Here is a 57,671-nt window from a genome sequence, read left to right on the forward strand (position 1 = left end):
AGCGGAGCAAAATGCTAAAATTGCTCAAAGTTTCGCGAAGAATAATCCAATAGACCACTGTTTTTATATACTAACAAGTGATAAAGAACTATTTGGTCCGTTCCCGAAAGAACAGAGAGTACAAAGTTTGAAGAATGACAACCCAGAACTCATGAAAATAGCGAAGGAAACGAAACTTAGTCCAGCCAACTTGTCAAAAATTATTCAATTTAGTCAATCACATCCATCATTGAAGTTTACAGCAGCGGATCTTTCTGAATACTTACAAGTGACTCGCCGATCAACAGAAAGGTTATTAAAGAAACTAGTTGATTATGGGTATGCTCATATTTGCGGCGAGGAAATGCCCTATCAACAAGGGCGCCCTCGCGCAATATATGAAATGAATTTACCGGTATCTCTAAGCTTCTAGTTGAGCCTTTTGTTTTTTTAGTAGTTCCGCTTTTTCAATGTCTGATAGTTTCGTAATTGTGAGACCAGTTATGCCGTAAATGATTGAAATAATAGGTACGATGAAATTCAATATAGCATAAGGAGCATATTCGAATGCGCCAACTCCAAGTGTTGCGAGTATAAATACACCACATGTATTCCAAGGTACGAAAACAGAAGTTAATGTTCCGCCATCTTCTAATGCTCTGGATAAATTTTTAGAATGTAGTCCTTTTTCTGTGTATGCATTTGCGTACATTCTTGAAGGAACAACAATCGAAATATATTGTTCAGAGCAAGTAAGGTTGGTTGCAAAGCAAGATGCGATAGTAGAAGCGATAAGTCCTTTTGCTGATGTCGCTAATTTTAAAATTTGATTTACAATTGCGCGAAGAATACCAGTATGTTCTAATACTCCTCCAAAGGTCATAGCGACAATTGTCATCGAAACTGTATTCATCATCGAATTTAAGCCACCGCGGTTAAAGAGTTCGTCTACTAGCTTGTTGCCAGTGTCTATGACAAATCCATTTTGGAGTGCACCGACAGACGCGGAGACAGAACCACCTTGAATAAAGACTTGTGATAAAAATCCTAAAATTATACCTACGAGAATAGCTGGTATAGCAGGAACTTTTTTAGCGACCAATACCATAACGACTACAGGTATGATTAGTAGGAAAGGGGAGATAACAAAGTTTTGTTGCAATACTTGTAACGTTTGATCGATACCTTTTGCATCAATATTGTTAGCGCCAAAATTTCTTCCTAAGAATGCATAAACGATAAGAGTAATAATTAAACCTGGAATTGTAGTAAATAACATATGACGAATATGTGTGAATAAATCTGTATTTGTTAATCCTGCGGCTAAGTTTGTTGTGTCTGAAAGCGGTGACATTTTATCGCCGAAGTAAGAACCGGAAATGATAGCACCGGCAACCATTGGAGCTGGGATTCCCATACTTAGGCCAATTCCCATTCCTGCAACACCAATTGTTCCCATTGTAGACCAAGAGCTACCGATAGCTAATGCAACAATAGAACAAATAATTGTAATTGAAACTAAAAATAGTGATGGAGTTAAAAGATTTAAACCGTAATAAATCATTGTTGCGACGATTCCGCCGCCAATCCAAGCACCAATCGTTAAACCTACTAGAATAATGATAACGATAGCGGGTAATGCGAGGCGAATTCCTTTATACATTGCTTCTTCAATATCGTGCCATTTGTAACCGTAACGCCAAGCGACGATAGAAGCAACGGTTGTACCGATAATAAGTGGGACGTGAGGGCTTTGTTTTAATACAACAATTGTAACCATCATAACTGCAACTGTAATGATAATAGGGATTATTGCTACGCCAAAAGGTATTTCTTTTTTCATAAATTGCCTCCTCATTATGTATGTTTGTATTTTTAGAATTGTCGCAAAATAGACGTTATTAAATTATAATAACTAAAAATTGATATGAGCGTCAATAAAAAACAGAAAATAAGGAATGTTCTATCGTTATAAAGTGAGTGGAAATAAGTTGTCGATCGTATTTAAAAATAAATAATTGACTTTTTTCTTAAAATTCAATATGTTCATAAAAACATCTGTTTTTCATAAGTATAATTAACCTGAATGGTTTTGGAATTTGGGAAGGAGAATGTAGCTTTGAAAACATTAGAACTACAAGAGCGGTTAACTGAAATTTTTCAGCATTTACATGAAAACCCTGAAGTGAGTTGGAAAGAGTATGAAACGACAGCGTATATTACTAACTTTTTAAAAGAAGAAGGAATTTCATATAAAATATTTGATGATTGCCCAGGCGTGATTGCTGAAATTGGAAGCGGAAATCCAGTTATTGCAATTCGTGCCGATATGGATGCACTTTGGCAAGAAGTGGACGGAGAGTTTAAAGCGAATCATTCATGTGGTCACGATGCTCATATGACAATTGTGATGGGGCTTATTTTACAATTGAAAAATATGAGATGGGATAGTGGAACGGTTAGATTTATTTTTCAGCCGGCAGAGGAAAAAGGAAATGGTTCTTTAAAGATGGTAGAGAAGGGTGCCGTGGATGATGCTGACTTCTTATTTGGTGTTCATCTAAGACCGATTGAAGAACTACCTTTGAAACAAGCTGCCCCATCTATTCGTCACGGAGCAGCAGGATTTTTAGAAGGAACGATTCATGGAGATGATGCACATGGGGCACGCCCACATCAAGGGATAAATGCAATTGATGTCATTTCTATGATCAATATCGGTTTGAAAAATATATGGCTACCACCGCAAAGCTCATATTCAGTGAAGATGACAAGGTGCCAGGCTGGCGGGGATAATTTGAATATTATTCCGGGTAACGGCCATTTTAGCTTAGATGTTAGGGCAGAGAGTAATACATTATTAGAAGAATTGAAGAAAAAAATAGAACATGTAATAGAATCGGCCGCATCTATGGGATCGAAAACTTCATACAAATGGATCGACCTTGCACCAGGAGCTGAAGTGTCAGAAGAAGCTGAGCGCTTTATGCGAAAAGGCATTCTTGAAGTGTACGGGGAAGAGGGATGCACTGGACCACTGTATACGACAGGAAGCGATGATTTCCATTACTACACAGTGAAGAGACCACATTTAAAAGCTGTCATGCTTGGACTAGGTGCCAACCTACAACCTGGATTACACCATCCGTATATGAAGTTCGATCATAGTTGTATTATGGATGGAGTAGAAATATTGAAACAAACTGTATTGAAAGTATTAGAGGACAGGGGCTAGATAGCTCCTGTTTTTTTGTAGGAATGTGTCGTTAAGTCGATATATTGAAAAAATCGTTGATATATTCTAAGTTACGATAGATATATTCAGAAAATCATTCATATAATTTCACGTATCAGTTAACTTGATGCAAAATGAGTCTTCAGTACATGGTGTATAATAATAAGTACCATTTTCTAATAGGAGAAGACGAATGAACGAACAATATTACGATGCAGTATTACATATAAAAACTGTCGGTGAGCAAAAGGGTTTTAACAAGTCTATGCATTATCACCGTTATGAACCGACGCCATATAGCGGATTAGATGAGTTATTGAATCAATATGAAATAAGAAGTAGCGACCGGGTTGTAGATTTTGGATGCGGAAAAGGACGATTAAATTTTTACATGCACCATAAGTGTGGTGCTTCAGCAGTTGGAATTGAAATGAATGAAGAGTTTTATAAAGAAGCAATGGATAATTTTGAGCGCTATGCACGAAAGGTAAGAAACAGTAAAGATAAAATTAGGTTTGAATGCTGTTTAGCGCAAGAATATGAGATTGATCCACGTGATAATCGGTTTTATTTTTTTAATCCATTTTCTGTACAAGTGTTTATGAACGTAGTAAATAACATTTTGCTTTCGGTAGAGGAAACAGAGAGAGAAGTAGATATTATTTTATACTATCCTTCTGAAGATTATATTTTCTTCTTAGAGAACCAGACTACGTTTGAGCTGAAGAGAGAAGTAAGGTTGCCAGGTGCTTATGAGAAGAATGGGAATGAGAGGTTTTTAGTTTATACATTAAGATTATAAAAAAAGCAGGTGCCAAGGCACCTGCTTTTTTTTACTCACGTCTATATAATTAGTTACGGATTAAGTAATCAAATGCACCTAAAGCTGCGTTTGCACCTGAACCCATAGAGATGATGATTTGTTTGTACGGATTATTTGTACAGTCACCTGCAGCAAACACTCCTGGTACGTTTGTAGCGCCGTGCTTGTCTGTTACGATTTCACCGCGAGCGCGTTCAACTGTTTCGCCTAACCAGTCTGTGTTTGGCACAAGACCGATTTGTACGAATACACCTTGTAATTCAACGTGATGAACTTCTTCAGTTTCACGATCGATGTAAGAAATACCGTTTACTTTATCAGTACCAGTGATTTCTTTCGTTTGAACGTTTTTCAGAACAGTTACGTTTGGTAAGCTGTTAAGACGCTCTTGTAATACAGCATCAGCTTTTAATTCTGGCATGAATTCAAGAACAGTTACGTGCTTAACGATACCTGCTAAGTCGATAGCTGCTTCAATACCAGAGTTACCTCCGCCGATAACTGCTACGTCTTTTCCGATGAATAATGGACCGTCACAGTGTGGGCAGTATGCTACACCTTTATTTTTGAACTCAGCTTCACCTGGTACGCCAACGTTACGCCAGCGAGCACCTGTTGAAACGATTACGCTTTTACTTTTCAGAATAGCGCCGTTTTCAAGTTCCACTTCAATAAGTTCTTTTTTCTCTAAACGTTTTGCACGTTGTAGATTCATTACATCGATGTCGTATTCTTTTACGTGCTCTTCAAGGCTTGCTACTAGCTTAGGACCTTCAGTGCGTTTTACGCTGATGAAGTTCTCAATGCCCATAGTATCCATTACTTGACCACCGAAGCGCTCAGCAACGATACCAGTGCGGATGCCTTTACGTGCTGCATAAATTGCTGCACTTGCACCAGCAGGGCCGCCACCAACAACAAGAACATCGTATGGATCTTTATCAGAAAGCTCTGATGCATCTGGACCGTTACCCATTTTAGCTAAAATTTCTTCAAGTGTCATACGACCGCTTCCGAAAGATTCGCCGTTTAGGAAAACTGTTGGTACTGCCATGATGTCTTTGCTTTCTACTTCCTCTTTGAATGCAGCGCCATCAATCATAGTATGTGTAATACCAGAGTTTAGAACGCTCATTACGTTAAGAGCTTGTACAACATCAGGACAGTTATGACAACTTAGGCTGATATAAGATTCAAAATGATATTCGCCTTGAATGTTTTTAATTTGATCGATTAATTTTTGTTCAACTTTTGGAGCGCGTCCACTTACTTGTAGTAAAGCTAACACTAATGAAGTAAATTCGTGTCCTAATGGAATACCAGCGAATACGACACCAGTGTCTTCACCAGGGCGATTTACGCTAAAGCTTGGTGTTCTCTCTAATTCAACTTTTTCTACTGTAATCTTAGATGACATAGTAGCTAATTCGTCTACTAGAGCTAACATATCTTTAGATACGTCGTCGTCTCCAGCGCTTACTTTAAGTAAAATATCGTTCTCCATTAACTGAAGGTATTGGGATAGTTGTGTTTTTATATCTGCATCTAGTATCATTTTGATCGAACTCCTTAGATTTTGCCTACAAGGTCAAGGCTTGGTTTAAGTGTTGCAGAACCCTCTTGCCATTTAGCTGGGCAAACTTCACCTGGGTTGTTACGTACGTATTGAGCTGCTTTAATTTTGTTAACAAGAATGCTTGCGTCACGGCCGATACCGTCAGCATTGATTTCCATAGATTGGATAACGCCGTCTGGATCGATGATGAATGTACCACGAGCAGCAAGACCTTCTTCTTCCATTAAAACGTTGAAGTTTGTAGTGATTGTGCGAGTTGGGTCACCAATCATAATGTATTCGATTTTGCCGATAGTTTCTGAGCTATCATGCCATGCTTTGTGAGTGAAGTGAGTGTCTGTAGATACAGAGTATACTTCAACGCCTAAGTCTTTAAGAGTTGCATATTGATTTTGTAAGTCTTCAAGTTCAGTTGGGCAAACGAATGTGAAGTCAGCTGGGTAGAAACAAACTACACTCCATTTTCCTTTTAAACTTTCGTCAGTAACTTGGATAAATTCTCCATTATGGTAAGCATTAGCTTTAAACGGTTTTACTTCTGTGCCGATTAATAACATATTAAAATTCCTCCTAAATGTTGGTTTTGAGCATCAAAAAATAGTGTGCTCATAAAATATATTTTTTAATTAACTATAATAATTCTAATTCGATATTAATTATCATATAGAAGTGGTTATTTTGTCAAGAGAATAAACCAACTTTATATCAATTTAATTAATATTTATTCTCAATTAAGGTTGTTAGAGAATTAAAAGGTAGTTTTCATGTAATCGATTTTCAACGAGTATGTAAAAGAGTAGTGCGTATGTTAGAGACATGGTGTAAGTATAAATTGTTAGGAAGGGAATATTTCTTAGAAGTTGTGGATTTGAAAAGGGATTGCTTATTTCTATTTTACAAAGAATTGTGCGATAAATAAAATAAAATGAATTAGAATCTTTTTGAACATTTTTTGTCATCTAAAATATATAATTAGGAAGCATATTGCAGTGATATAGAAACATTGACTCAAGATGTTAACAAGATATAATAAAATCTAGATATACCTTTCAAAAAGAAGAAGATATAATATAGGATAAAAATTTTTCAACCTATTATTTTTTATAGCTTTTAGAAAACGCTTACAATTAGTGTGGAGGGGAAACCATGTCTAAGTTCACAAAGTATTTTTTAATGGAAGCTAACGATGTGATTGTATATGTGAAAGAGAAATTATGTGAGTTTGAGGATGCAAAGGGGTTACAGTGTAAAGAAATAGGCGATGGTAATTTAAATTATGTATTCCGCGTTTGGGATGAGCAGAAGAATATTTCTGTCATTGTAAAGCAAGCTGGGGATACAGCAAGGATTTCAGATGAGTTTAAGTTGTCGACGAATCGTATTCGTATAGAATCAGATGTTTTGCAGTTAGAGGAGGAGTTAGCACCTGGGCTTGTTCCAAAGGTATATTTGTTTGATAGTGTGATGAATTGTTGCGTAATGGAAGATTTATCAGACCACACAATATTACGTACAGCACTTATAAATCATCAAATATTTCCGAGGCTTGCTGACGATGTAACGACTTTTTTGGTAAACACACTTTTATTAACATCGGATGTTGTAATGAATCATAAAGAGAAGAAGGAGCTTGTAAAAAACTATATAAATCCTGAATTATGTGAGATTACAGAAGACCTCGTATACGCTGAGCCATTTACAAATCATAATAAGCGTAACGAGTTATTTCCGCTAAATGAAGGATGGATTAGAGAGCATATTTATAGTGATAAAGAGCTTCGTATGGAAGTAGCAAAACGTAAGTTTTCTTTTATGACGAATGCACAGGCACTTATTCATGGTGATCTGCATACTGGTTCCGTTTTTGTGAAAAATGATTCCACGAAGATTATTGATCCTGAGTTTGCCTTTTATGGACCGATGGGATATGACGTTGGGAATGTAATGGCGAATTTAATGTTTGCTTGGGTGAATGCAGATGCGACTATGAAGCCTGGGGCTGAGAAAGATGCGTATATGGGTTGGCTACAATCGACAATGGTAGAGGTAATTGATTTATTTAAGAAGAAGTTTTTAAATGCTTGGAATATTCATGTGACCGAGATTATGGCGAAGGAAGAAGGCTTTAACGAAGTATATTTACAATCTGTATTAGAGGATACAGCTGCAGTGACGGGCCTTGAGTTAATTCGTCGTATTGTTGGGCTAGCGAAAGTAAAGGATATTACTTGTATCGAGAATGAGGAAGCACGTGCCAGAGCAGAACGTATTTGTCTTCAAGTAGCGAAGAAATTTATTTTACGGGCTAATCAATATAAAACAGGCACAAGTTTTGTAGAAACGTTAAAAGAACAGTCAATGCACTACGCGAAGTAAGGGGAGAAGATGATGGAAGAGCAATTAATACCCATTCAGTGGAAAGATGATTCTTTAATTTTATTAGATCAAACATTATTACCGAATGAGGTTGTCTATGAATCTTTCAAGACAGCTGAAAGCGTGTGGGATGCCATTCAAGTAATGAAAGTAAGAGGAGCACCAGCGATTGGTGTTTCGGCAGCGTATGGTGTGTGTTTAGGAATAAAGGAAGTTATTCAAAGTAAGATGGAAGACTTTATAGAGGAAGTCAAAAAGGTATGTGCATATTTGGCAACATCAAGGCCAACAGCAGTAAATTTATTTTGGGCACTTGAAAGAATGGAGACAGTCGCGACAGAGAACTCACATTTATCAATCGGCCAGTTGAAAGATAGATTACTAGAAGAGGCAAAAGAGATTCATAGAGAAGATGAAGAAATTAACCGTCAAATCGGAGAACATGCATTAACGTTATTCCATGATGGAATGGGAGTGTTAACACATTGTAATGCTGGTGCGTTAGCGACGACTAAGTATGGGACTGCGACAGCTCCAATGTACTTAGCGAAAGAAAAAGGATGGGACTTAAAAATCTTTTCGGATGAAACACGTCCTAGATTACAAGGTTCAACGTTAACAGCATTAGAACTACAGCGAGCGGGGATTGATGTTACTGTCATTACGGATAATATGGCAGCTATGGTCATGTCACAAGGGAAGATTGAGGCGGTAATCGTTGGGTGCGACCGTGTGGCAGCAAACGGTGATGTAGCAAATAAAATTGGGACATTAGGCGTATCTATTTTAGCAAAATACTACAACATTCCGTTTTATGTAGCAGCACCAACACCGACAATCGACTTAAAAACAAAGGCAGGAAAAGAAATTCCAATCGAGGAAAGAGATGCTTCTGAAGTGATTAATCGCTTCGGACAATATTCTGCTCCGAAAGAAAGTAAAGTATATAATCCGGCATTTGATGTCACACCACATGAAAATGTAACAGCGATTATTACGGAAAAAGGGATTGTAAAAGCACCGTTTACGGAGAACTTAAAAAAGCTATTTCAATAAGTAGATAGATTTAAAAAGTCAGTCATCATAAGCTTCATACTTAGGGGGATGTATATGTTATTACAAAAAGAAAGAGAAGAAATTGTAGCGTATGGAAAGAAAATGATTTCTAGCGGTTTAACAAAGGGGACAGGCGGCAATATTAGTATTTTCAATCGTGAACAAGGTCTTGTTGCGATTAGCCCAAGTGGTTTAGAGTATTATGAAACAAAACCTGAAGATGTAGTTATATTAAACTTAGATGGTGAAGTGGTAGAGGGAGAGAGAAAACCGTCAAGCGAGCTCGATATGCACCTTATATATTATAGAAATCGTGAAGATATAAATGCGCTTGTGCATACACATTCACCTTATGCGAAGACAATTGCATCATTAGGGTGGGAGCTTCCTGCTGTATCATATTTAATTGCTTTCGCAGGCCCGAATGTACGCTGTGCACCGTATGAAACATTTGGTACGAAGCAATTAGCAGATGCTGCTTTTGAAGGCATGATTGATCGCCGTGCCGTTTTACTTGAGAACCACGGTTTAATTGCAGGTGCAAATAACATAAAAATGGCGTTTACTGTTGCAGAAGAAATTGAGTTTTGTGCGCAAATTTATTATCAAACGAAAAGCGTCGGAGAGCCGAAGCTATTGCCAGAAGATGAGATGGCGAATTTGGCGAAGAAGTTTGAAGGGTATGGGCAGCAGTAAATGAAGAAACACCCTCAAGATTTCACTCTTGAGGGTGTTTCTATGCCTTCTTAAGCAACAAATACATAAAGTAAGGAGCACCAATTAAAGCAACGACAATACCTGCTGGGATGCCATTAGGATCAACGATGTTTCGTCCGATTGTGTCTGCTAATAGCAATAGCCATCCGCCGATTAAAACGGCGATAGGCATGAAAATTTGATGTCTTGGACCTACTAAAGATTTCGCGATATGAGGAGCCATTAGTCCGATAAAGCTAATTCCTCCTGTTACGGAAACAGCTGCAGCTGCAAGCGCAACGGCTGCAACTAATAAGTATCTGCGTTCTTTTTCAATTTCAATTCCAACACCGATTGCGACTGGCTCGTTTAATGCTAGAATGTTTAATCGATTTGCTTTATAGAAAACGAATGGAATTAATACGATTAACCATGGGAGCATTGCTAAAACGAAGATCCAGTCATCTCCCCAAATATTTCCGGCAATCCATTTTGAAATAAAGTCCACTTTCATACGATCAGCGGATGAAATAAGGACAATCATCATTCCAGATAGTGCAAATGCAAAACCGATACCAGTTAATGTTAATCGTATTGGCTGAAGTCCAGTTGATTTACTATATGAAAATACGTAAATTAGAACAGCTGTCAGAAAAGCCCCGATAAATCCAACGACAGGTAGTAAATAAAGGAATGAACCTACATCTATTGGAAAGTATAAAAAGAAAATAGCAACAGCAACACCGGCCCCAGAGTTGATTCCGAGAATGCCAGGTTCAGCTAAATCATTTCGAGTAATTCCTTGCAGAATAGCCCCTGATAAAGCGAGAGCCATACCAGCTAATAATGTAATAACAATTCTAGGTAGTCTTAAAGAGTATAAAACAAACTCCTCTTTAAAAGTCCCCTGTCCCATTAATGTTGGGAGTAGTCGATCATAAGATAAAGATGCTGAACCAAGTCCCATTCCAACTACAATGGTGGTGATGGTCAGTATTAGTAAAGCGAGTATAATAAGACGTTGTTTTCTTAGAATAGATTGCATCATGAGAATGTTTTTCCTCCTTTACGTACAACGAATAGGAAGAATGGCAGCCCTACAATTGCGACAATAGCGGCAACTGGTGTTTCGTATGGAGCGTTAATAGTACGTCCGATTGTATCTGCAAGTAGCATAAAGGAAGCTCCAGCAATTGCTGACATCGGTATAACAAATCGGTAATCTGGACCGACAATTGGGCGTACCATGTGAGGTACCATTAAACCGATAAATGCCATATTTCCGACAAGCGCTACAGAAGCACCAGCAAGTAAGATAATAATGATAAATAGAATGGTTTTAATAACAATAATTTTTTGACCTAATCCAATAGCCACTTCTTCACTGAAACTAAGAACTGTCAATTTTTTTGCTAGTAAGATAGCGATAAAGATACTAATTGAAATGACTGGAATAATAATTTTTAATTGACTCCAAGTAGTTCCAATTACGCCCCCAGCAGTCCAAAGTGATACATCTTGTGAAATTTTGAAGTAAATGCCGACTCCTTCTGAAATTGCGAGTAGAAATGCTGAAACGGCAGCACCGGCTAATACAATTCGAAGAGGGGATAGCCCGCCTTTTTTCACCATACCAATTCCAAATACCATAATTGCGCCAATTGCAGCACCAATAAAGCAAGCAAATGTTAAGTAAAGATAGCTGATGGAAGGATTGAAAGCAAGTGTCAGTGCAAGCGCAGCATTTGCTCCACCAGATAGCCCTAATAATCCAGGATCTGCAAGTGGATTTCGTGTTAATCCTTGCATAATTGCTCCAGAAACAGCAAGTCCAGCTCCTACAAAAATAGCAGCAACTTCACGTGGCAAACGTATTTCGCGAATAATAGATATTTTGTCCCCTTTAGCGGAGGAAGTAAGTGCTAACCATACGTCTTTTATTGAAGTATCTGCAGCACCTAATACCATTGCTACCATAAAAATAAGAAAGAATGCAATTATGCTCAAAATTAGTTTGTATGTAAAAGCTATAGAACGTGGATTGTCGTGATCTTTTGTCATTCGTTTCACATCTTTTCTGTTCATAGAATAAAGGAAGAGGAATTCTTAAATTAAGAATTCCTCATGTTTGTATTATTTACCAAGAAAGCTTTTCTTGAAGAAGTCTAGTTGGAAATCTAATGTAAGTGGATCATTGAAATAGAATTCCATCATGTTTGCTTCGTATACGCGATTATTTTTTACTGCTGGGATGTTTTTATATGATTCTGTCTCTTGGAATGAGTTATCAGTATCTTTGTTTTTACTTACGATTAAGTAATCACCAGCAAACTCAGGTAATACTTCAGTAGATAATGCGTAGTAACCTTCTTTTAATGCTTTTTCTTTTACTTTTTCAGGCATTTTTAATTTCATTTCTTGGTATAGAATTTCTGTTCCACGGCCCCAGTTTTCGCCGTATACATAAAGCTGTTTGTTGAAGTTTTCTACAACAGAAACTGTTGCATCTTCACCGATTTTTGCTTTAATTTCTTTACCAGCGTCCTGTGCACGTTTCTTGAAGTCATCAACCCAAGTTTTTGCTTCTTTTTCTTTGTTTAATAATTTACCGATTTCTAAATGCTGTGTTAAGTAATCAACTTTTCCGTAAGTGTACGTTACAGTAGGAGCGATCTTCTTTAACTTATCAACATTTTTAATATTTGATAAACCAATGATTAAATCTGGATTTAGTTCAGCGATTTTTTCAACGTTTTCATCTGATACTTCAGCAACATCTTTAAGTTTGCTATCAAAGCGTGGGTTTTGTTTAGACCATGAATCTACCCCAACAAGATTTACATCTAATGACATCACGTTACCAGCGAATGATGATAAAACAACAACACGTTTTGGATTTGCAGGAACTTCTACTTTACCATTTTCAGATTGGTATGTAATTGTTTCTGATTTACTACCTTTTGCATCGTTCTTTTTGTCTGTAGAGCCATTGCTACAAGCGCTCATAACAAGAACGAAAAGAACTGTTAGTGAAATAAATAACTTTTTCATTGTCTTTCTCCTTTAACATAGATGATATTTGTATATAATAATTTGTTTAACTGCAATCTTTTTGAAAGAGTAGTGGTAATGCAAAATGCTTATTAAAAATCTTGAATATGAGATTCTACAATATAGTATTAACCATATTAATAAAAGAAGATGTAATCTCAAATTTACTAATTATTAACAAAATGATAATGATTATCACTATTGATTCTTTAAATAATATAATTTTATATAGGTGTATTGTCAATAGTAATTTTGATTGTAAATTTTGCGGAAACAGGTTATATTTTATTGAGAATGATAATCAATGACTAGTAGCTGAGGAGTGACACGAATGAATCAAGAAGAATTGTTTGATGTAACTGTGATAGGCGGAGGGCCTGCAGGGCTTTATTCAGCTTTTTATAGTGGACTCAGAGAGATGAAAACGAAAATAATAGAATTTCAACCACAGTTAGGTGGAAAAATACATGTTTATCCAGAGAAGATGATTTGGGATGTAGGAGGGCTGCTGCCAGTTACAGGTGATAAATTAATTGAACAACTTGTACAGCAAGGGCTAACATTTAAGCCAGAAGTGGTATTAAATACAAAAGTAGAATCGATTATTCGTAACGAAGATGGCACTTTTACGTTAAAAGCAAGCACTGGAGAAGAACATTTTTCAAAAACAGTTATCGTCGCAACTGGAAGTGGTATATTGAAACCTCAAAAGTTATCAATTGAAGGTGCTGAGCGATTTGAAGTATCTAATTTAAATTATACAGTGAAATCTTTAAAGCGTTTCAAAGGTAAGACGGTCATTATTTCCGGCGGAGGAAATTCTGCTGTTGATTGGGCAAATGAATTAGAACCAATTGCGAAAAAAGTGTATGTAACATATAGAAAAGAAGAATTATCTGGTCATGAAGCACAAGTAAAACAACTGCTGAACAGCTCGGCGGAGTGTTTCTTTAATACATCGATTACAAAACTCATTGCTGGTGATAATCATGAAGCGATCGAATATGTAGAATTAACGAATCATGAAACAAGTGAAATTTCACATTTACCTATTGATGAAGTGATTATTAACCATGGATATGAACGTGACATTACGTTATTAGAAAATAGTGAGTTAGACGTTGCAATTATAGATAATTATTATATTGCAGGTAATGCGAATAGTGAGTCCTCTGTAGATGGATTATATGCTGCGGGAGATATTTTAAAGCACGAAGGGAAATTACACTTAATTGCGGGAGCATTCCAAGATGCTGGAAATGCTGTAAATAAAGCGAAACAATTTATTCAACCTGATGCAAGTGAGTACGGAATGGTTTCTTCGCATAATGAAGTATTTAAGAAGAGAAATCGTGAATTGATCAAGCAGATGATGAAATAATAAAGTTAAACTGTAATCAGTGGGGCTATTCCCAGCTGAGTATGGCCGCGCACTAATAGCGGGATAAAGAAACAAGTAACCCCCATTTACTTCTCTTCTCGAGTGACGAGAGAGGTAAATGGGGGTTTTCCTGTTTACTATATTTTCAATCATTGTAATGACACCGGTTTCATCAGTTCATGTGATATGAACGTTTTATTTGTAAATCTTCCTAGAAAACAATGAATCTATGTTTTACTGCCGCAGAACAGTATTACATTATGCTGTCCCTTTAGCTCGTTCGTTAGGAAATGGCATATTTAATATGGAGGCAATGTACTGTTTTCCATGCATTCGAGCTAATGATTCTAATATTTGACGGACGCGTTTTGTAAGATGTCCTTGTTCCTTTATAGCTTCACAATATGCGTCATAGAAAGCGTATTTAGCCCAAAGGAAATCATCTTGTTGGAATAAAAAATGATTTTTGTACCATTCCCCAATTGTATGGTAACAATTGTTTTCATGTATTGCTGCGCTTTGAGAAAGAATACGATCAGATAAAGATGTAGTTAAATGAGAAATTGTGTTTTCTGTTTCAAATTGTAATGTTTTTTCTAACATTGTAATGATGTGACGAGTAGCCATATGTTAACTCTCCTTTGTGTAAATGGGTAATACCATTCTATATTTAAAAAATCCTTACTATATTATTATACAATATATGGAATGCATCCACCTTCTTTTTAAATTGCATTTACAAAATCTTTTTTATTTGTTTACAAAAATAAAGTAAGATACAGTATATATGAAAAAATAATAAAGGAATGAACGCGTTGTATATAACAGTAGAAGAAGCTGCGGAGTATTTGAATTTACCAAAGTCGTATATTGAAGAGCTAATTCAGCAAAAGAAAATTCGTACACTATTTGATGGAGAGCAATATTTATTAAATAAAGAACAATTCAATACACATTTAGAACAAATGGAGAAATATAAGCAATTAGTGGAAGATATATTGAATGAACCAATTCCAGAAGATATGGATGTTAAAGACGAAGATTAAACTATGGGAAATCCCGTATGAAGATATGCAGAAATGTATCTTCATACGGGATTTTTTGTTTAAAGATATTAAAAGCCTAAGGAGCGTTTAGCATTTCTTCGAATTTTGATAGGTAGTAGTCTACCATGTTAAAAGCATATTTTTTTCTAGCTAGGACAAACATAGAGAACGTAACCTGTACAGATACATATACTATCAGTGCAAATGCTTATAAATTAATGGAAGGGGTTTTCTCGTGAGTTTATTTCATTGTGATTTTTTGAAAGACTTAATTGGATCTTTTGTGAGAGTAAACAGGGGTGGTCCAGAATCTCAAAAAGGAACAATAATATCAGTATGTCCGGACTACTTCGTATTGCAGAATGAAAAAGGTGAGCTTTATTACTATCAACTTAGTCATCTAAAAAGTATTACAAAAAATGCGAAAGACTGTGGATCAAGTGATTGCGATTGGGAAGATTGTGCATGTGCAGAAGACTTTGAAGCACTACTTCAAAGCTTCAAATATTGCTGGGTGAAAATTAATCGCGGTGGTCCAGAGAAAGTAGAAGGCATCTTACAAGATGTTTCGTGTGATTTCGTAACATTGATCGTAAAAGAAGAAATTATATTAGTTGCAATAAAGCATATTAAAAGCGTTAACTATAATGCATTAGCATGCGGAGAGAGCGATGAGAGCGACGATAGTAGTAGTAAGGAAAGTAGTAGCAATAATTCAGGTCGCGCTCGTGCACAAAGACAATCAAGTAGAGGAAGATAATAAGAAAGGGGGATACGAAATTGGAGAGCATATTATGCTGTGAGCAAATTAAGTGTTTAGTCGGTGAGACTGTAAAAGTAAATCTTCGTGGACCAGAGAGTCGAGTGGGGGTACTTGTATCGTTAGGAAGAGATTACCTTACATTACAACTTCCTCTTGGTGAATTAGTATATTACCAACTAAAGCATGTGAAGAGTCTAGTTAAGAAAGTGAAAGAAAGTAAATGTGGCGATTGCTATGTTTCAAGTTTCTGCTCTGATGATGATACTTTTGTCGATGTATTACGTGACTTGAAGTATAAGTGGGTAAAGATTAATCGTGGCGGTCCAGAATGTGTAGAAGGTTTGTTAAGTGAGGTACACCATGACTGTATTACACTAGTAAACTGCGATGAAGTTATTTATGTAATTAAGTCTCATATTAAGAGTGTGAGCCAAGTAGTGAAATGTAAAAAGAATGAAGAAGAATAATGTTTGATAAATAAGAGGGGCATTATGGTTGAAGGTGAAGAACGATTTCTTATTTCGGATAGTATGAAAAGGAAGTCTTTACTATTAAGACGGAACATTGCCCCTGATTATTTTTTTGAATGGAGAATAGGAAAGCAAAAAATTTATAGGAAGGAGGATATAGATGAATGAGTTAAACAAAAGTATTGGAGAAAATATATATGTTAAACTAATCGGTGAAAAAAGATTTAAAGGTGTATTAATAGACGTAGGAAATGATATTGTTGTTCTTTACAATGGACAAGACTACGTATATATATCTTTATACCATGTACAATATTATAAATTTTTAAGACCATATGATGAGGAAATATCAAAACCAGATGTTGACTCTGTAATTAAGAGGGAATCGCCTTCTATTTCTTTAAGAAAAGTATTAAGCACTTCTAAAGGGATTTTTACAGAGGTTTATGTAGCAGGAAATGCTCCAATACATGGTTATGTTACAAGTGTAATGAACGATTATATTGTTTTTTATAGCCCAGTTTATAAAACAGTATATATATCTTTAAAGCATTTGAAATGGTTAATTCCGTATAAAGAAAACCAAGTCCCGTACGCCCTCAATAAAAATGAACTCCCCGTGAATCCATTAAATATTACGTTAGCTAGAACATTCGAAGAACAGCTTATTAAAATGTCCGGCAAAATCATGGTGTTCGATTTAGGTGAGGAATCTAATAAAATCGGAAAGATGGCAAAGATTGATGAAGGGCATATTGAAATATTAAAAGCACGTGATGCAAAAATGTATGTGAATATTCAACATGTGAAATCTGTCCATTGTCCGTAATCTAGTTGAAAGGGCTGGCTTTTTCTTTTATATGCAGAAGAAAAGGTCGAGCCTATTTGTTTAGCTCGATTTGAATATGAGAGGGAAAATGAATTGAATATAAATGTGTTAGTGTGACCTTTGAAGAGGAAATCTTGTGCAAAATTATAAAAAATATGTACGAGCCATTTTTTATATATTCAATTTATTTTTTTGTGGGAGAACTGCTCAACTAATATATTAAAGGGGTTTTGTTTGTGGAGCAGTTTCCAAATTCGTTATCGATTACATTACTTGGTAGTGCTGGTGGAGCAGCAAAAGCAGTTTTAGCAATTTTAAATCAAGCGATAGCAAATGAAAAAGACCCGATTTATGAAGCGATAAAGAATGTTACATTTCATTTGGTTGACATAAAACAAAAAGATAGGGCTTATTATGGTGAGTTGTTTCCAAATTTGAAAGATCAATTGTTTTTATATGAAATTGACCTTCAAGATGTAGTGAAATTCAAACAACATTTGAAAGAAAAAAGCACGGGTGTTGTTATTGATGTTTCGGGGGCAGATACAATCAGAGTATTAAGTTGTTGTAATGAACTTGGAATTTGTTATATTAATTCAGCTTTGGAAAATGAGGAAGTAGATCAGGACGATAGTTTAATCGGTTTTCAGCTTACGGAAAGATATACGAGGTTTGAGAAGGAGAAAGAGAAATTTACAAATACAAAAGCAATTATAGGCTCAGGTATGAATCCAGGTGTTGTTCAATGGATGGTTGTTGAACTTATGAAGGAACGTCCAAAGGAAAAGCCAAGAGCATGTTATATAGTAGAACATGATACGTCATTTTTAAATGATACAGCACTTATAAAGCCTCATACACTTTATGCTTCATGGGCAGTAGAGCGATTTCTAGATGAAGCGATATGGAGTTATCCGATGTATATGAGTCATCATCGTCCTCTTTATTTTTATGAAGATGTATATGCTTCAGAGTATAAAGTAAAGTTAGGAGAGAAAGAGTTTTATGGCTGTTTAATGCCACATGAGGAAGTTTTAATTTTAGGAAAAAACTTCAATATGGAAGTGGGTTTTCTTTACCGAATTAATGAGTATACGACTAATGTAATTAGACAGAACTTAGATCAAGTAGAAGATTTATGGAGTTGGAATCGTAAAGTATTTAATCCAGCCGAAGAAGAGATTGCCGGCGAGGATCTAGTAGGTGTATTACTCGTTTATGAAAATAGTGAGACATATATGTATAACGTGATGAATAGCAGTCAAGTTTTTCATAAATATAAAACGAATGCGACTTACTTCCAAGTAGGATGCGGAATTTATGCTGGCTTGTGTAGTTTACTGTTCGATAACTTTAAACAAGGTGCCTATTATGTAGAGGAATTATTATTAAATACAGAGAGTAAGTACGGAGAATATTTGAATTTATATATGAAGGATTTTGTAGTGGGCGGAAATGACTTTACGGATGGATTGCTACATGATCGGGTAAGATGGATATAAGTTGTGACGAAAAGGAAGGGGAAATCTCCTTCCTTTTCGTATGATAAGGTTACATCTTACCCTGAAAGCAATTTCATACTTATAATTTAAGGAGATAATATGTAGAGCTTTTGTATTGAGTATGAGGAGTATTTATATGAACAAATTTAAAAGCTTGATATATGAGGAAAGAGAAGCTTTTAAATTATTTAAAAAAATTAACGGATTTGTTAGAGAAAATCGGTAAAGCTTTTTACAAAACAAAGGAGAATGGTACGGGACTTGGGTTAATGATTACATATAAAATCATTGAGGAACATCAAGGAAGTATCGCGATTCAAAGTAGCATGGGAATAGGAACGAAAGAGGAAATTTTTTTACCGACAGCATAATGTGCTAGAGAAAAAAATTTCAGAAAAGTGTTCTTGTTGTGTAAATATAAACATTTTATAAAATGTTTCAAGAAGGGTTTTTTTTATAAAATACTTCGTTTATAATGGAGGAAAATATCGACATGAGATTTGTTATTCATGTAACGGTTCGGTAGTGTTAGAGAAAGAAGGGGTGCACGCGCATCCTTTTTTCTATGCAGATATTATGAAAGAGGTGGTATGATGGAATTAACATTAAATTCGACTGTATGTTTACACACGATTCAATTTCGAAAAGAGCAAAAGAATTATATTGTAAAAGATACAATTACAGGAGAAAAATATGAAATGCCGCCACTTTGGATTGATGCATTGGCAATGATGCGTGACGGTTTTTTATTGGGGGAAATTGAGGAGAAATTAAAAGAAGAGTATCCAGACGAAGAAATAAATATGTTAGCATTTACGAGGCAACTGTTAGAGCTAGAGCTTGTCGGAATGGTAGATGGCGAAGAAATAGCTTGTACAAAGAAGAAAGAGAAAGATTATTTAGCTTGGTTACGTCCTCGTGTTGAGCAATTCTTTCTTAGTTTAAATAAAAAAAATAGAAGCAAAGGTCAATGATGATCTTTGCTTTTTTGTATAGTTTGTTTAAAAAATTACAGCGAATGCCCTTGCGAAAGCACCGTCGCTATCTTTAATTTTTAAAGGTGCCGCTGAGAAAAAGAAACGTTTCGTGTTAATTGCATCTAAGTTTGTTAAGTTTTCGATTAAATAAATATTATTCCCAAGTAGTATGTGATGGATTGGCGATGTTTCTGTCGTTACCTCATCAGGAGAGATGAAATCTAAACCGACAGATTTTACTTTTAATTGAACTAGTTCTTCAGCTAATTCTTCAGAAAGATAAAAAGCTTCTTTCTCATATGCTTCTGTATTCCATTTCGTAGATAGATTGGAATGGAAAATGACAATATCACCTTCTTTTATGTCAGCGTTGTGTAATACTTCTTTAGGTAGTTTTCGTTCTTGTACATGAGTTACATCAATAAGAACAGCTTCGCCTACAAATTGATCTAGGGGTAATTGATCAATAGTCGTTGCGCCTGAAATGAAATGAGCAGGAGCATCACAATGCGTGCCAACATGAACGACAGAATGAAAATCTGTAACTTGATAGCCTGTCTCTTCAACGCTTGTAATGGCTCCTAAATTGATTTTTGGTGTTCCAGGGAATTGGGACATATTGTTTTCAAATGTTTGTGATAGGTCAATTACTTTCATTTTAAATACCTCCAATATATGTTTTGAAATAAAAAAACTCACCTTTCATAATCAAGAAAGATGAGTTTTGTACACAATAGTTACGTTTTATCTTTCAAAATGCAATGCATTTTGCAGGAATTAGCACCTATTCAGTTTGTATAAACTGAGGTTGCTGGGCGTCAAAGGGCCGGTCCCTCTGCCTCTCTTGATAAAGACATATTAAGTTTTCGTTTCTGAATATTCACTACTTTTAAATTGTAATTCATTTCCTTTTTTCGTGCAATACAAAATAGGTATTCACCCAAATAAAGTTGCTCGCATATTGTAGCTTATGTAAATAGAATGCTGCGAAGGAGTGAGTGCAGTGACAGGGAATGTATTGAATTATTACGCTGGTGGAAATACAGCTAGAGGATTTCATAATTTATACGATGAGAATTTAAAAGGGCTAAACAGGTTATTTATTTTAAAGGGTGGTCCTGGAACCGGGAAATCTTCTTTAATCAAAGCAATAGGTCGCGAGTGGGTTGAAAAAGGATATGATATTGAATTTTTACACTGTTCTTCTGATAATAAATCGGTTGATGGTGTAATTATCCCGAAGTTAAAAGTAGGAATTGTTGATGGAACATCACCGCATGTTATTGAGCCGAAAATGCCAGGAGTTGTCGAAGAGTATATTAATTTAGGGGTTGCTTGGGACTCAGATAAATTAAGAAAGCAGAAGGTGGAAATTGAACGATTTGTTTCAGAAGCAAGCAAGGCTTTTCAAACTGCTTACGCTTGTTTTAACGAGGCACTAGTTATACATGACGAGTGGGAGAAAATATATATTAATAATATTGATTTTAATAAAGCAAATGAACTAACCGATCAGCTGATTCAGAAGTTATTTACAGATAAAGGCGGGAAACAATCGCTTGTGAAACATCGGTTTTTAGGGGCAGCTACACCGAAAGGAGCAGTTGATTTTGTTCCTAATTTAACAGAGGGATTACCACATCGTTATTTTATAAAAGGACGCCCAGGATCTGGGAAATCAACAATGCTTAAAAAATTAGCTAAGGCAGCAGAAGAAAAAGGATTTGAAGTTGAAGTATATCATTGTGGATTTGATCCAAATAGTCTTGATATGGTTATCGTAAGAGAATTAGGGTTTGCAATTTTTGATAGCACCGCACCACATGAATATTTTCCGAGCCGCGAAGGTGATGAAATTATAGATATGTATGCCTTGATTGTGACACCAGGGACAGATGAGAAGTATGCGACAGAAATTCGTGACGTGTCGATTCAATATAAAGCAAAAATGAATGAGGCGATGTCTTTCTTAGCGAAAGCGAAATCAGTTCGTGATAAATTAGAACGAATATATATTGCTGCTATGGATTTTTCAAAAGTAGATGCATATAAAGAGGAGATTCAAAAAGAGTTTGAACGAATTGCGGTTAGTGTAACAGAAAAGAACAAGTAAAAAATAAAGGATTTTAGTAGGCTGTCGGGAATTTTCTGACAGCTATTTTAGTATGTAGTAAAATTAGCAGTATATTTGTCGAATTTCCAAGGAAATAATCAAAAAATGGAGAGGGTATGAAATGAGAGAGAAAATTAGAGTGGAGTTAGCAAGAATTGAACAAGAGAATGATGTGAAAATTTTATTTGCAGTGGAATCAGGGAGTCGTGCTTGGGGATTTCCATCGAAAGATAGTGATTATGATGTTAGATTTGTTTATATGCATCCGGTAGAGTGGTATTTATCAATTCATGATAAACGAGATGTAATTGAGTATCCGATTAGTGATGATTTAGATATAAGCGGGTGGGATATTAAAAAGGCGTTACAGTTATTCGCAAAGTCAAACCCAGCTTTACTCGAATGGATTCGATCACCGATTTTCTATTCGAAAAACTCTCATTTTCCAGAACAGCTTCAGCAAATGAGTGATAAGCACTTTGATCCAAAAGCAACGATATATCATTACTTACATATGGCTTCAAAAAATTATCGTGAATTTTTGCAAGGTGAGAACGTAAAATTGAAAAAATACTTTTATGTATTGCGTCCGATTTTAGCTTGTAAGTGGCTAGAGGAGAAAACAACTTTACCACCTGTAGAATTCGATCGATTGATTACAGAATTATCGTTAGAACGTAGCGTATTAGATGAAATTGAACAGTTGTTAATAAAGAAAAAGGCAGGTACTGAATTAGATGTTGGATTAAAAATTGAGGTGTTGAATCAATTTTTAGAAGAACAAATTCATTACTATCAGCAATATGTAAAAGGAATTGAAAAGGGATCAGGAATCGATATTGAGAGTTTAAATACATTGTTTCGAGATATGTTGTTTGAAGTATATGAAAAAGGGCACAAGTGAGTTTGTGCTCTTTTTTTATTTTGTAGGAATAAAGAAAACAGATATAGCTGCAAGAAGACCCGCGAATGAGAATAAGTAAAAATTCCATGCTAAGTCATATTGCATTGTCATAATAATACCGACAAGAATAGGACCAGCAATCGCACCAACTCGGCCAAGTCCAAGTCCCCAGCCTAAGGAGGTAGCTCGGATATGGGATGGGAAGTATTGTGTTACATATGCATTTAATATTTGAGTAATACCGACTGATCCAATTCCAGCAAGGCCGATTAAAAGATAAATGATTGTAACAGATGGTTTAATTGTTAATAGTCCAATACATATAGCTGCCATAAGATAGGAGATGCTAATAACAATTTTAGCCCCTATACGATCCGCGATTGCTCCAGCAAATAATGCACCGATAGCGGCAGTAATATTTAGCATAAGTAAAAATGATAGACTAGATCCAAGAGGGTATCCTGCTTGGCGCATCATCTGCGGTAACCAAGTGTTTAAACCGTATATTAAAAACATTCCCATTATATAAGTAATCCAAAAAAGCAGCGTCGCTTTTATGTACTCTTTTGAGAATAACGTAAGAAATCCATTTTTCTTTCGTATATTAGGTGGGGCTTGATGAGTTTCCTCTTTTGCATTGAATTCAATTTGAAAACGATTAAGGATTTGTTCCACTTCTTCTTGTCGATTACGTGATAACAAAAATTGAATGGATTCAGGTAAATAACGAATGATGAAAGGAATGAGGAGTAGTGGAATCATTCCGATGCCAAACATAATTCTCCATCCGAAATCTTCTAACATAAACATAGACAAAATAGCACCTAACACGATACCTAAAGGATAGCCAGTAAACATAAGAGCATAAATAAAAGATTGTCGCTTTTTTGGTGAATATTCAACAGTAAGTGCTGAAGCTGTTGGAATAACACCGCCTAATCCGATTCCTCCGATAAATCGAGATAAACCAAATAATTCAGGGGAAGGAGCAAGTGCAGCAAGGCCCATTGTGATGGAGAAAAGTGCTAAACAGCATATAAGCGTCCATTTTCGTCCAATTAGATCTGTAATGGTTCCAACTAGAATAGCGCCAATAAACATCCCAAATAAAGCATAGCTAGCAATTGTACCAGCGTGTGCCGGTGAAAGTGCCCAGCTTTTGTCTTCTAGGAGCTTTGGCAGAACGGCACCGTAAATACCTAAATCATATCCATCAGCTAGAATGGCTAGCCAACAAATAAAAACAACAAGTTTTGTAATAGAGCTTGAAAAGATAGTTTTTGTAGATTCTAGATGAGGTGAAGCTGAAGTTTGCATAGTATTCCCTCCTTTTATTTATAGATAAATATATTATTTTATTTGATGTTAATATTTCCCTTCTTATGTCGAAGTTTATCTGAAAAGGTTTTATAACAAATAAAGAAGTTCAACAGGAATCCTGTTGAACTTCTTTATTTGTTTACTCATTATCAACTCGTTTTAACGGTTGATCTGCTGGACCTTCCATAACATCTCCCTCAATTGAAAAGCGGGAACCATGGCAAGGGCAGTCCCAAGTACAATCACCATTATTCCATTCAACTTCGCAGCCGAGATGTGTACAAGTTGTATCGACAATATGTAATTTCCCATCTTTGTCCTTATAAGCACCTGCTCGTTTCCCATTAACATGTACGACAGATCCTTCACCAACTTCGAGATCTTCTGGCTTACGTAATGCGGTTTCAATCTTTCCTTCAATTAAATGTTTCGCAACATCAATGTTCTGGGAGAGGAATGTTTTTATATCTGGATTTGCATGGAAGCGTGATGGTGCATACAGCTCCTTATAGGGATTGTGGACTTTTAGAATGGAGTCCTTCAGTAAATGAGCGGCAGCAGTTCCAGTTGTCATTCCCCATTTACGATATCCAGTTGCAACAAATATATTTGGATTTCTTTCGTTAATATGTCCGATATAAGGAAGCTTATCTAGCGTGATTAAATCTTGTGCTGACCATCTATAGGGAACTTCATCTACTCCAAACGTTGCTTCCGCAAAAGAATACAGTGCTTCGTAATGAAGCATCGTGTTTATTCCTTGTCCTGTTTTATGACTTTCTCCGCCAATTAAAATTAATTGTTCTCCATTGTTTGTTGTATAGCGTAAGGAGCGTTTTGGATCATCAATACTTAAATACATGCCACCTGGATAATCTGTTTTTGCTTTAATGGCAAGAGCATAAGAGCGTTCTGCGTACATTCGTGTAAAGAAAAAGCTATTCGCATCATAAAAAGGAAAATGTGAACAAGAGACAACATATTCACAAGTGATGCGATGTCCGCTCTTTGTAATGATTTGTGGATAATCACCCTTTTCCACATCAATAGCTGTTGTTTGTTCATAAACTTTTCCACCCATCTCTACAAACTTTTCTAAAAGTGTTTTCAAATAAAGGAGGGGATGGAATTGTCCTTGGTTTTTCATGACAAGTGCAGATTGTACTGGAATCGGAATCGATAGAGATTGAACATAGTCACAAGGTATATTTAATTTTTGATAGGCTTCATATTCTTTTGATAAACTTCTTAATCCATTATCAGTAGTTGTATATAAATATGAATCTTCATTTGAGAAATTACAGTCGATTTTATATGTTTTCACCGTCTCATTTATAAATTGTAGAGCATGATTATTTGATTCATAGTAAAGCCTCGCTTTTTCCAAACCAAAATGATTTATTAATTCATCATAAATAAGATCGTGTTGTGCTGTTACCTTTGCTGTTGTATGCCCAGTCGTTCCATTTAAAATAAGACCAGAATCAATTAAAACAACATCGATGCCTTCTTTCGCAAGTAAATAGGCAGTAGTAATACCTGTAATACCGGCACCGATAACGGCAACTTTTGTCTTTATATTTTCAGATAAAGGGGGAAAAGCAGGGATTTGAGTAGATTCAATCCAATAAGATAATGGGAATTGTGGAAATGTATCGCTTGTCATTATAGAAACCTCCCGATTTTAGAACAATTTTCCTTTTAATATTTCCATAAGATATGAAATTCATGTGTGCTGTTTTAGAGAGAGCCTATTTTTATTAAAAGAAAGATAAAATTATTTTAATATAATTTTGGTGTTGTCGGTATGAAGAGATAGGAGTTGTGCAAAGCTAGATTCAGGTGAGTTTATTTGTTGTTTACACAGAGAGTTCTTGAATAAGATAGAGTCTATAGTATGTCAGCATATATATATGCATAATGGGTAAAACCTTATAAAATCTATGTTTTTTCTTTAGTGGAATAAAGTATGATTATAAAAATATAACCAACTTTTATTACTAGGTCATAAAAGTTGTTGACAATATGGAAATTCTATTGATATGATTCATCATGTGGAAAGGTTGATAGAGAGTAAAAAGAGAAATGTTTTTCATTGATAATAAAAGCGAAAAGATAAGTGACGATAGAGTGAGTATATTTTCCTTATACATAGATGCTTTTTAATCAGCTAGTAAAATCAATCTGGAAGCAAGAATTGATATATGTAAGTTGCGCAAGACGCGGCATAAGAAAGGGGCAAAAGGATGAAGGAGCTTCATACGTTTGGGTGGTATGCAGCACGTGTATCACCACATTTGCCGAAAAAAGCATTTAAACCAGTTCCTACACGTTTATTTGGTGGACTGGCTTATTTGCTTGTGGCATTGGCGGGGTTAATATCGATTGGTGTATTTGAATTGAATGTGTGGGCGAATCTAGGAATTGCGATTGTTCTTGGATTATGTTTTGCTTCACTTGGATTTTTAGGACATGAAATTTTACATGGAACTGTTGTAAGAAAAGCATGGCTTCGTGATTTTTTAGGCGCGATAGCATTTATGCCATTATCAACTGGCCCGAAGCTTTGGAGAAAGTGGCATAATGCAACGCATCATGTTCATACACAACATGAAGAAAATGATCCAGATGCATGGCCTACACTTGAGAAACTGAAAAAGAGTAAGTTTTTAAGGTGGGTATATCGCATGCCTCTTCATGTTCGTTCATTCTTTAGTTTTCTGTCACTAACCATTCAATTTACGTTACATTCGACTCGAATGTTCTTTCATTTTATAAAGGAATTTAAGTCATCCAATCAAAAATCTGTATGGCTTCAACTTCTTTTGCCTTGGACTGTTTGGATTAGTTTATTGTTTATTATGGGACCTGGAAAATGGTTATTTGCATATGTAATTCCATTGTTAATTGCTAACTTTATTGTAATGGCATATATCGCAACAAATCATCGCTTAAATCCAATTGTTCCAGTAAATGATCCGTTAGCGAACTGTTTATCAGTAACAGTGCCGCGCTGGGTAGACGTTTTACATTTCAATTTCTCATATCATACAGAACACCATTTGTTCCCTGCTATGAGCTCTAAATACTATCCGTTAGTAAAAGAGAAAATTAAAGAAATGTGGCCGGAACGCTATCATGAGATGCCAATGACAAAAGCTTTGGCAGCGCTATGGAATACACCACGTGTGTATTATCAAGGAAGTGAATTAGTGGATCCGCATAGAGAGCATTTCTATGGTTCTTTAGGAAATGGACTAGATCCTCATAATATTTCATATCGTGAGGAACATATAGAGGAAGAAGAGAGTATTAAAAAAGTAAATCAATAAAAATTGATATATTTTGCAGTGAAAAAGCAAGCCATTTCAGGCTTGCTTTTTTTTTATAAAGAGACTTCTTTTTTATTCTTTTTGCTAAATTGAACTGAATTTGTTTCTTTTCTTTGTAATCGTTTCTCTAAAAGATTAACAAAATAAGTAAATAGAAGAACAAGTACGAGGTAATATAAACCAACGATTATGTATGTATCTAATTGTTGGAAGTTACTTGCAGCAATTGATAAACCTGATCCCCATAATTCGGACAATCCTACATATGCAACGAGAGAAGAGTCCTTTAATCCAATAATAAACTGATTTCCTAAAGGAGGAAGAGATTGACGAAATGCTTGCGGTAATACAATACGGCGCATTGCTAAAGGATAAGGCATACCTAAAGAACGAGCGGCTTCCAATTGTCCACGGTCGACAGATTGAATGGAACCGCGGAAAATTTCAGTAATATATGCACCGTTATGGATTGCTAAAGCAATTGCTCCTGCCCAAAAAGGAGTGAAGACAATAATCGATGTAATACCGAAATAGAGAATGGCAATTTGAACAATTAAAGGTGTACCACGAATAATGGCGATATATACATGAGCAATACTATTTAAAATCTTATTGTTAGAGATTCGAAAAAAAGCGAATAGTAATCCAATTAGTGAACCAAGTAATAGGGATGTTAGTGTTAATTGTAATGTGACAATAGTAGCCTTTAAGAGTGTGGGATAAGTAGACATAAAAATTTCAAACATATGTGTCACCTCATATTGTATGGATTTTGGTAGGGAATGAAATACCCCACATAAAAAGTGGGGCATAATGTATGAAACATTTGACTAGCTAATTTACTTCGTTTTTTCCTCTTCGCCGAGAATATTACGCCCAAACCATTTTTTACTGATTTTTTCATACGTACCATCTTTAATGATTTCATCTAAAGCTTTATTTACTTTCTCAACCATTTCTTTATCATCTTTACGAATAGCAATTCCCATTTCATCAAGATTTAATGGTTTTCCAGCTTCTTTTATATTTGATTTACCTTCTTTGATCATACGTAAACCAACCATTTGATCAGTGATTACTGCATCAATACGTCCAGGCTCTAAGTCCATAAGTGCAGTAATATCGCTGTCATATTCTGTGATTTGATCTGTATGTTTTGCAACAAGGTCTTTAAAGGTACTAGCCTTTACAACACCAATTTTTTTACCTTTCAAATCTTCTGGAGAAGAGATAGATGTATTCTTTTTAGTCACAAAAATTTGGGCACCAGAACGATAATAAGGATTTGAGAAACTAACAGCTTTTAAGCGTTCTTCTGTAATTGCCATACTGCCCAATATAGCATCATATTTTTTCGATTGTAGACCTTGAATTAGCGTTTCCCATGGATTTGTAATAGGAGTGGGTTTCATATTCATTTTTTTCGCAAGTGCCTCACCAATTTCCACATCAAAACCGGCAAGCTTTCCGTCATTTTCTTTATAGTTAAAAGGTTTATATAAGCCACTCATCGCATAACGAAATTCTTTTTTACCATTTGAAGAAGTAGTAGCACTTTCCTTACTACAGGCTCCTAGTATGAAGGATGTACATAATGTAATACTCGCAACAATGGTTAATAGTTTTCTTTTCATAAAACCCCTCCTATATATTGATCATACGGATGGTTTTAAGTATGTTACTGAGATATTTTATTTGGACAATTAGTTGTGCACCGTATGAATGTATTTCTTTTCATTTGAAACAGAAGTTACATTATAAAACGTTGCGTAAAAATTGTTTTGCTCGTTCATGTGATGGAGCTGAAAAGAATTGTGCTGGCGGAGCGTCCTCTACAATCTTTCCGTCATCCATAAATATGACGCGATCAGCTACATCTCTTGCGAAATTCATTTCATGAGTAACGATAACCATGGTCATTCCTTCTTCAGCAAGTTCTTTCATAACTTGCAATACTTCTCCAACAAGTTCAGGGTCTAAGGCTGAGGTAGGTTCATCAAATAGCATAATTTTAGGATTCATGGCAAGAGCTCGTGCAATGGCAATGCGCTGCTTTTGACCACCTGACAGGAGGTGGGGAGTTACATCTGCTTTATCTTGTAGACCGACTTTTTGCAAAAGCTGATTTCCAATTTCCTTTGCATTTGTTGTTTCTAATTTTTTTACATGGATAGGTGCTTCTATGATGTTTTCTAGTGAGGTCATATGAGGAAAGAGGTTAAAGTGCTGAAAAACCATTCCGACATTTTCACGGACTTTGTTTAAATTTGAATGCTGTGGATCAATTCGTTCACCTTGTAAGTGAATTTCACCTTCATCGTACATTTCTAAAAAGTTAAGACAGCGAAGTAATGTACTTTTACCGGAACCACTGGCACCAATTAAAACAACAACTTCTTTTTCTTTTACTTGTAAATCAATTCCTTTTAAAACATCAAGCGAGCCGAATGATTTTACTAGATTTCGAACCTGAATCATACAAAACCCCCAGTCAAAATATATTTTACAAATGTTGCCCCTTATTTCTGTTATTAGTCATAAATTGTCAGAATCCTTTATTTTTTTCGGGTAATTTGATATTCAAAGAAATAATGATTTTAAAAATCCCTATATCTTTCTATAACGAAAATATGGATAATAATATATAGGTAGTACTTATGTTGCTTATAAAAAGGGGGAAAGAAGAGATGGAAAAAGAAAGGAAGACATTTTCCTTTGGCTTACGTACACAACTTATGCTATTTACTACAGTTTTAGCTTTTATTACATATTCAACAAGTATATTTTTTATTTACGTGATATACGATTATTTTCAAAGTTATGTAAGTCAAACTGTTTATAATATTATCGTTATGTTATTAGGTGTAGTATGGTCTGGAATTTTAGCGTATGGAGCAGCAATCTTTTTAATTAAACCACTTCGAAAGTTGGAGGAGGCTGCAAGGAAAGCGGCCGATGGCGATATTCGTGAAGATGTCCCGTTACCAAAAACAGATGATGAGATTAAATCTTTAAGTGTTGCATTTAATATGATGCTTGGGAACTTAAGAGGTATGGTAAAAAATATTGATACTACATTTTCGTATACAAATAATCAAGTTCAGCAAATTAGAAGGCAAACAGGGGAAGCAACAAAGCAAGCACGAGGTGTGTCTGAAACCCTTGCAGAAATTTCTTCTGGCGCCGAGCAATCAGCAGCTTCCATTCAGGCGATTGTTTCTGCTGTTGATACAACAACTTCTATTGCGAGTGAAGTAGAAGAAAAAGCAAAACAGTCTGACGAGCTGTCTTTAGAAATGGTTCAAGCTTTAGGGCAAAGTACACGAGTCTTTACTTCTTTAATTCAAGGTATTCAAACATTGGCAAAAGAAAATGAAAATTCGATGCAAAATGTAAAGAAATTAGAAGAACGAATGAAACAAGTAGAACATATTGTTTCTGTTGTGAGTGAGATTGCTAGTCAAACGAATTTATTAGCACTGAATGCTTCTATTGAGGCAGCTCGTGCTGGAGAGCATGGAAGGGGCTTTGCAGTTGTAGCTGAAGAAGTACGTAAACTTGCCGATGAAAGCGATCATTCTGCAAGAAATATATCGCAGTTATTACGGAATATGCAAGAAGAAGTGCAACAAGTCGCATTGAAAATGACAGAGCAAGTGAAAACGGCTAAAGAAGAGGCGAAACGTGGGGAAGCTACTGAATTAATTTTAAAAGAAATGTCATCAAGTATTATGGAAGTTGCCGATGCAACGAAGCAAATTAGTGGCTATATGAACGAACAAGTGAGTCACATTCATCAAACCGGAGCACAGACGAAGGCTGTAGCAGCAATTGCTGAGGAAACATCAGCTGGTTCACAAGAAGTAGCACGTGTGACGTTGCAACAATCTAAAAATATGGTAGTAATCGATCAATTGTTAAAGGATTTAGAAAAGCAAGCAGCAGACTTGAAACAAACAATTGAACGATTTTCAATGTAAAAAGGAAGAACAGCATTCTGTTCTTCCTTTTTACGTATGAAAGGGTGGGATACTTTGTTGAAAACGAAAAACATTGCAAGGATCATATATGGTTTTCACTTTACGCAATCTTTGAAAGTTAGGGCCGTAATAACTAGTTTGCCAATTTTTAATGTCGATATCGGGCCAATTGATAAAGCTGTCTCGTAAATCTTTAACCGAGCATATGTAACGTGCGTGGACAAGAGCAGGTGAGGAATGAGATTTGCTTTTGTGAGAAATAAATAAAGCATAAGAATAAGGAATCTACATAGAGTTCAATGAAAACAGTTGCAAACTATTCATATTTTGTTATGATAGTGTTACGAAAACGTTTGCATAAATTTCTGATGGGATGCAAAAGGAGAGAATGACTATGAAAAAGACATGGTGGAAAGAAGCGGTTGCGTATCAAATTTATCCGCGTAGCTTTATGGATTCAAATGGTGATGGTATTGGAGATTTACAAGGTATTATTGCAAAACTGGATTATTTAAAAGATTTAGGTATAGATGTAATTTGGATTTGTCCAATGTATAAGTCACCTAATGATGATAATGGCTATGACATTAGTGATTATCAAGATATCATGGATGAATTTGGTACGATGGAAGACTTTGATGCTTTACTAGATGAAGTTCATAAGCGTGATATGAAGCTTATTATTGATTTAGTTATTAATCATACGAGTGATGAACATCCATGGTTTATTGAGTCACGTTCATCTAAAGACAATCCGAAGCGTGATTGGTATATTTGGCATGATGGTAAAGATGGTGCGGAACCAAACAACTGGGAAAGTATTTTTAATGGTTCGGCATGGGAATATGATGAAGTAACAGGACAATATTATTTACACTTATTCTCGCGTAAACAACCAGATTTAAACTGGGAGAATAAAGAGGTTCGCGAAGTGTTATACGATACAGTTAATTGGTGGCTTGATAAAGGAATTGATGGTTTCCGAGTGGATGCAATCAGCCATATTAAAAAAGAAGATGGTTTCAAAGATATGCCAAATCCAAAAGAACTAAAGTATGTACCATCTTTTGATAAACATATGAATGTGGATGGTATTCAACCTTTATTAGAAGAGTTAAAAGAAAATACGTTTTCTAAGTATGATATTATGACTGTTGGTGAAGCGAATGGCGTTAAGATTGAAGATGCTGAGCTTTGGGTTGGAGAAGAGCAAGGTAAGTTCAATATGGTATTCCAATTCGAACATTTAAGTTTATGGGATGCAGAAAAGAAGAAAGATCTTGATGTTGTAGGTTTGAAAAAGGTATTAACGAAATGGCAAAAAGGGTTAGAAAATAAAGGATGGAATGCTTTATATATTGAGAATCACGATAAGCCACGTATCGTTTCAACTTGGGGAGACGATAAACAATATTGGCGTGAAAGTGCAACAGCTCTTGGAGCAATGTATTTCTTTATGCACGGTACACCGTTTATTTATCAAGGACAAGAAATTGGGATGACAAATGTTCAATTCCCAAATATTGAAGATTATGATGATGTAGCAATTAAAAATTTATATCGAGAGAAAATTGCAGAGGGCGTATCACATCAAGATATGATGGAAATTATATGGGCTTCTTGCCGCGATAATTCACGTACACCTATGCAGTGGAACGATGAGATGAATGCTGGCTTTACAACAGGTGCATCTTGGTTTGGTATGAATCCAAACTATAAAGAAATTAATGTTGAAAAGCAAAAGAATGAAGAGAACTCTATTTTCAATTTCTATAAGAAAATGATTGCCTTGAAAAAAGAGCACGATGTACTGAATTACGGTACGTATGATTTACTTTTAGAAGATGATCCGCAAATTTATGCATATACTCGTACATTAAACGATGAAAAAATCGTTGTAATTAGTAATATCTCAAAAGAGGTAGCTGTGTATAATGAAGGTTCATTTGCACTAGAACGCAAACGTTTGCTTTTAAATAACTATAAAGTTGCGGAAAATGAACAAGTAACTTCAATCACGTTAAAACCTTATGAAACAAGGGTTTATCGCATTTCATAATAAAAAAGGATGCTCTTAGAGCATCTTTTTTTATGAAAAAAAATAAATTTCTGTTGCAAAGTGAAAACGCTTTTATTAAAATAGATTTATGAAAACGGTTGCGTAAAGATAAAAATAAAGTAACGTAAGGAATCGTTTTCATAATAGAAACAGAAATTATCATTTAAATCATTATGTTGTTATAAATAAAGGGGAGGAAGAACAGATGAAAATTACGTCTTTTGATTTTTGGCAAAAGTTCGGGAAAGCATTATTAGTTGTTGTAGCTGTAATGCCAGCAGCTGGTTTAATGATTTCTATCGGTAAGTTAATTGGGATGTCTGCTGGGGATATTAACGCAGTTCATACAATCGCTCGCGTAATGGAAGACATCGGTTGGGCAATCATTACAAATCTACACATCTTATTCGCAGTAGCAATTGGGGGATCTTGGGCGAAGGATCGTGCAGGTGGTGCATTTGCAGCGCTATTAGCATTCGTCTTAACAAACAGAATTACAGGAGCTATATTTGGCGTAAACGCTGAAATGTTAGCTGATTCAAAAGCGACAGTTTCTTCAGTATTAGCAGGAGATTTAGTTGTAAAAGATTACTTTACTTCTGTACTTGGTGCACCAGCATTAAACATGGGAGTTTTCGTAGGGATTATTACAGGTTTCTTAGGAGCTACTCTATATAACAAATATTATAACTATAATAAACTACCACAGGCATTAGCATTCTTTAACGGAAAACGATTCGTACCATTCGTTGTAATTGTTTGGTCTACAGTCACTGCAATTGTATTATCACTTTTATGGCCGTTCATCCAAAGTGGATTAAATGAATTCGGTCGCTGGATTGCAGCATCTAAAGATAGTGCACCAGTTGTTGCACCATTTGTATATGGAACGTTAGAGCGTTTACTATTACCATTCGGTTTACATCATATGTTAACGATTCCGATGAACTACACAGAGCTAGGCGGAACATATACGATGTTAACTGGTTCAAAAGTTGGACAAATTGTAGCAGGACAAGATCCTTTATGGCTTGCATGGATTACAGACTTAAATAATTTACTAGCAAATGGAGATACGAAAGCATATAACGATTTATTAAATAACGTTGTACCAGCTCGTTTCAAAGCTGGACAAGTTATTGGCTCAACAGCAGCGTTAATGGGTATTGCTTTCGCGATGTTCCGTAATGTTGATAAAGAAAAACGTGCAAAATATAAACCAATGTTCTTATCGGCTGCATTAGCAGTATTCTTAACAGGTGTAACAGAACCAATTGAATTCATGTTCATGTTTATTGCTCCAGTATTATATGTTGTATATGCAATTACAACAGGACTTGCATTCGCATTAGCAGATTTAATTAACTTACGTGTTCACGCATTTGGATTTATTGAATTAATTACTCGTACACCGATGATGGTTAATGCAGGACTAACAAGAGATTTAATCAATTTCGTTATCGTTTCATTAGTGTTCTTCGGTCTGAACTTTACATTATTCAATTTCTTAATTAAAAAATTCAATTTACCAACACCAGGACGTGCAGGTAACTATATTGATAATGAAGATGAGTCATCAGAAGGAACAGGAAATGTACAGGATGGTTCATTAGCAACAAAAGTTATTGATTTATTAGGTGGTAAAGAAAATATTGCTGACGTAGATGCTTGTATGACGCGTTTACGTGTAACAGTAAAAGATTTAGATGTTGTTGCACCAGAAGCACAGTGGAAACAAAATGGTGCTTTAGGACTTATCGTAAAAGATAAAGGTGTACAAGCAGTATATGGTCCGAAAGCTGACGTATTAAAGTCAGACATTCAAGATATGTTAGGTGCGTAATAAGATGAAATTGCTAACTTTAAACTGTCACTCTTGGCAAGAAGAGAATCAACTGGAAAAGATAAAATATCTTGCTAAAGTCATTCAAGAAGAAGAGTACGATGTCATCGCATTGCAAGAAGTAAGTCAGTCGATACAAGCTGAAAATGTATGCGGTAACAAGAAAGAAGATAATTTTGGACTTTTACTATTAGAAGAGTTAAAAGCATTACATGTAAAAGATTACAATATTACTTGGGATTTCTCTCATATTGGTTATGATGTGTATGAAGAAGGATTAGCGATTATAACGAAGCATAATGTTGTAAAAGAAGATACGTTCTTTATTTCAGAAAATAAGGATACAACGTATTGGAAAACACGCAAAATTGTAAGTGCGACAATTGCTTATAATGATAAGAACATCACGTTTTACTCTTGCCACCTCGGTTGGTGGAATGATGAAGAAGAATCATTCAAAGATCAAGTTAATCGTTTGATGGGGCGTGTAGATAGTAATGAACTTTCCTTCTTAATGGGTGATTTTAATAATAACGCTCGTTTACAAGGTGAAGGCTATGAATATATGATGCAAAAAGGTTTGTATGACACATATGAACTAGCGATAGAGAAGGATGAAGGAACAACTGTCCAAGGTGAGATTGCTGGTTGGGATGAAAATAAACATAACTTACGAATCGATCTAATATTGTGTAACCAAAGTGAAAAAGTTTGTTCTTCAAAAGTCATTTTTAATGGTACGAACAGAAATGTAATTTCAGATCATTTCGGTGTAGAAGTACAAGTAGATATATAATAGAAGAAATCCTCACAGATGATGAAAAGCTGTGAGGATTTTTTTGAGGAATACAAGTATTGCCAAGATAAAATACTTGTATTTTTTATGACATTTCCTATATATTTGTTATTATTGAATGTAAAACTAATTTGGTCATTTTGTATGCATACTTTTTTTACTTCGTTATATAATGAAGTAAGTGAAATATTTAATGGGAAAAATAGTGTATTTTCGTTTAATCCACGATGTAGAAAGTGATATAATTGCAAAATGTATGTATCATTTTCTAAAGAAGGAAAAATATATAATTAGGTGATAACTTCTATGAAACAAATTTGGCGTATTTATAAGACAGATTTACGGAATGTAGCTAAACATTGGGCTGCAATTGTTATTGTTTTAGGATTAATGATTTTACCATCGTTATATGCATGGTTTAACATTAAAGCTTCTTGGGATCCATATGGAAATACAAAAGAGGTTCCCATTGCCGTTTCTAACCAAGATGCAGGCTCTAATTTAAGAGGGAAAGATATCAATATCGGGGACGAGATTGTAGATTCTCTAAAGAAAAACAAGAATCTTGGTTGGAAATTTGTAGACCAAAAGCAGGCGATTTACGGAGTTGAGCGTGGGGATTATTATGCAAGTATTACAATCCCAAAAGACTTCTCTGAAAAAATTGCAACTGTTCTGGATGAAAATCCACAAAAGCCAGAACTTGATTACTATGTAAATGAAAAAGTAAATGCGATTGCACCGAAAATTACAGCAAAAGGTGCATCAGGTATTACGGAAGAAATTAGTAAAAACTTCGTTAAAACAGCAAACGGTGAGATTTTTAAAATCTTCAATGACCTTGGAATCGATTTAGAAACAAACTTACCAAGTATCGAGAAAGTAAAAGACCTTGTCTTTAAGTTAGAAGCGCAGTTCCCAGAAATGAATACATTAATGGATAAGGCGTTAGATGATGCAACTCGAGCAGAAGATGTTGTGAAAGTGGCGCAAAAAGAGTTGCCGGTTGTAGAGAGTGTTATTAATGATGGGCAGGATACACTTAAGAGTTTAGATGCGTTCTTTGCGAGAAATGATGAAACATTGAATCGTGCTCCGGGAACTATTAAGAATAATTTAATTGCAATGCAAACAGGTTTGAATGGTGCGGCGGCAATTACGGATTTCTTAAAAAATCCATCTGTTGATTTCAATCTGGCACTTCCAGATCCATCTAAATTCCCAGTGTTACCTAATATAACTATTCCGCAGATACCAGAATTACCGCAGGTGAATGGTCAATTGTATAAAGATATAGCTAAAAATATTGATCAAACTGTAAATAATGTATTCGGCTCAATACGTGTTGGAACAACTTATGCACAAGGAGTTATAAACGGGTTACAAAATGGTAATTTTGATCCAGAAAAAGCGAAACAAGATCTTAATAAGGTTTCTGAGAATCTTCAAGGTCGTGTGGATAGTGTTTCATATTTAATTGATGTCTTTACTAAATTTAAAGAATCTGCACCAACTGATTCTGGAAAAGACTTCTTCCAAAGACGTATAGATAAATTAACGAATCTTAAATCAGCTATAGAAAATGCAAATGGTGGCGTTAAAGATATCGCTAATATTATAGGTACAGGGCAAGAAGTGAAACAAGATGTAAGAGATGCTACTAATAAAAAGTTAGATGCAATAAATAATTTGGTAAACCAAGCGGAGGCAGATTATAATGCGACGTTTGTAGCAGATTTTGAAAAAGCGGTAAGTACGGCTGAACAATTAAAAGATAAAGCTGGAAATGCGCAACAGAATTTAAATCAAGAAATAAAAAAAGTTAACGAGATATTAGACAATGGTAGAGAAGGCTATGATCAGGCTGTAAATAATTACAGCAGATTAAAAACGGAGCTTGGAAAAGCAAGAGAAGACTTGAATAATAAAGGGATTAACGGATTAGATTCTACAAAAGTAGCTTTAAATGATATAAGAGGAGAGTTACAAGCTGGAAAGAATTTAGTTAATGATACGATTCCTGTTATGGAAAATGCGAATAAAGTTTTAGCAGATGTAAATAGTGATAAAAACATGAATAACACGATTGCTAAATTGAATAAATTAAAAGATGGTTTCCAAAAAGGAATCGATTTAACTGATAAAGGAATTGACGCTATTAATAAAGGTCAAAAACCAGCAGCAGATGTTATTGAAAGTATTAACGCAGTATCTAAAAGTACTTCGGCTCAAATAGGTGACATTTTAGCTAAATATGACTCGGAAATCACTCCAAATTTCAATGCAGCAATTGCTCGCACAAAAGAGATGTCTAAAAACACATCTCAAATTTTAAAAGAAGCAGACAAAAAGCTTCCAGATGTTAAAAAATTACTAGAAGATTCATCAAAAGGCTTAGTAGACGGTAGAAAAAAATTAGCAGATATTAAAGCTGAAATGCCGGAGACTGAGAAAAAGATTAAAGAATTAGCAAATAAAATTCGTGATTTTGAATCTGAAGAGGATTTAAAAGACATCATACGCTTATTAAAAAATGATGTTGAAAAGCAAAGTGATTACTTCGCGAATCCAGTCAATTTAAAAGAGAATAAGTTATTTGCGATGCCAAACTACGGTTCAGCGATGTCACCATTCTATACAGTGCTTGCATTATGGGTAGGCGCATTATTAATGGTTTCATTATTAACAGTAGAAGTGCATGAAGAAGGCGCGAATTATAAGAGCCATGAAATTTACTTCGGACGTTTATTAACATTCTTAACGATAGGTCTTTCACAAGCGTTTATCGTATCGATGGGAGATATATTCTTGCTCGGTACGTACGTAGTCGATAAGTTCTGGTTTGTGTTATTTAGTTTATTTATTGGTGGAGTCTTCGTTTGTATTGTATACTCACTTGTTTCTATTTTCGGAAACGTTGGGAAATCGATGGCGATTATTTTACTTGTACTGCAAGTAGCAGGATCGGGCGGAACATTCCCAATTCAAATGACACCAGCGTTCTTCCAAGCAATTTATCCGTTCTTACCGTTCACATATGCAATTAGTGCAATTCGTGAAACAGTAGGTGGAATGCTTTGGGATATCGTAACGCGAGATTTACTTGTGTTAAGTGCTTTCGTAGTAATTATGATTGTTGCTGCGTTATTACTGAAAACACCAATTAACAAATCGAGTGAAAAGTTTGTTGAGAACGCTAAAGGAAGTAAAATTATTCATTAAAAATAAAAGGTTCCTACCGATAGTGGTAGGAACCTTTTTGTTTAATCGAATTTTAACTTCTTTAATGCTTCTGCGAACGGATTGTTTAATGGTTCTTCTTCTTTGTTCTGCTGTTTCATATATTTTTGAACGTCGCGTTTATCAGCTTTGCTTCCAGATTCCTTTTTACGTCTTTCTTGGAATGTGGATAATTTCTCACGATAGCCACATTTACATGCAAAGATTTGTCCTGCACCTTCACCACGTAATTCTAACTTCTTCTTACATTGCGGACAACGAGCGTTTGTTGTACGAGATACATTTTTACGATGACCACATTCACGGTCTTGGCATACAAGCATTTTTCCTTTTTTGCCGTTTACCTCTAGCATTGGTTTACCGCAGTCTGGACAAGACTTTGTTGAAATGTTGTCATGTTTATATTTTTTATCACTCGATTTAATTTCAGAAACAATTTCTTTCGTATAGTTCTTCATTTCTGAAATGAATACTTCTTTTTTCAGTTTACCCTTTGCAATTGCTTCGAGTTTTTGCTCCCATTCACCAGTTAGTGTAGGAGATTTCAGTTCTTCTGGCACTAAATCAAGTAGCTGACGGCCTTTTGAAGTAATGTGAATATCTTTACCACGTTTTTCAAGTAAGAACGAATTGAATAACTTGTCGATAATATCTGCGCGTGTCGCTACAGTACCTAATCCACCAGTTGATTTTAACGTATCAGCAAGTTGTTTGTTTTGCGTATCCATATATTTTGTAGGATTCTCCATTGCTGAAAGTAAAGTTGCCTCGTTAAAACGTGCAGGTGCTTTCGTTTGACCTGATGTTTGCATAATTAACTTTACAGTTAATGTATCGCCTTTTTCAATGCGAGGTAGAAGTTGCTCCTTTACGTCATCCATTACATCATCATCTTCAAAGCGGTTTTCATATACTTCTTTCCAGCCGGCATGTAAAATTGTTTTTCCTCGTGCAATGAACGTTTCATTGTCAACTTTTGTGCGTAACGTTAGTTGTTCGTATTCGAATGCTGGGAATAAAATGGCTAAGAAACGTTTTACAACTAAATCATAAATTTTACGTTCTTTATCTGTGAAGGCGGAGAAATTAACGTATCCTTCTGTCGGAATAATTGCGTGATGATCGCTTACTTTACTATCATCAACAAATGATTTATTAGCCTTGATAGGCTTTTGTAATACTTTATGTGCTAAAGGACGGTATTCTCCAACGCCACATGCTTTTAGACGCTCTGGAAGTGTTCCAACGATATCAGATGAAATATAGCGTGAATCTGTACGAGGATACGTTAGAACTTTATGTTGCTCATACAATTTCTGCATAATGTTTAATGTTTCTTTCGCAGAGTAACCGAACTTTTTATTTGCATCACGTTGTAATTCAGTTAAATCGTAAAGACCAGGAGAGAATGACTTCTTCTGTTTTTTATCAATTTCCACAACGGTAGCATTATGCTTATCTAAACCTTTTACAATACCATCAATTTTTTCTTTATTAAAACTGCGGCTATTACCATTTGCATCTTGCCAAGTTAGTTTTAACTGATTCGTTGTTTGTGCTTCGATACCGTAGTAAGTTTGAGCTTTGAAGTTCTTTATTTCATCTTCACGATTAGCGATCATAGCGACAGTAGGTGTTTGTACACGGCCGCAATTCAGCTGGGCATTAAAGCGAGTCGTTAAAGCGCGAGTCGCGTTAAGACCGATGTACCAGTCAGCTTCTGAACGTGCGACAGCCGAAGCGTATAAATTGTCATATGCTTTACCTGGTTTTAAATTTGCGAAGCCATCTTTAATTGCTTTATCAGTAACAGATGAAATCCATAAACGCTTAATAGGTTTTTGTATTTTAACTTTATCGATAATCCAACGTGCGACTAATTCGCCTTCGCGTCCAGCATCTGTCGCTACAATAATTTCATTTACATCTTTTCTAAGTAGCTGACTCTTCACAGCATTAAATTGTTTCCCTGTTTGTTTAATAACCGTTAATTTCAAGCGCTCAGGTAGCATCGGTAAATCTTCTAAATTCCACTGTTTATATTTCACATCATAGCTTTCTGGATCAGCTAATGTAACGAGATGACCTAAAGCCCAAGTTACAATATATTTACTACCTTCAAGGTAGCCATTTCCTTTTTTATCGCACTTAAGTACACGCGCAATATCACGTGCAACGGAAGGCTTTTCAGCGATTACAACGCTTTTTACCATATTTAAAACATCCTTTCAAATTTCCATACGTTAACTATAGCATACATCTTCTTGAGATTCAGTTTCGCTCCAGATTTGAACGTTTTTTAGTGGGATAACATCTGTTTGAGGGTGAATGATGGCGACAGAACATAATATGCGCCATGATGAGACTATGAGAAATAGATACTTATTTATTATGCTTATTGTTTTATTAGTTGCTCCTATATTAAATAGAAAAGTAAAGAACTTGTTATTTTACTAGAATAAGAGTAGACTTTGAAGTAGATGAATAATAAACACATGGGAGTTTGTGGATGCAAACTGAGAGTATGACTAATCCGTCATTGACCATTTGAACCTGTTGGATAATGCCAGCGTAGGGAGAGTGTAAAAGCACATGTTCAGGCACTTTGCGTACGCGCAAAGTGCCTTTTTGTGTATCTCCCATCACTATAGTTAGGAGATGAAAAGGATGAATATGAAAGAAATTAGTAAAGTAGTGGATTTGGTGAGAGAGTCTAATCCACTCGTGCATAATATTACAAATGTTGTTGTAACAAATTTTACAGCTAACGGCTTGTTAGCGTTAGGAGCATCACCTGTAATGGCGTATGCGAAAGAAGAAGTAGCAGAAATGGCTAGCATTGCGGGAGCCCTTGTTTTAAATATGGGTACACTTCGTCCTGAAGAGGTAGAAGCGATGTTACTTGCTGGTAAATCAGCAAATGTGAATAATGTACCAGTACTATTTGATCCAGTTGGTGCAGGAGCAACATCGTATCGAACAGAAGTTGCGAGACATATTCCGGCTGAAATTGATTTAGCGATTATCCGCGGAAATGCAGCTGAAATAGCGAACGTTATTAATGAGAGATGGGAAATTAAAGGGGTAGACGCCGGTGTTGGAAATGGCAATGTCGTAAGTATTGCAAGGCAGGCAGCGGATGAATTAAATACAGTAGCGGTGATTACTGGAAAAGAAGATGTTGTTACAGATGGAGAACGAACGATCCTTATTCGAAATGGTCACCCTATTTTAACGAAAGTTACGGGAACTGGTTGTTTACTAACTTCTGTAATAGGAGCATTTGTAGCAGTAGAAAAGGATTATGTAAAGGCAGCAGTAGTGGCATTAACGTTTTATGGTGTAGCTGCGGAACTGGCAGCTGCTAAGACAGTGGAAAAGGGACCTGGTAGTTTCCAAATTGAATTTTTAAATCAGTTAGCGAATACCACTTCGGGTGATATTGAGAAGTATGGGAAGATTGAGCTTATATAGTAAGGAGGTGAACTAGATGCCCTGTATTACAAAGGCTGAAATGTCTAGATTATTATCAGTATATTTTATTATGGGAAGTAACAATTGTGCGAAGGAGCCACTACAAGTATTGAGAGATGCACTTGAAGGTGGTATAACAATTTTTCAATTTCGTGAAAAGGGGGAAGGGGCTTTAACGGGAGAGAAACGTATTTGTTTCGCGAAAGAACTACAAGCAGTCTGTAAAGAGTACGGTGTACCATTCATCGTAAATGATGATGTGGAACTAGCTATGGAGTTAGATGCAGATGGCGTGCATGTTGGCCAAGATGATGAAGGAATTACTTCTGTTCGTGAAAAAATGGGTGATAAAATTGTTGGTGTATCTACACATACAATTGAAGAAGCACGCTGGGCAATTGAAAACGGAGCTGATTATTTAGGTGTTGGCCCTATTTTCCCAACGAGTACAAAAAAAGATACGAAAGCAGTTCAAGGAACGAAAGGTTTAGCTTATTTTAGAGAGCAAGGAATTACAATACCGATCGTCGGGATTGGTGGCATTACAATTGAAAATACAGCGTCAGTTATAGAAGCAGGTGCGGACGGCGTTTCTATTATTTCCGCGATTAGTTTAGCTGAATCTCCGTATGAAAGTACGAAGAAGCTAGTTGAGGAAGTAAATAGGGGTTTGTAGGAAAACGGAACTTCACAAAAATAGAAAAGAACATAATGGACAGTTAAAAATATTTAAACAAACGTTTGATTAAAAAAGCACAAACCCTTTAAAATTATCGGTTTGTGCTTTTTCTTTAAAACATAATTGATATTAGGAGCATTCCGATTCCGATAGAGGTGAATGTTGCGATTAGGCCTGGAATCATAAAGCTATGATTTAAAACATATTTACCAATACCTGTTGTACCAGTGCGATCGAAGTTAATGGCAGCAACGATTGTTCCATAGTTTGGAATGAAGAAATATCCATTTACTGCAGGGAACATTGCGATTAGTAGTGCTGGTGGAATACCGAGTGATAATCCAAGAGGCATTAAAGCACGTACTGTTGCTGCTTGGCTATATAGTAAAATAGATAGAATGAATAATGCGATGGCAAATAGCCATGGTGCACTTGTTACTAGGTGCTGAATTGATCCTTGAATCATATTTAAGTTTCCGTTAAAGAAAGTATCTCCCATCCAAGCGATACCGAAAATAGCAACAACAGCTGTTGCCCCCGCTTTAAAGACGTTACCAGACACGATGCTTTCTACATTTGGTTTGCAGAAAATAATAATAAGAGCTGCGATAGTTAACATAACCATTTCAATTGTGTTTGGCATGGAAAGACGAATTAACTTCCCGTCAACCATCCATCCTGGACGAAGTGCTTCAAATGAACCGAGAAGTACGACAAGGAAAGTTCCTACTAAGAAAAGGATAACGGATAGTTTAGCGCCTTTTAAACCAACAAATTCTTTCTTCTCTTCAATTTTAGGAATCATTCCTTCTTTTAAACGTTTCAAGTATTCAGGGTCTTCATTTAATTCTTTCCCCATTTTGCTAGCAACAAATGCAGCTACCATACAAGCGATGAAGGTAGAAGGAATACTTACTTTTAAAATATCTAATAAGGTGATTTTATAGTCAGCTAGCATTGCTAAAAGTGCAACTGTTGCAGCTGATATAGGGCTAGCTGTAATTGCTTGTTGGGAAGCGATTACGGCAATTGACATTGGTCGTTCCGGTCTAATCCCAGATTCGCGAGAGACTTCTGCGATAACAGGAAGTACAGAATAAGCAACGTGACCAGTTCCTGCGCACAGTGTAAATAAATAAGTAACAATTGGAGCAAAGAATGTAATGCGCTTTGGATTTTTTCGCAATGCTTTCTCAGCTAGATGAACAAGGTAGTCCATTCCTCCAGCAGCTTGCAGTGCACCGGCAGCTGTAATTACTGCTAAAATCATAAGCATTACATCAATAGGAGGAGCTGTAGGTTGTAAGTGGAAGACAAAAACAAGTATTGCCATACCAACGCCACCCATTACTCCTAGACCAACTCCGCCTAGGCGTGCGCCAATAAAAATGCAGAGTAGTAACGTAAGAAATTGTAGCCAAAACATGATAAACTACCTCCGGAATTCATTAGTTAAGATATATTTGAATAATTTAATTTGAACGAAAATTAAAACAAATACCCAAAATAATCCTTGTGTTATATACATTTTTTATTATATAACACAAGAAATGTAACATTCACGAACTTTGTTAAATTATTTCGAAAAAATAATACCTTGAAACTTTACATTTGCATCTCTAAATAGGTAGACATTTTAATTCTTATGTTGTAATCTTTGATAGAGAATAATTTAATTCTCATAGAACTCCCATATCGTTCAACTCGTTCAGCGAGAAAGGCAAACTGATGGAAACATTAGGACGCAAAACTACAGGAGCTAAGGTCGAAAGGCTATGCTAGCCAGTTACCGGACGGATAGGGTTGGTCTTGACCAATGCTCTTTTCATTGGTCTTTTTTTTGTTTATAAACAAATGAGAGTCGTTATCATTTATTAATAAAGTGTATATTTTAATAGCGTTACTTTATAGTAAGTTAATTAAGAAAGGTGATGTTAATGAGAAGATATTGGCATAAGCTATCATTTCTTCAAAAAAATGTATTGTTAACTGTGTTAGTTATTTTGACGCTTGTCGGTACTATGGGAGCGTTAAGTTTTAACATGTTTCAAAATAGCATGATGTCTATATTTGAAAGGCATTCTTTTGAAACAGGAGATACGGTATTACATAAATTAGACGCAGAAATATTGAGAGATGTTGCAAAAGACCCAACGGCAGAAAGAGAAAAGAGAGAGAAGTTAACAGAGAAATTAGATGAATCAACGGAAGAATTGAACAGTGTTGGACAAACCTATATTGTTGGAGCGAAAAAAAATGAAAAAGGTGAGCTACAAATCATTGATTTATCTACAGGTTTAGCAAATGTTGTTGAAGTAAGGCCGGGAGAATATTATAAACAACCAGACCTTTGGATGAAAGCATATGATAAAGTAATGAGCACAAAAAAAGCAAACATGACAGAAGTATATGAAGACGCATTAGGAACATGGGTAACGATATTAGAGCCAATTAAGGATGGAGAAGGTAACATTGTGGCACTTGTTGCAGCTGATGTAGATGCTTCTATTGTTCCTAGTACAAAAGAAAAGTTTATTATACAAGGTTTAATGTTTATTTGTATTTCTGTTTTAATTGCAACTTTTATTCAATTCTTAATTGTGCGTAACGCACTTGCTCCATTGCGGGATTTACGTGAAGGATTGCGCAGAGTCGGTGAAGGTGATTTAAGTATTAAATTAGAGGAAAGACCAGATGATATTGGTATTATTAATGCGTATTTTAATAATACCATTGAGAAGTTTAAAGGAATTATAGATAAAGTGAAGCAGACAGCAGAACAGGTTTCCTCATCTTCGCAAGAATTGTCAGTGAGTACGAAAGAGAATAGCATGGCAGTCCAAGGAATCGTAAGTTCTATAGTTGAGTTAAGGGCTGGCGTTCAATCACAAGAAACTTCAGTACCAAAGTACTTAGGTATTGTATATGAAATGGAAGATAGGATGGAAGAGATAACTAATATTACAAAACAAATGGCGAAAGAGTCTGAAGGTACGACGCATCATTCAGTAAAAGGAAATGGTGTTATTGAACAGACGATTAATCAAATGAACATAATACAAAATGCAGTACAAGATTTATCTTCTATCATTCATTCTTTGGAAACAAGATCAAAAGAAATTAGTGATATTGTAAATGTAATTACAGGTATTTCAAATCAAACGAATTCGCTAGCTTTAAATGCTTCTATTGAAGCTTCACGTGCTGAGGCAACCGGAAAGGGATTTGCCGTTGTTGCTGATGAAGTGCGTAAATTAGCAGAGCAGACGGAAGCATCAGCAAAAGATATAGCGAAATTAATAGGGGAAACACAAGTTGAAACGGAAGAAGCTGTTGTTTCAATACAAAAAGCTTCAAAAGAAGTAGAATCCGGAATTAAACTTTTTCAAAGTAGTGGTGCTTTCTTTGAAAAAATTTCAAAATCAGCACAATCTGTTACAAATCAAGTTAGAGTTGTTTCTAGCAATTCAAGTGATATATTGAAAAATAGCCAAAATATTGTTCGTGTTGTAAATGAACTATCACTTATTGCAAATAAGTATGCAAATAGTAGTAATAATATTGAAGAAAGTATGAAAGAACAGGAAATGTCTGTACAAGATATTGCTGAATTAGCTAGTTCTTTAAGCTGGCTTTCACAGGAGTTACAAGAGTTAATAGGGGAATTCAAAAGTTAAATGAAATGATTATACGTGCTTTTGTTTGTTCAATAAAATAAATCATGCTACAATGAAAACGAATTAAGGACCGGGGAGCCAATTGGCTGAGAGGATGTAAACAAACATCGACCCTCAACCTGATCTGGATAATGCCAGCGTAGGGAGTTACTTAAAGTGATGTAGCATATGTTATTCTATAATAACTTGCATACAAGGCTTTCCTACGCAGTAGGAAAGCCTTTTCTTGTTTTAATATTTCATTTTATAAGGGGGATTTTACTATGTCACAACAAGTTACAATTTCATTTTCAGTAGTACCACAAGCGAAGAACAAAGATGTGTATTCTGTTGTTGATAAAGCAATTGAAGTTGTACAACAATCGGGAGTTCGTTATGAAGTAGGGGCAATGGAAACAACGCTGGAAGGAGAATTAGATGTACTTCTTGATATCATTAAACGTGCGCAACAAGCTTGTGTGGATGCTGGAGCAGAAGAAGTGATTACTTCTATTAAAATCCATTATCGTCCAAGCACTGGTGTAACGATAGATGAAAAGGTTTGGAAGTACCGTGATGAATATGCAAAACCAGAAGCAATCTAAAATAATTACAACAATTTGGCTTATCCTTCTCATAGCGATATGGGAAGGATCTGTTTCATTATTTAAAATTGAACCGTGGATTTTACCGAAGCCTTCTGCCATTGTTCAAGAATTAATTGGAATGAAAGATTTACTATTACCGAATACGATGCAAACGTTACAAGAGGTTCTAATCGGACTGTTTTTTGCGATTTTAATTGGGACAAGTATTGCAATTATTATGGATGTTATCCCTTTATTTCGTATTTTAATAAATCCGTTGCTTGTTATTTCGCAAACGATTCCAATCGTTGTACTTGCACCGTTATTTATTATTTGGTTTGGATATGGAATGCTACCGAAAGTAATGGTAGTAATACTCGTTTGTTTCTTCCCGATTGCGCTCAGCATTTTAGAAGGTTTTCAAACGGTAGATAAAAATATGTTGAAGTTGTTGCAAACGATGAAGGCAACGAAATGGCAAGTTTACCAGAAAGTAAAGTTTCCAGCAGTGCTGCCATACTTTTTCTCAGGTTTAAAAATTGCAGTTACATATAGCGTAATGGGAGCAATTATTGGGGAATGGCTCGGTGCAAGCGAAGGGTTAGGAGTTATGCTTACAAGAGCTACAAAATCCTTTCTAACAGCCCGAGTATTTGGTGTGGCGGCAATTATTGTTATGGTGACATTATGTCTGTATTTTATCGTGGAGTTTATGGCAAGAATAACAGCACCATGGATATATAGAAAGGACGGCAGAAAATGAAAAAAGGTTTAAAAGTTATGTTGGCTGCCTTATTAGCAGTAGGTGTAGCTGGATGTAATCCGGCGAAGAAAGAAGAAAGTGCAAGTAAAGATCAAAAAGTAAAAGTAGTATTAGATTGGTTTCCGAATACGAATCATACTGGCCTATATGTAGCGCAAACGAAAGATTATTATAAAAAGCAAGGATTAGATGTAGAGATTATTCAGCCAGGTGATAATGTGACAGCGGAGCAAATGATAGCTTCCGGAAAAGCTGACTTCGCAATAAGCGCACAAGAAAATGTAACGTTGGCTCGTGTGGAAGGTATTCCTGTTGTATCTGTAGGAGCAATCATCCAACATAATACTTCAGCTTTTGCATCACTTAAAAAAGATAATATGACGTCACCAAAAGATTTTGAAGGTAAACGTTACGGCGGCTGGGGAGGACCAGCAGAAGAAGCGACGTTGAAGACAATCATGGAGAAGCATCAAGCTGATTTTAATAAAGTTGAAAAAATCATCTTAGGACAAACAGATTTCTTTAAATCAATCGGTCGTGATGCAGACTTTGAATGGATATATTACGGATGGGATGGAATTGAAGCGAAGCGCCAAGGAAAAGAGTTAAATACGATTATGGTGAAAGACTTAGACCCAGCGCTTGATTTCTATAGTCCTGTTATTATTACGAGTGAAAAACATACGAAGCAAGATAAAGACTTTGTGAAAAAGTTTATGAGTGCAACGACAGAAGGTTATAATTTTGCAATTAAAGAACCGAAAGAAGCTGCTGATATTTTAATTAAAGCAGTTCCAGATGTGAATAAAGAATTAGTACAAGAAAGTCAAAAATGGTTAAGTACGAAATATCAAGATGATGCAAAAACGTGGGGAGTACAGAAGGAAGAAGTTTGGACGAATTACATGAATTTCTTATATGATAACAAAGTTATTAAGAAGAAAATTGATGTGAAAGATGCCTTTACAAATGAGTTCCTTCCAAGTGAAAAATGAGTGGATTACAAATAAAAGAGATTGTAAAAGCTTTTGATGGAAAGAATGTATTAGCAAATATTAGTGCTTCTATACGAGAGGGAGAGTTCGTTTCCTTTGTAGGACCGAGTGGTTGCGGGAAAAGCACATTATTAAATATGATTGCAAATGTTGAAAAACCAACAAGTGGAAATGTAACGTATAAGGATACGCACGTACAAGAGCAAGATGTTGTAAGTTATATGCCGCAGCAGGATTTATTACTACCTTGGCGATCAGCTTTGCAAAATATAGTTCTTCCATTGGAAATCGAAGGGAAACCGAAAAAACAAAGGCTGACAGAGGGAATGGAAGCATTAAAGCAATTTGAACTAGATGAATATGCAGACCATTATCCAGATGAATTGTCTGGTGGTATGCGTCAAAGAATTAGTTTTTTGCGCACATATTTATGTGAAAAGCCAATTATGCTACTTGATGAGCCTTTTGGAAAATTAGATGCCTTTACAAAAATGGAAGTACATAGCTGGCTTTTAAACTCTTGGCACCAAGAGAAGCAAACAATCGTTATGGTTACACATGACTTAGATGAGGCAATCTTACTTTCGGATCGCGTATTTATTTTATCTCAAAGACCAGCATCAATAGTTGGAGAGGTACAAGTGAAATTACCTAGACCAAGAACGATGGATATGTTAACATCACTTGAGTTAAAGAAGGATAAGGAAGAAATTCTGAGAGTATTAGCTCCTTATATGAAAAAATAGAAAAAGCTCTTACCAGATTTAAATATAATTGCTGGTAAGAGCTTTTTTTTATAGAACATGAAAAGAATGAGAAGGAACAAAAGAAAAAATAGAGAATAGAATATAACAGAGTAGTTTATACTCTTAATATAACAAATGTTAAAGGAGTGAAAGGATAAAATGACTTTATCAACTGTTCTTCAAATGGTTTTAGCTTGATACGGGAGAAGTCTGCCCATTTTTAACGATTAAGCTAAATTGAAGACAGCAGGTAAAGAACCTTAATCCTTTTTTACGATAATATGTAATGGGTAAGGTGTATTCACCTTACCCATTTTTTATATGCACAATTAAATAAGGCTTTTTACTGTTGCTCTCTATTTAGCTTATGAATCATAAGTAGAGGAGAGAAAAAAATGAGTATATTAACAGTAGAAAATTTAAGTCATTCATATGGTGAGAAAACCATTTTATATAATGCGTGTTTTCGACTATTAAAGGGCGAGCATGTTGGGTTAGTTGGGAAAAATGGAATTGGGAAATCAACATTGTTAAGGATTTTAACAGGAGAACTTATACATGATGACGGAAACATTGAATGGTTTCCACATGTGAAGATAGGTTTTTTACAGCAGCATATGGATTTACAAGAGGGGATAACAATTGAAGGATACTTACAAAGTGCATTTTCTAATTTGTATAGGATTGAATGCGAAATGTTAAAAATTGCTGAAGAAATGAATGGAGCAGGAGAAGTAGAAAAACTGTTAGTAAAGTATGGAGAATTACAAACTATATTGGAAAGCTCTAATTTCTATCAAATTCATACAGAAATTGAAGAAGTAGCAATCGGTTTAGGTTTATTTGAAATAGGGTTGAAAAAGGATGTTTCAAAGTTAAGTGGAGGACAGCGAACAAAGTTATTACTTGGGAAGCTCCTTTTAGAAAAAGCTGATGTTTTATTGCTAGATGAGCCAACAAATTATTTAGATACAGCCCATATAGAATGGTTGCAATCGTATTTGAGACTGTATGAAAAAGCTTATGTGATCATTTCACATGACGAAGTATTTTTGAACAGTATTACGAATGTTATTTATCATCTAGAAGAACGGAAAGTGAAGCGGTACGTAGGAAATTATGAAAAATTTGTGCAAAGTTATCAATTGCAAAGGAAACAATTGCAATCGGCGCATGCGAAACAGCAAAAAGAAATTGCTCAGTTAGAAACATTTATTCAAAAAAATAAAATTCGAAAAGCGAAACAGGCCAAAAGTCGAGAGAAAGTATTGGAGAAAATGCAAAGGATTGAAAAGGTTAATCATGTACCTCGATCCCGTTTTGATTTCAATGTTTATGAGGAGCCAGTTAGTCGCATATTACAGGCTGAAAAACTAAGGATAGGATATAGTTCTCCGTTATGTCCAGAATTGAATTTGCAAGTAAAAAAAGGAGAAAAGATAGCGATTGTTGGTCATAATGGGATTGGAAAAACGACAATGTTAAAAACGTTATTAGGTCAAATAAAGCCGCTAAGCGGTTCAATTTCTATTGGAGAACGAGTAAATCCTGCTTATTTTGCGCAGGAAGAGTTTGCTTCAGAAACAACACCATTAGAAAAAGTTTGGGCAGAACGACCAGATATGACAAAGAAAGAAGTACGCCAAGCATTAGCAAAGTGTGGATTGAAAGAAGAACATGTATTAAAACCTATTCGTTTATTAAGCGGCGGGGAACAAACGAAAGTACGTTTATGTGAACTTATCGTAACGAAAAGCAATGTTTTAATTTTAGATGAACCGACTAATCATTTGGATATAGAAACAAAGAAGTCTTTGCAGGAAGCGTTACAACAATATAAAGGAACAGTTTTACTTGTCTCACATGAGCCTTCTTTCTATGAAGCATGGATAACAAAAGTATGGAATATAGAAGAATGGGATGCTGAACGATATGAATAAAGAAAAGGCATTAGCTTGTATAAGCTAATGCCTTTTCTTTGTGATTAACATGATTTTCGAGAACTCTTACATGAGAATTGTATGAAGAAGCACTCTTATGGTGCGCTTATAAGCGTGCTTTTTCTTATGTTATGTTTATATTTAGATGCCTTTCCCTAATAGACGACTATCTTTCTTTGTATATATAGATAGTTTGAAATGGAATGAAAATAATTCCTATATGTAAAGGATAATGTGATTAGTATGGGAAGACAATAGAACTTAAAGGAAATTCATGTAAAATTCAGATGAACTTCACACGAACTTCATATTAGAAACCAAATATAATTATAATAGGTTATTGTAATTATAATTGGTGATTTTTCATAACATTAAAAGTTTGAATTTAGGATAGAGCACTCAAACCTAAATTCAAACTTTAGTGAAATAATTAATGGAGGTTACGCTTAGTTTTCGCTAATGGATGCATTTACAAGTTCGGCGGGAGTGCCTGTTCCTGCCCCTCCGATTGTAACGGATCCACCAGGAGGAATTTCACCATTCCATCCTGCATTCGTAATTACGTAATGATTATTTATTTTACTACTAATTTTAGAATCCCAAACTTGTGTTAAATTGCCGTTATAATCAAATTCTAATTTCCAGTTTTTAATAGGGGTCGTTCCACTATTTTTAATTACAATCGAGAAGTTGTAACCACTTCCCCAATTTGAAGTGACTGAAAAGGTAGCATTACCATTTCCACCAGGGGGTGTTGTATCAGTATCATCTGTTTTTACAATGATAGAAGTAGGCTGTGATTTATTCCCGGCAGCATCTTTTGCAATTATTGAAAATGTGTATTCGGTATTAGATTTTAAGTTTTTGATTGTAATGCTATTTGTTGTTGTACTCCATTTCTCTTCTCCGGCAGTAATTTCATATTCCGTAACTCCTACGTTATCAGTAGATGCAGTCCAGTTTAATTGAACGGAGTTTGAATTTTTATTTGTAACAGCAATATTTTTTACGTTTGTTGGGGGCTCAGTATCTTTTTGAGTAATAGGTCCACCAAGTAATCCTTTTACTAACGTATCAAGCAATTTTGGTCCACTGCAACTATATTTTGGACTTGTACGGCAATCCCCGCTTAGTTCCCAAAACATTGCGCCACTTAGACCCTTTGTCTTTATATAGTCTGTTTTATATTTCATAGATTCGTTGTCATCATAGCTAATAAACGTGCCTGTAGTCGCATTATATAAATAAGGTACTTTCGCTACATCGTTCCAGTGGCGAACAAAACCATTTTTATTAACATAATTAGCTGCTAAATCACCATAATCGTACACACCTGTGTCACCGGTAGAATAATCATCCCAAGTACCTTTAGAAGCGAGCTTTCCGTCACTACCTGGTTTACAAGGTTGGTATTGCCCATTATTTTCTTTTCCGCAACTTTTCCATCCACGTCCGTAAAAAGGTACACCTAATACGAGTTTATCCGCTGGAACCCCTTCATTTGTATAAATGTCTATCGCACCATCTACATAAAATTTTGTATCCGCTGCTGGGTCATTTGAATCTTTGTATAGTGCTGCATTATGGTTAGAAGTAGCTTCCCATCCACCGTGGAAATCATATGTCATAATATTAATCCAATCAAGTATTTGAGAGATCTGCTTTAGCTCTGTATGATCCGCATAACGTTGGCTTGCACCTGATGCGATTGTTAGTAAATATTGTTTCCCATCTTCTGCAGTAGCTTTCGTTAATGCATTTCGAACATCTTGAAGGAGTAGGGTGAAGTTTTGCTTATCTTCAGGACGATAACTACCACCAGGAATCGTTTCAACGCCCGGATATTCCCAATCTAAATCAACGCCGTCAAATCCATATTCACGAAGAAAAGCTACTGTAGATTCAGCGAATACTTTTCTTGTTTTTTCATCAGCTGCCATATCAGAAAAGCGGTTAGACCAAGTCCAGCCACCAACTGAAATAATTGTTTTTAAGTGAGGATACTTAGCTTTTAATCGTTTCAGTTCTCCGAAATTTCCACAACGGGCGTATTTATCACAATCTTCCCAAGTTGTACCTGATCCCGGATAAGATTTTGTGACATCAGCCCATGGTTCACCGAGTACGAGAGTGCCATTAGGAACCTCTTTATTTTGCAGTGGTACACCAGACTCTTTACAGTTCCACGTTTGTTTATTTGGATTATCGGGGTGAGTAGAAGGGTTTCCATGTTTTCCATTCCAGCAAATATCAGCGAAAGCATAGTTTAAATGAGTTAGCTTTGATGCATCAATGTCTGCAACTTGATAATTACGTCCGTAAATGCCCCATGAAGGAAAATACCCAACAATTTTTTGACCTTGCTTTGGTGAATCTGCTAATGCAACATTTGGAGTAATAAAGTTTGTAAGAAAAAGAGGTAAGAAGAGTAGTAGGGATAGTAATAGCAGTGTGAATTTTTTGGAGCTCATAGTCATTTCTCCTTTCAAAATAAAAGATATATTTAAAGGCATGCGCCAATAAACCAAAGTGAATCTAGACGTATGAAACGTCTAGATAAAGTGAAACTTTAATCAGTGGGGGGCTTCATCCCCCACTGATTATCAGCCCTCACCAATCGGACTTTTATGGGCAGTTGATCCCCCACCTAACTTCTTTGCTTTCGCTAAATTTTGAGGTGGGGGTCTTACTGCCCATTAAAGCGGGATAAAAATGATAAGACATCACGAAGTCTATACAAGGGAGCTGGGGGTGATTAAATCGTAGCAAATGTAAGATTTGGTGTAAACGCTTTATTTGATTCGCAAAGATTTTCTCAATATGAAATGGCTCTAATACAGACTACACATGAAAATAAAATATTGATTAGGGAGGAAAAGGCTCCTTGTAATTAAATTTGAGAAAAAATTGTATGAATTCAATTTGTAATAGCGTAGCAAGATGAGAAAATATCATGTAAAATAATAGTAAAAATATGTAAAGGAGCGAATGGTGTGGATGTCTTTTTGAACATTGCTGAAGAAAAAATTCGACAAGCAATACGGAATGGAGACCTTGATCATATTCCGGGAAAAGGAAAACCACTACAATTAGAAGACCTTTCAATGGTACCTCCAGAACTTAGAATGAGTTATAAAATCTTAAAAAATGCGGGTATGATTCCACCAGAAATGGAACTACAAAAAGATATATTAAAAATAGAAGACTTAATTGCGTGCTGTTATGATGAAGCAGAGAGAAAAAAATTACAAGAAGAGTTAACGGCAAAAACGCTGCGTTTTCAGCAGGTAATGGAAAAGAGAAAGATTAAAGAGAGTTCAGCTTTTCGTATGTATCAGGATAAAGTATTTCGTAAATTACGCTAAGAGGGATAAGATGAATAAATTTGAAACGATAGAAGAATTAGCGACACATATTGAAGAACAACAATTAGTACTGCTCTTTATTAAAACGGAAAATTGTGGTGTTTGTGATGTTATGCTAAGAAAAGTAAATGGTCTATTAGAGAATTATGATTACGTAGAGAAAGTGGAAATATTACTACAAGACATGCAAGAGATTGCGGGGCGTTATGCAGTGTTTACAGGGCCAACAGTTTTATTATTTTATAATGGAAAAGAGATCCTTCGTGAATCGCGCTTCATTTCACTTGAAAATTTAGAGAGAACCATTCAATTATTCGAAGATTAAGGGAGGCTTTTATATGGAATTTATTATTGTCATACTATTATTTGTTGTAGTTGGAATAATTGTAACAGCAGTTCGATCAAACAAAAAGAAGGTAAATCTTACGAAACAAAATAACATTCATAATTCATCTAACAACTCATCACCATTATTTTTCTTTGCTGGATCTGATAATGATAGCTCGCATGGAGGTTCACATGATTGTGGAGGATCTTTCGGTGGAGATAGCGGAGGTAGCTGCGATGGTGGCGGAGGTGGCGGTGATTGATGAAAATGCGCCTTATATAGGCGTATTTCTTTTTAAACAAACGTTTGATTAATATTTTTAACGTACTAAGGGGAATAGAAATGAAAAGGGAACCGAAAGTGAAAAATAAGGGGAAAGTAGTGTTATTTTTATTAGCTGCGGGAGGCGTATTTCTTGTTAAATTAGGATTTAAAATTGGAATAATACATATGATTCGAACGTGGTTTGAAAGTACGTTTTCTTAAATAAGGAATATAGCCTCTTGTAATAGAGGTTTTTAATTTGTTATTATTAGACTGAACGGTCGGTTTAAAGAGGTGTAAATATGAGAAGAAGTGCAGAAGAGATAAAGAAAGAAATTGCATATAAAGCAGAAAGTCTGTTTTCACAGAAGGGTTATGCAACTACATCTATGGAAGAGATTTGTGAAATTACAAAGCGAAGTAAAGGAAGCATTTATTATCACTTTAAAAGTAAAGAAGAATTATTTTTATTTGTAGTGAAACAGCATACGTATGATTGGCTTGAAAAATGGAATGAAAAAGAGAAGTTGTATAGTACGAATACTGAAAAACTATATGGTCTCGCGGAATATCATGTCGAGGACATACAGCAACCCATTTCAAATGCAATAGAGGAATTCTCTATGAGCCAAGTTGTAAGTAAAGAGATTTTGGATGAACTATTGGCTTTAACTAGAGAATCATATGTTATGTTTGAGAAACTAATTGAAGCAGGTATACAGTCTGGAGAGTTTCGTGAAGATAGTACGCGCGACCTTATGTATATTGTGAATGGATTATTATCAGGGCTTGGAGTACTTTACTACGAGTTAGATTATAAAGAGCTGCAACGTATTTATAAAAAGGCAATAGATGTATTGTTAAAAGGAATGGCAGCTGAATAATAAATCAGTTGCTTTTCTTACAAAACAAATTAGACCGAACGGTCGGTTTATGAAAGGGGAATGAAAATGAACGCTTTATTTAAAAACCGAGCATTTATGCTCGTTATGGCATCTGATATTTTACAACAATTTGCAATTTGGATCAGAAATATGGCTCTTTTGTATTTCATAATGGAGCGAACGAATAATGATCCAGTTTCAGTTTCGTTGTTATCGGTTATGGAATATGCACCTATTTTTATTTTCTCGTTTATCGGTGGGGCGCTAGCTGATCGCTGGAATCCGAAAAGAACGATGGTTGCTGGAGATGTATTAAGTGTACTGTCTATTGTAGGAATTGTCTTGTTGTTAAAGCTGGATTATTGGCAGGCCATATTTTTTGCAACACTCATTTCCGCGATTGTAGGCCAATTTTCTCAGCCATCATCTTCGCGTATATTTAAGCGCTACGTAAAAGAAGAGCAGGTAGCAAATGCGATTGCATTTAACCAAACATTACAGTCATTATTTATGATTTTTGGACCAGTGATAGGATCACTTGTGTATACACAACTTGGTTTATTTACGTCACTATATAGCTTAATCATTTTATTTTTGTTATCTGCTATTGCTCTTTCGTTTTTACCAAAATGGGTGGAACAAG

The 57,671-nt window shown here is 35.5% G+C and carries 51 protein-coding genes, 3 pseudogenes and 4 riboswitches (2 of these 58 cut by a window edge); of the genes and pseudogenes, 37 read left to right on the forward strand and 17 right to left on the reverse strand.

All coding sequences use genetic code 11. The features are described 5' to 3' along the window. On the forward strand, positions 1-412 hold the final stretch of the coding sequence (locus AC1DMU_RS20430; protein ID WP_088061561.1) for a transcriptional regulator. 860 nt of this gene lie to the left of the window's left edge; only the last 412 of its 1,272 coding nucleotides appear in the window; its start codon lies beyond the left edge, outside the window; the stop codon is at positions 410-412. Here AC1DMU_RS20430 and nhaC read toward each other — a convergent pair. Continuing rightward, positions 401-1,822: a Na+/H+ antiporter NhaC gene (gene nhaC, locus AC1DMU_RS20435; RefSeq protein WP_088061563.1), complete on the reverse strand. Its 1,422-nt coding sequence runs from the start codon at positions 1,820-1,822 to the stop codon at positions 401-403. The two genes, AC1DMU_RS20430 and nhaC, sit on opposite strands and share 12 nt — an antisense overlap. A gap of 276 nt (positions 1,823-2,098) precedes the next feature. Here nhaC and AC1DMU_RS20440 point away from each other — a divergent pair, with 276 nt between their 5' ends. Together AC1DMU_RS20440 and AC1DMU_RS20445 are read left to right on the forward strand one after the other, a co-directional pair. Then, positions 2,099-3,214 carry a M20 peptidase aminoacylase family protein gene (locus AC1DMU_RS20440; RefSeq protein ID WP_088061565.1) on the forward strand — a complete coding sequence of 372 codons (1,116 nt, stop codon included), beginning with the start codon at positions 2,099-2,101 and terminating at the stop codon, positions 3,212-3,214. Positions 3,215-3,407: 193 nt separating this feature from the next. Further along, entirely contained in the window at positions 3,408-4,016 is a 609-nt protein-coding gene (locus tag AC1DMU_RS20445; protein WP_476941557.1) for an SAM-dependent methyltransferase, read from the forward strand. 49 nt (positions 4,017-4,065) lie between these two features. Here AC1DMU_RS20445 and ahpF read toward each other — a convergent pair whose 3' ends face one another. Together ahpF and ahpC are read right to left on the reverse strand one after the other, a co-directional pair. Then, positions 4,066-5,592: an alkyl hydroperoxide reductase subunit F gene (gene ahpF / locus AC1DMU_RS20450; RefSeq protein WP_000599491.1), complete on the reverse strand. Its 1,527-nt coding sequence runs from the start codon at positions 5,590-5,592 to the stop codon at positions 4,066-4,068. Positions 5,593-5,606: 14 nt separating this feature from the next. Then, complete coding sequence (gene ahpC / locus AC1DMU_RS20455; RefSeq protein ID WP_000924420.1) at positions 5,607-6,170, reverse strand: alkyl hydroperoxide reductase subunit C; 564 nt, start codon at positions 6,168-6,170, stop codon at positions 5,607-5,609. A 589-nt stretch (positions 6,171-6,759) separates the two neighbouring features. Between ahpC and mtnK the strand changes: the two genes are divergently transcribed. The 3 genes from mtnK to AC1DMU_RS20470 are packed head-to-tail and all read left to right on the forward strand — an operon-like array spanning position 6,760 to position 9,741. Beyond that, positions 6,760-7,989: an S-methyl-5-thioribose kinase gene (gene mtnK / locus AC1DMU_RS20460; RefSeq protein WP_088061569.1), complete on the forward strand. Its 1,230-nt coding sequence runs from the start codon at positions 6,760-6,762 to the stop codon at positions 7,987-7,989. 12 nt (positions 7,990-8,001) lie between these two features. Further along, positions 8,002-9,045, forward strand: coding sequence for an S-methyl-5-thioribose-1-phosphate isomerase (gene mtnA / locus AC1DMU_RS20465; RefSeq protein ID WP_142291663.1), 1,044 nt, complete (start codon positions 8,002-8,004; stop codon positions 9,043-9,045). A gap of 54 nt (positions 9,046-9,099) precedes the next feature. Further along, entirely contained in the window at positions 9,100-9,741 is a 642-nt protein-coding gene (locus AC1DMU_RS20470) for an L-fuculose-phosphate aldolase (RefSeq protein ID WP_000926561.1), read from the forward strand. Positions 9,742-9,781: 40 nt separating this feature from the next. On the opposite strand, the gene AC1DMU_RS20475 is transcribed toward AC1DMU_RS20470, so the two are convergent. From AC1DMU_RS20475 to AC1DMU_RS20485, 3 genes are read right to left on the reverse strand one after another with little or no spacing between them, the layout of a single operon-like run. Beyond that, positions 9,782-10,789, reverse strand: a complete 1,008-nt coding sequence (locus tag AC1DMU_RS20475) for a FecCD family ABC transporter permease (protein WP_088061572.1) — start codon at positions 10,787-10,789, stop codon at positions 9,782-9,784. Next, complete coding sequence (locus AC1DMU_RS20480; protein ID WP_002096896.1) at positions 10,786-11,826, reverse strand: FecCD family ABC transporter permease; 1,041 nt, start codon at positions 11,824-11,826, stop codon at positions 10,786-10,788. Before AC1DMU_RS20480 ends, AC1DMU_RS20475 begins: the two co-directional genes overlap by 4 nt. A gap of 48 nt (positions 11,827-11,874) precedes the next feature. Continuing rightward, positions 11,875-12,792: an iron-hydroxamate ABC transporter substrate-binding protein gene (locus tag AC1DMU_RS20485; protein WP_000732569.1), complete on the reverse strand. Its 918-nt coding sequence runs from the start codon at positions 12,790-12,792 to the stop codon at positions 11,875-11,877. Between the two features lie 331 nt (positions 12,793-13,123). Between AC1DMU_RS20485 and AC1DMU_RS20490 the strand changes: the two genes are divergently transcribed. Continuing rightward, positions 13,124-14,173 carry an NAD(P)/FAD-dependent oxidoreductase gene (locus tag AC1DMU_RS20490; protein WP_001070939.1) on the forward strand — a complete coding sequence of 350 codons (1,050 nt, stop codon included), beginning with the start codon at positions 13,124-13,126 and terminating at the stop codon, positions 14,171-14,173. 258 nt (positions 14,174-14,431) lie between these two features. Here AC1DMU_RS20490 and AC1DMU_RS20495 read toward each other — a convergent pair whose 3' ends face one another. After that, complete coding sequence (locus tag AC1DMU_RS20495; RefSeq protein WP_046953739.1) at positions 14,432-14,800, reverse strand: hypothetical protein; 369 nt, start codon at positions 14,798-14,800, stop codon at positions 14,432-14,434. A 179-nt stretch (positions 14,801-14,979) separates the two neighbouring features. On the opposite strand from AC1DMU_RS20495, the gene AC1DMU_RS20500 reads away from it, so the two are divergent. The 7 genes and pseudogenes from AC1DMU_RS20500 to AC1DMU_RS20530 all read left to right on the forward strand — a co-directional run bounded on the left by AC1DMU_RS20500 (position 14,980) and on the right by AC1DMU_RS20530 (position 19,757). After that, positions 14,980-15,219, forward strand: a complete 240-nt coding sequence (locus AC1DMU_RS20500) for a helix-turn-helix domain-containing protein (protein ID WP_088061574.1) — start codon at positions 14,980-14,982, stop codon at positions 15,217-15,219. Positions 15,220-15,454: 235 nt separating this feature from the next. Beyond that, entirely contained in the window at positions 15,455-15,979 is a 525-nt protein-coding gene (locus tag AC1DMU_RS20505; RefSeq protein ID WP_088061576.1) for a spore coat protein, read from the forward strand. Between the two features lie 20 nt (positions 15,980-15,999). Beyond that, a complete protein-coding gene (locus AC1DMU_RS20510; protein ID WP_088061577.1) occupies positions 16,000-16,449 on the forward strand; it encodes a spore coat protein in 450 nt (149 codons plus the stop codon). Positions 16,450-16,612: 163 nt separating this feature from the next. Beyond that, entirely contained in the window at positions 16,613-17,281 is a 669-nt protein-coding gene (locus AC1DMU_RS20515) for an LSm family protein (RefSeq protein ID WP_001004279.1), read from the forward strand. A gap of 236 nt (positions 17,282-17,517) precedes the next feature. Continuing rightward, entirely contained in the window at positions 17,518-18,783 is a 1,266-nt protein-coding gene (locus AC1DMU_RS20520) for an S-adenosylmethionine decarboxylase related protein (RefSeq protein WP_088061581.1), read from the forward strand. A gap of 209 nt (positions 18,784-18,992) precedes the next feature. Beyond that, a pseudogene (locus AC1DMU_RS20525) lies at positions 18,993-19,154 on the forward strand (ATP-binding protein); the annotation flags it as partial. A gap of 222 nt (positions 19,155-19,376) precedes the next feature. After that, positions 19,377-19,757 carry a hypothetical protein gene (locus AC1DMU_RS20530; RefSeq protein ID WP_000424111.1) on the forward strand — a complete coding sequence of 127 codons (381 nt, stop codon included), beginning with the start codon at positions 19,377-19,379 and terminating at the stop codon, positions 19,755-19,757. A gap of 27 nt (positions 19,758-19,784) precedes the next feature. Here the strand turns inward: AC1DMU_RS20530 and AC1DMU_RS20535 are convergent, their stop codons facing one another. Continuing rightward, the gene (locus AC1DMU_RS20535) at positions 19,785-20,417 is read right to left on the reverse strand and encodes a cyclase family protein (RefSeq protein ID WP_046958871.1); all 633 of its coding nucleotides are present in this window, start codon (positions 20,415-20,417) and stop codon (positions 19,785-19,787) included. Positions 20,418-20,501: 84 nt separating this feature from the next. Next, a riboswitch (SAM riboswitch) is annotated at positions 20,502-20,614 on the reverse strand. 149 nt (positions 20,615-20,763) lie between these two features. Between AC1DMU_RS20535 and AC1DMU_RS20540 the strand changes: the two genes are divergently transcribed. Further along, positions 20,764-21,873, forward strand: a complete 1,110-nt coding sequence (locus AC1DMU_RS20540) for a PRK06851 family protein (RefSeq protein WP_000147454.1) — start codon at positions 20,764-20,766, stop codon at positions 21,871-21,873. A 121-nt stretch (positions 21,874-21,994) separates the two neighbouring features. Then, positions 21,995-22,777 carry a nucleotidyltransferase domain-containing protein gene (locus AC1DMU_RS20545; protein WP_088061585.1) on the forward strand — a complete coding sequence of 261 codons (783 nt, stop codon included), beginning with the start codon at positions 21,995-21,997 and terminating at the stop codon, positions 22,775-22,777. Positions 22,778-22,792: 15 nt separating this feature from the next. Here AC1DMU_RS20545 and AC1DMU_RS20550 read toward each other — a convergent pair whose 3' ends face one another. After that, positions 22,793-24,094, reverse strand: a complete 1,302-nt coding sequence (locus AC1DMU_RS20550) for an MFS transporter (RefSeq protein ID WP_088061587.1) — start codon at positions 24,092-24,094, stop codon at positions 22,793-22,795. Between the two features lie 142 nt (positions 24,095-24,236). Beyond that, on the reverse strand, positions 24,237-25,763 hold the full coding sequence (locus AC1DMU_RS20555) for an FAD-dependent oxidoreductase (RefSeq protein ID WP_088061589.1): 1,527 nt from the start codon (positions 25,761-25,763) through the stop codon (positions 24,237-24,239). Positions 25,764-26,343: 580 nt separating this feature from the next. Here AC1DMU_RS20555 and desB point away from each other — a divergent pair. Then, entirely contained in the window at positions 26,344-27,429 is a 1,086-nt protein-coding gene (gene desB, locus AC1DMU_RS20560; RefSeq protein ID WP_064477210.1) for a Delta(10) desaturase DesB, read from the forward strand. A gap of 53 nt (positions 27,430-27,482) precedes the next feature. On the opposite strand, the gene AC1DMU_RS20565 is transcribed toward desB, so the two are convergent. The 3 genes from AC1DMU_RS20565 to AC1DMU_RS20575 all read right to left on the reverse strand — a co-directional run bounded on the left by AC1DMU_RS20565 (position 27,483) and on the right by AC1DMU_RS20575 (position 29,907). Next, positions 27,483-28,175: an amino acid ABC transporter permease gene (locus AC1DMU_RS20565; RefSeq protein WP_000461606.1), complete on the reverse strand. Its 693-nt coding sequence runs from the start codon at positions 28,173-28,175 to the stop codon at positions 27,483-27,485. Between the two features lie 93 nt (positions 28,176-28,268). Next, the gene (locus AC1DMU_RS20570; protein WP_088061591.1) at positions 28,269-29,063 is read right to left on the reverse strand and encodes an ABC transporter substrate-binding protein; all 795 of its coding nucleotides are present in this window, start codon (positions 29,061-29,063) and stop codon (positions 28,269-28,271) included. Between the two features lie 121 nt (positions 29,064-29,184). Beyond that, a complete protein-coding gene (locus AC1DMU_RS20575; RefSeq protein ID WP_064477213.1) occupies positions 29,185-29,907 on the reverse strand; it encodes an amino acid ABC transporter ATP-binding protein in 723 nt (240 codons plus the stop codon). Between the two features lie 374 nt (positions 29,908-30,281). Here AC1DMU_RS20575 and AC1DMU_RS20580 point away from each other — a divergent pair. Both AC1DMU_RS20580 and AC1DMU_RS20585 read left to right on the forward strand, forming a co-directional pair. Next, positions 30,282-30,467: pseudogene (locus AC1DMU_RS20580) on the forward strand (HAMP domain-containing protein); the annotation flags it as partial. Between the two features lie 15 nt (positions 30,468-30,482). After that, positions 30,483-31,409: a methyl-accepting chemotaxis protein gene (locus AC1DMU_RS20585; RefSeq protein WP_414017849.1), complete on the forward strand. Its 927-nt coding sequence runs from the start codon at positions 30,483-30,485 to the stop codon at positions 31,407-31,409. A 30-nt stretch (positions 31,410-31,439) separates the two neighbouring features. Here AC1DMU_RS20585 and AC1DMU_RS20590 read toward each other — a convergent pair. Beyond that, positions 31,440-31,622 (reverse strand): annotated as a pseudogene (locus AC1DMU_RS20590) (BBE domain-containing protein); the annotation flags it as partial. 181 nt (positions 31,623-31,803) lie between these two features. Between AC1DMU_RS20590 and AC1DMU_RS20595 the strand changes: the two are divergent. The 4 genes from AC1DMU_RS20595 to AC1DMU_RS20610 all read left to right on the forward strand — a co-directional run bounded on the left by AC1DMU_RS20595 (position 31,804) and on the right by AC1DMU_RS20610 (position 39,329). Beyond that, on the forward strand, positions 31,804-33,468 hold the full coding sequence (locus AC1DMU_RS20595) for a glycoside hydrolase family 13 protein (RefSeq protein WP_060486900.1): 1,665 nt from the start codon (positions 31,804-31,806) through the stop codon (positions 33,466-33,468). 205 nt (positions 33,469-33,673) lie between these two features. After that, positions 33,674-35,311 (forward strand): PTS transporter subunit IIBC, encoded by a 1,638-nt coding sequence (locus AC1DMU_RS20600; protein WP_000705549.1) that lies wholly within the window; start codon positions 33,674-33,676, stop codon positions 35,309-35,311. Positions 35,312-35,315: 4 nt separating this feature from the next. Beyond that, on the forward strand, positions 35,316-36,107 hold the full coding sequence (locus AC1DMU_RS20605; protein ID WP_088061595.1) for an endonuclease/exonuclease/phosphatase family protein: 792 nt from the start codon (positions 35,316-35,318) through the stop codon (positions 36,105-36,107). A 306-nt stretch (positions 36,108-36,413) separates the two neighbouring features. Continuing rightward, positions 36,414-39,329 (forward strand): YhgE/Pip domain-containing protein, encoded by a 2,916-nt coding sequence (locus AC1DMU_RS20610; protein ID WP_088061599.1) that lies wholly within the window; start codon positions 36,414-36,416, stop codon positions 39,327-39,329. A gap of 41 nt (positions 39,330-39,370) precedes the next feature. On the opposite strand, the gene topB is transcribed toward AC1DMU_RS20610, so the two are convergent. Then, positions 39,371-41,560 (reverse strand): DNA topoisomerase III, encoded by a 2,190-nt coding sequence (gene topB / locus AC1DMU_RS20615; protein WP_088061602.1) that lies wholly within the window; start codon positions 41,558-41,560, stop codon positions 39,371-39,373. Positions 41,561-41,832: 272 nt separating this feature from the next. Beyond that, positions 41,833-41,942, forward strand: a riboswitch (TPP riboswitch). Between the two features lie 63 nt (positions 41,943-42,005). On the opposite strand from topB, the gene thiM reads away from it, so the two are divergent. Next, the gene (gene thiM, locus AC1DMU_RS20620; protein ID WP_350453582.1) at positions 42,006-42,821 is read left to right on the forward strand and encodes a hydroxyethylthiazole kinase; all 816 of its coding nucleotides are present in this window, start codon (positions 42,006-42,008) and stop codon (positions 42,819-42,821) included. Between the two features lie 16 nt (positions 42,822-42,837). Further along, positions 42,838-43,497, forward strand: coding sequence for a thiamine phosphate synthase (gene thiE, locus AC1DMU_RS20625; RefSeq protein ID WP_060486905.1), 660 nt, complete (start codon positions 42,838-42,840; stop codon positions 43,495-43,497). Positions 43,498-43,612: 115 nt separating this feature from the next. On the opposite strand, the gene AC1DMU_RS20630 is transcribed toward thiE, so the two are convergent. Then, positions 43,613-44,926 carry an anaerobic C4-dicarboxylate transporter family protein gene (locus AC1DMU_RS20630; RefSeq protein WP_000498712.1) on the reverse strand — a complete coding sequence of 438 codons (1,314 nt, stop codon included), beginning with the start codon at positions 44,924-44,926 and terminating at the stop codon, positions 43,613-43,615. 283 nt (positions 44,927-45,209) lie between these two features. Then, a riboswitch (cyclic di-GMP riboswitch) is annotated at positions 45,210-45,294 on the forward strand. A 143-nt stretch (positions 45,295-45,437) separates the two neighbouring features. Here AC1DMU_RS20630 and AC1DMU_RS20635 point away from each other — a divergent pair. The 6 genes from AC1DMU_RS20635 to AC1DMU_RS20660 all read left to right on the forward strand — a co-directional run bounded on the left by AC1DMU_RS20635 (position 45,438) and on the right by AC1DMU_RS20660 (position 52,187). After that, positions 45,438-47,177, forward strand: a complete 1,740-nt coding sequence (locus AC1DMU_RS20635; protein WP_088061608.1) for a methyl-accepting chemotaxis protein — start codon at positions 45,438-45,440, stop codon at positions 47,175-47,177. A gap of 61 nt (positions 47,178-47,238) precedes the next feature. Further along, positions 47,239-47,340, forward strand: a riboswitch (TPP riboswitch). Between the two features lie 100 nt (positions 47,341-47,440). Next, a complete protein-coding gene (locus AC1DMU_RS20640; RefSeq protein ID WP_000082897.1) occupies positions 47,441-47,761 on the forward strand; it encodes an MTH1187 family thiamine-binding protein in 321 nt (106 codons plus the stop codon). Continuing rightward, positions 47,733-48,506, forward strand: a complete 774-nt coding sequence (locus AC1DMU_RS20645) for an ABC transporter permease (RefSeq protein ID WP_001057159.1) — start codon at positions 47,733-47,735, stop codon at positions 48,504-48,506. The genes AC1DMU_RS20640 and AC1DMU_RS20645 overlap by 29 nt, the downstream gene beginning before the upstream one ends. Further along, on the forward strand, positions 48,503-49,501 hold the full coding sequence (locus AC1DMU_RS20650) for an ABC transporter substrate-binding protein (protein WP_088061610.1): 999 nt from the start codon (positions 48,503-48,505) through the stop codon (positions 49,499-49,501). The genes AC1DMU_RS20645 and AC1DMU_RS20650 overlap by 4 nt, the downstream gene beginning before the upstream one ends. Then, a complete protein-coding gene (locus tag AC1DMU_RS20655) occupies positions 49,498-50,247 on the forward strand; it encodes an ABC transporter ATP-binding protein (protein ID WP_060486908.1) in 750 nt (249 codons plus the stop codon). The genes AC1DMU_RS20650 and AC1DMU_RS20655 overlap by 4 nt, the downstream gene beginning before the upstream one ends. A 395-nt stretch (positions 50,248-50,642) precedes the next feature. After that, a complete protein-coding gene (locus AC1DMU_RS20660; RefSeq protein ID WP_060486909.1) occupies positions 50,643-52,187 on the forward strand; it encodes an ABC-F family ATP-binding cassette domain-containing protein in 1,545 nt (514 codons plus the stop codon). A gap of 446 nt (positions 52,188-52,633) precedes the next feature. Here the strand turns inward: AC1DMU_RS20660 and AC1DMU_RS20665 are convergent, their stop codons facing one another. Continuing rightward, positions 52,634-54,658: a glycosyl hydrolase family 18 protein gene (locus tag AC1DMU_RS20665; RefSeq protein WP_088061612.1), complete on the reverse strand. Its 2,025-nt coding sequence runs from the start codon at positions 54,656-54,658 to the stop codon at positions 52,634-52,636. 522 nt (positions 54,659-55,180) lie between these two features. Between AC1DMU_RS20665 and AC1DMU_RS20670 the strand changes: the two genes are divergently transcribed. The 6 genes from AC1DMU_RS20670 to AC1DMU_RS20695 form a co-directional block, all read left to right on the forward strand. Then, positions 55,181-55,552, forward strand: coding sequence for a DnaJ family domain-containing protein (locus AC1DMU_RS20670; protein WP_048541924.1), 372 nt, complete (start codon positions 55,181-55,183; stop codon positions 55,550-55,552). 10 nt (positions 55,553-55,562) lie between these two features. Then, the gene (locus AC1DMU_RS20675) at positions 55,563-55,877 is read left to right on the forward strand and encodes a thioredoxin family protein (RefSeq protein ID WP_088061614.1); all 315 of its coding nucleotides are present in this window, start codon (positions 55,563-55,565) and stop codon (positions 55,875-55,877) included. Positions 55,878-55,890: 13 nt separating this feature from the next. Next, complete coding sequence (locus AC1DMU_RS20680; protein WP_088609248.1) at positions 55,891-56,142, forward strand: hypothetical protein; 252 nt, start codon at positions 55,891-55,893, stop codon at positions 56,140-56,142. An 80-nt stretch (positions 56,143-56,222) separates the two neighbouring features. Continuing rightward, positions 56,223-56,366 carry a hypothetical protein gene (locus AC1DMU_RS20685; protein ID WP_000817984.1) on the forward strand — a complete coding sequence of 48 codons (144 nt, stop codon included), beginning with the start codon at positions 56,223-56,225 and terminating at the stop codon, positions 56,364-56,366. Positions 56,367-56,446: 80 nt separating this feature from the next. Continuing rightward, entirely contained in the window at positions 56,447-57,028 is a 582-nt protein-coding gene (locus tag AC1DMU_RS20690) for a TetR/AcrR family transcriptional regulator (protein WP_476941558.1), read from the forward strand. Positions 57,029-57,094: 66 nt separating this feature from the next. Continuing rightward, positions 57,095-57,671, forward strand: the 5' portion of a protein-coding gene (locus tag AC1DMU_RS20695; RefSeq protein ID WP_088061618.1) for an MFS transporter. It continues 656 nt past the right edge of the window; the window shows 577 of its 1,233 coding nt (coding positions 1-577); the start codon lies at positions 57,095-57,097; the stop codon falls past the right edge of the window.

It is taken from the genome of Bacillus sp. 01N45 (assembly GCF_056399205.1).

Excerpts from the sequence above, each read along its gene's own strand:
- AC1DMU_RS20490 (WP_001070939.1), top strand. The coding sequence starts at position 13,124 with ATGAATCAAGAAGAATTGTTTGATGTAACTGTGATAGGCGGAGGGCCT.
- AC1DMU_RS20660 (WP_060486909.1), top strand. The coding sequence starts at position 50,643 with ATGAGTATATTAACAGTAGAAAATTTAAGTCATTCATATGGTGAGAAA.
- AC1DMU_RS20690 (WP_476941558.1), top strand. The coding sequence starts at position 56,447 with ATGAGAAGAAGTGCAGAAGAGATAAAGAAAGAAATTGCATATAAAGCA.
- AC1DMU_RS20565 (WP_000461606.1), bottom strand. The coding sequence starts at position 28,175 with ATGTTTGAAATTTTTATGTCTACTTATCCCACACTCTTAAAGGCTACT.
- AC1DMU_RS20545 (WP_088061585.1), top strand. The coding sequence starts at position 21,995 with ATGAGAGAGAAAATTAGAGTGGAGTTAGCAAGAATTGAACAAGAGAAT.
- AC1DMU_RS20500 (WP_088061574.1), top strand. The coding sequence starts at position 14,980 with ATGAACGCGTTGTATATAACAGTAGAAGAAGCTGCGGAGTATTTGAAT.
- AC1DMU_RS20600 (WP_000705549.1), top strand. The coding sequence starts at position 33,674 with ATGAAAATTACGTCTTTTGATTTTTGGCAAAAGTTCGGGAAAGCATTA.
- AC1DMU_RS20535 (WP_046958871.1), bottom strand. The coding sequence starts at position 20,417 with ATGAAAGTAATTGACCTATCACAAACATTTGAAAACAATATGTCCCAA.
- AC1DMU_RS20515 (WP_001004279.1), top strand. The coding sequence starts at position 16,613 with ATGAATGAGTTAAACAAAAGTATTGGAGAAAATATATATGTTAAACTA.
- AC1DMU_RS20630 (WP_000498712.1), bottom strand. The coding sequence starts at position 44,926 with ATGTTTTGGCTACAATTTCTTACGTTACTACTCTGCATTTTTATTGGC.
- desB (WP_064477210.1), top strand. The coding sequence starts at position 26,344 with ATGAAGGAGCTTCATACGTTTGGGTGGTATGCAGCACGTGTATCACCA.
- AC1DMU_RS20595 (WP_060486900.1), top strand. The coding sequence starts at position 31,804 with ATGAAAAAGACATGGTGGAAAGAAGCGGTTGCGTATCAAATTTATCCG.
- AC1DMU_RS20475 (WP_088061572.1), bottom strand. The coding sequence starts at position 10,789 with ATGATGCAATCTATTCTAAGAAAACAACGTCTTATTATACTCGCTTTA.
- thiE (WP_060486905.1), top strand. The coding sequence starts at position 42,838 with ATGCCCTGTATTACAAAGGCTGAAATGTCTAGATTATTATCAGTATAT.
- AC1DMU_RS20610 (WP_088061599.1), top strand. The coding sequence starts at position 36,414 with ATGAAACAAATTTGGCGTATTTATAAGACAGATTTACGGAATGTAGCT.
- AC1DMU_RS20635 (WP_088061608.1), top strand. The coding sequence starts at position 45,438 with ATGAGAAGATATTGGCATAAGCTATCATTTCTTCAAAAAAATGTATTG.
- AC1DMU_RS20550 (WP_088061587.1), bottom strand. The coding sequence starts at position 24,094 with ATGCAAACTTCAGCTTCACCTCATCTAGAATCTACAAAAACTATCTTT.
- ahpF (WP_000599491.1), bottom strand. The coding sequence starts at position 5,592 with ATGATACTAGATGCAGATATAAAAACACAACTATCCCAATACCTTCAG.
- AC1DMU_RS20675 (WP_088061614.1), top strand. The coding sequence starts at position 55,563 with ATGAATAAATTTGAAACGATAGAAGAATTAGCGACACATATTGAAGAA.
- AC1DMU_RS20605 (WP_088061595.1), top strand. The coding sequence starts at position 35,316 with ATGAAATTGCTAACTTTAAACTGTCACTCTTGGCAAGAAGAGAATCAA.
- AC1DMU_RS20485 (WP_000732569.1), bottom strand. The coding sequence starts at position 12,792 with ATGAAAAAGTTATTTATTTCACTAACAGTTCTTTTCGTTCTTGTTATG.
- AC1DMU_RS20530 (WP_000424111.1), top strand. The coding sequence starts at position 19,377 with ATGGAATTAACATTAAATTCGACTGTATGTTTACACACGATTCAATTT.
- AC1DMU_RS20575 (WP_064477213.1), bottom strand. The coding sequence starts at position 29,907 with ATGATTCAGGTTCGAAATCTAGTAAAATCATTCGGCTCGCTTGATGTT.
- AC1DMU_RS20445 (WP_476941557.1), top strand. The coding sequence starts at position 3,408 with ATGAACGAACAATATTACGATGCAGTATTACATATAAAAACTGTCGGT.
- AC1DMU_RS20655 (WP_060486908.1), top strand. The coding sequence starts at position 49,498 with ATGAGTGGATTACAAATAAAAGAGATTGTAAAAGCTTTTGATGGAAAG.
- mtnK (WP_088061569.1), top strand. The coding sequence starts at position 6,760 with ATGTCTAAGTTCACAAAGTATTTTTTAATGGAAGCTAACGATGTGATT.
- AC1DMU_RS20480 (WP_002096896.1), bottom strand. The coding sequence starts at position 11,826 with ATGAACAGAAAAGATGTGAAACGAATGACAAAAGATCACGACAATCCA.
- AC1DMU_RS20495 (WP_046953739.1), bottom strand. The coding sequence starts at position 14,800 with ATGGCTACTCGTCACATCATTACAATGTTAGAAAAAACATTACAATTT.
- AC1DMU_RS20555 (WP_088061589.1), bottom strand. The coding sequence starts at position 25,763 with ATGACAAGCGATACATTTCCACAATTCCCATTATCTTATTGGATTGAA.
- AC1DMU_RS20685 (WP_000817984.1), top strand. The coding sequence starts at position 56,223 with ATGAAAAGGGAACCGAAAGTGAAAAATAAGGGGAAAGTAGTGTTATTT.
- AC1DMU_RS20640 (WP_000082897.1), top strand. The coding sequence starts at position 47,441 with ATGTCACAACAAGTTACAATTTCATTTTCAGTAGTACCACAAGCGAAG.
- ahpC (WP_000924420.1), bottom strand. The coding sequence starts at position 6,170 with ATGTTATTAATCGGCACAGAAGTAAAACCGTTTAAAGCTAATGCTTAC.
- AC1DMU_RS20680 (WP_088609248.1), top strand. The coding sequence starts at position 55,891 with ATGGAATTTATTATTGTCATACTATTATTTGTTGTAGTTGGAATAATT.
- AC1DMU_RS20650 (WP_088061610.1), top strand. The coding sequence starts at position 48,503 with ATGAAAAAAGGTTTAAAAGTTATGTTGGCTGCCTTATTAGCAGTAGGT.
- nhaC (WP_088061563.1), bottom strand. The coding sequence starts at position 1,822 with ATGAAAAAAGAAATACCTTTTGGCGTAGCAATAATCCCTATTATCATT.
- AC1DMU_RS20665 (WP_088061612.1), bottom strand. The coding sequence starts at position 54,658 with ATGAGCTCCAAAAAATTCACACTGCTATTACTATCCCTACTACTCTTC.
- thiM (WP_350453582.1), top strand. The coding sequence starts at position 42,006 with ATGAAAAGGATGAATATGAAAGAAATTAGTAAAGTAGTGGATTTGGTG.
- AC1DMU_RS20585 (WP_414017849.1), top strand. The coding sequence starts at position 30,483 with ATGGTAAAAAATATTGATACTACATTTTCGTATACAAATAATCAAGTT.
- AC1DMU_RS20645 (WP_001057159.1), top strand. The coding sequence starts at position 47,733 with ATGAATATGCAAAACCAGAAGCAATCTAAAATAATTACAACAATTTGG.
- topB (WP_088061602.1), bottom strand. The coding sequence starts at position 41,560 with ATGGTAAAAAGCGTTGTAATCGCTGAAAAGCCTTCCGTTGCACGTGAT.
- AC1DMU_RS20470 (WP_000926561.1), top strand. The coding sequence starts at position 9,100 with ATGTTATTACAAAAAGAAAGAGAAGAAATTGTAGCGTATGGAAAGAAA.
- mtnA (WP_142291663.1), top strand. The coding sequence starts at position 8,002 with ATGGAAGAGCAATTAATACCCATTCAGTGGAAAGATGATTCTTTAATT.
- AC1DMU_RS20570 (WP_088061591.1), bottom strand. The coding sequence starts at position 29,063 with ATGAAAAGAAAACTATTAACCATTGTTGCGAGTATTACATTATGTACA.